Source organism: Streptomyces sp. NBC_01460 (genome assembly GCF_036227405.1).
In the GTDB taxonomy this organism is placed as follows: domain Bacteria; phylum Actinomycetota; class Actinomycetes; order Streptomycetales; family Streptomycetaceae; genus Streptomyces.
Genome location: NZ_CP109473.1, coordinates 859,674 through 917,344, shown reverse-complemented (window position 1 = coordinate 917,344; position 57,671 = coordinate 859,674). Strand labels below are relative to the sequence as shown.

Annotated in this window: 41 protein-coding genes (2 of these 41 cut by a window edge); 17 read left to right on the top strand and 24 right to left on the bottom strand. The window is 72.4% G+C overall.

The window, feature by feature from the left end; genetic code table 11:
* The 3 genes from OG488_RS04165 to OG488_RS04155 all read right to left on the bottom strand — a co-directional run.
* Positions 1 to 200, bottom strand: the 5' end (the start) of a protein-coding gene (locus tag OG488_RS04165) for an MGH1-like glycoside hydrolase domain-containing protein (protein ID WP_329226017.1). Its footprint begins 1,192 nt before the window's first position; the window shows 200 of its 1,392 coding nt (coding positions 1–200); the start codon lies at positions 198 to 200; the stop codon falls past the left edge of the window.
* Positions 197 to 997 carry a sugar phosphate isomerase/epimerase family protein gene (locus OG488_RS04160; RefSeq protein ID WP_329226015.1) on the bottom strand — a complete coding sequence of 267 codons (801 nt, stop codon included), beginning with the start codon at positions 995 to 997 and terminating at the stop codon, positions 197 to 199. The genes OG488_RS04165 and OG488_RS04160 overlap by 4 nt, the downstream gene beginning before the upstream one ends.
* A gap of 106 nt (positions 998 to 1,103) precedes the next feature.
* Positions 1,104 to 2,150, bottom strand: a complete 1,047-nt coding sequence (locus OG488_RS04155; RefSeq protein ID WP_329226013.1) for a zinc-dependent alcohol dehydrogenase — start codon at positions 2,148 to 2,150, stop codon at positions 1,104 to 1,106.
* Between the two features lie 136 nt (positions 2,151 to 2,286).
* Between OG488_RS04155 and OG488_RS04150 the strand changes: the two genes are divergently transcribed.
* From OG488_RS04150 to OG488_RS04120, 7 genes are all read left to right on the top strand, one after another.
* Entirely contained in the window at positions 2,287 to 3,690 is a 1,404-nt protein-coding gene (locus tag OG488_RS04150; protein ID WP_329226011.1) for an ABC transporter substrate-binding protein, read from the top strand.
* Positions 3,691 to 3,723: 33 nt separating this feature from the next.
* Complete coding sequence (locus tag OG488_RS04145) at positions 3,724 to 4,704, top strand: carbohydrate ABC transporter permease (protein WP_329226009.1); 981 nt, start codon at positions 3,724 to 3,726, stop codon at positions 4,702 to 4,704.
* A complete protein-coding gene (locus OG488_RS04140) occupies positions 4,701 to 5,645 on the top strand; it encodes a carbohydrate ABC transporter permease (protein ID WP_329226007.1) in 945 nt (314 codons plus the stop codon). The genes OG488_RS04145 and OG488_RS04140 overlap by 4 nt, the downstream gene beginning before the upstream one ends.
* 88 nt (positions 5,646 to 5,733) lie before the next feature.
* Positions 5,734 to 6,942, top strand: coding sequence for an ROK family transcriptional regulator (locus tag OG488_RS04135; RefSeq protein WP_329226005.1), 1,209 nt, complete (start codon positions 5,734 to 5,736; stop codon positions 6,940 to 6,942).
* 124 nt (positions 6,943 to 7,066) lie between these two features.
* On the top strand, positions 7,067 to 7,972 hold the full coding sequence (locus tag OG488_RS04130) for a Gfo/Idh/MocA family protein (protein WP_329226003.1): 906 nt from the start codon (positions 7,067 to 7,069) through the stop codon (positions 7,970 to 7,972).
* A 126-nt stretch (positions 7,973 to 8,098) separates the two neighbouring features.
* Entirely contained in the window at positions 8,099 to 9,427 is a 1,329-nt protein-coding gene (locus OG488_RS04125) for a purine-cytosine permease family protein (RefSeq protein ID WP_329226001.1), read from the top strand.
* A 28-nt stretch (positions 9,428 to 9,455) separates the two neighbouring features.
* Positions 9,456 to 10,904, top strand: coding sequence for an amidase (locus OG488_RS04120; protein WP_329225999.1), 1,449 nt, complete (start codon positions 9,456 to 9,458; stop codon positions 10,902 to 10,904).
* 45 nt (positions 10,905 to 10,949) lie between these two features.
* Here the strand turns inward: OG488_RS04120 and OG488_RS04115 are convergent, their stop codons facing one another.
* From OG488_RS04115 to OG488_RS04100, 4 genes are all read right to left on the bottom strand, one after another.
* A complete protein-coding gene (locus OG488_RS04115; RefSeq protein WP_329225997.1) occupies positions 10,950 to 12,053 on the bottom strand; it encodes a serine hydrolase domain-containing protein in 1,104 nt (367 codons plus the stop codon).
* A gap of 152 nt (positions 12,054 to 12,205) precedes the next feature.
* Positions 12,206 to 14,029 carry a SpoIIE family protein phosphatase gene (locus OG488_RS04110; RefSeq protein ID WP_329225995.1) on the bottom strand — a complete coding sequence of 608 codons (1,824 nt, stop codon included), beginning with the start codon at positions 14,027 to 14,029 and terminating at the stop codon, positions 12,206 to 12,208.
* A gap of 300 nt (positions 14,030 to 14,329) precedes the next feature.
* A complete protein-coding gene (locus OG488_RS04105; RefSeq protein WP_329225994.1) occupies positions 14,330 to 14,962 on the bottom strand; it encodes a CoA transferase subunit B in 633 nt (210 codons plus the stop codon).
* A complete protein-coding gene (locus OG488_RS04100) occupies positions 14,962 to 15,732 on the bottom strand; it encodes a CoA transferase subunit A (protein ID WP_329225992.1) in 771 nt (256 codons plus the stop codon). The genes OG488_RS04105 and OG488_RS04100 overlap by 1 nt, the downstream gene beginning before the upstream one ends.
* 206 nt (positions 15,733 to 15,938) lie before the next feature.
* On the opposite strand from OG488_RS04100, the gene OG488_RS04095 reads away from it, so the two are divergent.
* Positions 15,939 to 17,603, top strand: coding sequence for an IclR family transcriptional regulator domain-containing protein (locus OG488_RS04095; protein ID WP_329225991.1), 1,665 nt, complete (start codon positions 15,939 to 15,941; stop codon positions 17,601 to 17,603).
* Between the two features lie 78 nt (positions 17,604 to 17,681).
* Here OG488_RS04095 and OG488_RS04090 read toward each other — a convergent pair whose 3' ends face one another.
* From OG488_RS04090 to OG488_RS04075, 4 genes are all read right to left on the bottom strand, one after another.
* Positions 17,682 to 19,043: a CoA transferase gene (locus OG488_RS04090; protein ID WP_443074207.1), complete on the bottom strand. Its 1,362-nt coding sequence runs from the start codon at positions 19,041 to 19,043 to the stop codon at positions 17,682 to 17,684.
* A gap of 50 nt (positions 19,044 to 19,093) precedes the next feature.
* Entirely contained in the window at positions 19,094 to 20,254 is a 1,161-nt protein-coding gene (locus tag OG488_RS04085; protein WP_329225989.1) for an FAD-dependent oxidoreductase, read from the bottom strand.
* A gap of 43 nt (positions 20,255 to 20,297) precedes the next feature.
* Positions 20,298 to 20,981, bottom strand: coding sequence for a TetR/AcrR family transcriptional regulator (locus tag OG488_RS04080; RefSeq protein ID WP_329225987.1), 684 nt, complete (start codon positions 20,979 to 20,981; stop codon positions 20,298 to 20,300).
* A gap of 85 nt (positions 20,982 to 21,066) precedes the next feature.
* Positions 21,067 to 22,719 (bottom strand): serine/threonine-protein kinase, encoded by a 1,653-nt coding sequence (locus OG488_RS04075; RefSeq protein ID WP_329225986.1) that lies wholly within the window; start codon positions 22,717 to 22,719, stop codon positions 21,067 to 21,069.
* Between the two features lie 307 nt (positions 22,720 to 23,026).
* Here OG488_RS04075 and tkt point away from each other — a divergent pair, with 307 nt between their 5' ends.
* Entirely contained in the window at positions 23,027 to 25,207 is a 2,181-nt protein-coding gene (tkt, locus tag OG488_RS04070; protein ID WP_329225984.1) for a transketolase, read from the top strand.
* A 61-nt stretch (positions 25,208 to 25,268) separates the two neighbouring features.
* Here tkt and OG488_RS04065 read toward each other — a convergent pair whose 3' ends face one another.
* Entirely contained in the window at positions 25,269 to 26,168 is a 900-nt protein-coding gene (locus OG488_RS04065; protein WP_406460924.1) for an MFS transporter, read from the bottom strand.
* Positions 26,169 to 26,301: 133 nt separating this feature from the next.
* Here OG488_RS04065 and OG488_RS04060 point away from each other — a divergent pair, with 133 nt between their 5' ends.
* Positions 26,302 to 28,680 carry a SpoIIE family protein phosphatase gene (locus OG488_RS04060; protein ID WP_329225982.1) on the top strand — a complete coding sequence of 793 codons (2,379 nt, stop codon included), beginning with the start codon at positions 26,302 to 26,304 and terminating at the stop codon, positions 28,678 to 28,680.
* A gap of 63 nt (positions 28,681 to 28,743) precedes the next feature.
* Here OG488_RS04060 and OG488_RS04055 read toward each other — a convergent pair whose 3' ends face one another.
* From OG488_RS04055 to OG488_RS04040, 4 genes are all read right to left on the bottom strand, one after another.
* On the bottom strand, positions 28,744 to 31,602 hold the full coding sequence (locus OG488_RS04055; RefSeq protein WP_329225981.1) for an NHLP bacteriocin export ABC transporter permease/ATPase subunit: 2,859 nt from the start codon (positions 31,600 to 31,602) through the stop codon (positions 28,744 to 28,746).
* A gap of 1 nt (position 31,603) precedes the next feature.
* The gene (locus OG488_RS04050; protein ID WP_329225979.1) at positions 31,604 to 33,877 is read right to left on the bottom strand and encodes an NHLP family bacteriocin export ABC transporter peptidase/permease/ATPase subunit; all 2,274 of its coding nucleotides are present in this window, start codon (positions 33,875 to 33,877) and stop codon (positions 31,604 to 31,606) included.
* Entirely contained in the window at positions 33,874 to 34,680 is an 807-nt protein-coding gene (locus OG488_RS04045; protein ID WP_329225977.1) for an HlyD family efflux transporter periplasmic adaptor subunit, read from the bottom strand. The genes OG488_RS04050 and OG488_RS04045 overlap by 4 nt, the downstream gene beginning before the upstream one ends.
* 83 nt (positions 34,681 to 34,763) lie before the next feature.
* The gene (locus OG488_RS04040; protein ID WP_329225975.1) at positions 34,764 to 34,991 is read right to left on the bottom strand and encodes a type A2 lantipeptide; all 228 of its coding nucleotides are present in this window, start codon (positions 34,989 to 34,991) and stop codon (positions 34,764 to 34,766) included.
* Positions 34,992 to 35,768: 777 nt separating this feature from the next.
* Between OG488_RS04040 and OG488_RS04035 the strand changes: the two genes are divergently transcribed.
* Positions 35,769 to 38,471, top strand: a complete 2,703-nt coding sequence (locus OG488_RS04035) for a cellulose binding domain-containing protein (protein ID WP_443074206.1) — start codon at positions 35,769 to 35,771, stop codon at positions 38,469 to 38,471.
* Positions 38,472 to 38,592: 121 nt separating this feature from the next.
* Positions 38,593 to 40,215, top strand: a complete 1,623-nt coding sequence (locus OG488_RS04030; RefSeq protein ID WP_329225973.1) for an FAD-dependent monooxygenase — start codon at positions 38,593 to 38,595, stop codon at positions 40,213 to 40,215.
* Positions 40,216 to 40,327: 112 nt separating this feature from the next.
* Here the strand turns inward: OG488_RS04030 and OG488_RS04025 are convergent, their stop codons facing one another.
* From OG488_RS04025 to OG488_RS03990, 8 genes are all read right to left on the bottom strand, one after another.
* Complete coding sequence (locus OG488_RS04025) at positions 40,328 to 42,508, bottom strand: discoidin domain-containing protein (RefSeq protein ID WP_329225971.1); 2,181 nt, start codon at positions 42,506 to 42,508, stop codon at positions 40,328 to 40,330.
* A 242-nt stretch (positions 42,509 to 42,750) separates the two neighbouring features.
* Positions 42,751 to 45,144, bottom strand: coding sequence for a family 43 glycosylhydrolase (locus OG488_RS04020; protein ID WP_329225969.1), 2,394 nt, complete (start codon positions 45,142 to 45,144; stop codon positions 42,751 to 42,753).
* Positions 45,141 to 46,652, bottom strand: coding sequence for a sulfatase-like hydrolase/transferase (locus tag OG488_RS04015; RefSeq protein ID WP_329225967.1), 1,512 nt, complete (start codon positions 46,650 to 46,652; stop codon positions 45,141 to 45,143). Before OG488_RS04015 ends, OG488_RS04020 begins: the two co-directional genes overlap by 4 nt.
* Positions 46,649 to 47,632, bottom strand: a complete 984-nt coding sequence (locus OG488_RS04010; RefSeq protein WP_329225965.1) for an aliphatic sulfonate ABC transporter substrate-binding protein — start codon at positions 47,630 to 47,632, stop codon at positions 46,649 to 46,651. Before OG488_RS04010 ends, OG488_RS04015 begins: the two co-directional genes overlap by 4 nt.
* A gap of 51 nt (positions 47,633 to 47,683) precedes the next feature.
* Positions 47,684 to 48,463 (bottom strand): ABC transporter ATP-binding protein, encoded by a 780-nt coding sequence (locus tag OG488_RS04005; RefSeq protein WP_329225963.1) that lies wholly within the window; start codon positions 48,461 to 48,463, stop codon positions 47,684 to 47,686.
* Entirely contained in the window at positions 48,460 to 49,290 is an 831-nt protein-coding gene (locus OG488_RS04000) for an ABC transporter permease (protein WP_329225962.1), read from the bottom strand. The genes OG488_RS04005 and OG488_RS04000 overlap by 4 nt, the downstream gene beginning before the upstream one ends.
* On the bottom strand, positions 49,287 to 50,501 hold the full coding sequence (locus tag OG488_RS03995) for an ROK family protein (RefSeq protein WP_329225960.1): 1,215 nt from the start codon (positions 50,499 to 50,501) through the stop codon (positions 49,287 to 49,289). The genes OG488_RS04000 and OG488_RS03995 overlap by 4 nt, the downstream gene beginning before the upstream one ends.
* 78 nt (positions 50,502 to 50,579) lie before the next feature.
* Complete coding sequence (locus OG488_RS03990) at positions 50,580 to 51,566, bottom strand: formylglycine-generating enzyme family protein (protein ID WP_329225956.1); 987 nt, start codon at positions 51,564 to 51,566, stop codon at positions 50,580 to 50,582.
* A gap of 259 nt (positions 51,567 to 51,825) precedes the next feature.
* Here OG488_RS03990 and OG488_RS03985 point away from each other — a divergent pair, with 259 nt between their 5' ends.
* From OG488_RS03985 to OG488_RS03965, 5 genes are all read left to right on the top strand, one after another.
* A complete protein-coding gene (locus tag OG488_RS03985; RefSeq protein ID WP_329225954.1) occupies positions 51,826 to 52,536 on the top strand; it encodes a hypothetical protein in 711 nt (236 codons plus the stop codon).
* Positions 52,537 to 52,657: 121 nt separating this feature from the next.
* The gene (locus tag OG488_RS03980; RefSeq protein ID WP_329225952.1) at positions 52,658 to 53,344 is read left to right on the top strand and encodes a class F sortase; all 687 of its coding nucleotides are present in this window, start codon (positions 52,658 to 52,660) and stop codon (positions 53,342 to 53,344) included.
* Positions 53,345 to 53,440: 96 nt separating this feature from the next.
* Positions 53,441 to 54,478, top strand: a complete 1,038-nt coding sequence (locus tag OG488_RS03975; RefSeq protein WP_329225950.1) for an MDR family NADP-dependent oxidoreductase — start codon at positions 53,441 to 53,443, stop codon at positions 54,476 to 54,478.
* 31 nt (positions 54,479 to 54,509) lie between these two features.
* On the top strand, positions 54,510 to 54,896 hold the full coding sequence (locus OG488_RS03970; protein ID WP_329225948.1) for a MerR family transcriptional regulator: 387 nt from the start codon (positions 54,510 to 54,512) through the stop codon (positions 54,894 to 54,896).
* A 54-nt stretch (positions 54,897 to 54,950) separates the two neighbouring features.
* A protein-coding gene (locus OG488_RS03965; RefSeq protein ID WP_329225946.1) for a HEAT repeat domain-containing protein crosses the window boundary here: on the top strand, positions 54,951 to 57,671 show its 5' portion. It continues 1,785 nt past the right edge of the window; 2,721 of the gene's 4,506 nt are visible here — the first part of the coding sequence; the start codon lies at positions 54,951 to 54,953; its stop codon lies beyond the right edge, outside the window.

Here is a 57,671-nt window from a genome sequence, read left to right as displayed (position 1 = left end):
CGCTGGGCCCTGCGCACCGACAGGTGGCGCAGGCCGATCGCGATGAAGGCCGAGTCCCAGCTCCACTGGTGCGGATACAGCCCGCGGGACGGGACGGTGGAGGAGCCCGTCCAGTTGGTGAGGAGTACCCGTGCCGCACCGCGCCGAAGGGTCAGGTGATCGGCGGCGGTGGGCACGGGGGTCTCGAGCAGCGACGTCACGCGCCGGACCTCCGCAGGAACGCGGGGACGGAGCGTACGGCCGCGACGGGGTCGCCGGTCAGCCGGCACTCGGCGGCGAGGTAGCCGTCGTAGCCGATGCTGTGCAGGGCGCCGATCCAGGCCGGCCAGTCGAGGTGGCCGGCTCCTGGCTGGAAGCGGTTGGAGTCGCTGACCTGGGCGTGGCCGATGTACGGGGCCGCCGCGAGGATCGAGGCCGAGGGGTCGGACTCCTCGATGTTCATGTGGTAGCTGTCGATGCCGATGCGGACGGAGTCCAGGCCGACCGTGCGGATGAGGTCGACGGCCTGCTCCAGCCGGTTGACCATGTGGTCCTCGTAGCGGTTGAGCGGCTCCAGATACAGGGTGACGCCCTCGGCGCGCGCGTGCTCGCCCAGCTCGGAGAGGCCGGACAGCAGCACCTCGCGGTCCTGCTCCTCGGTGCGCGGCGGCTCGAAGGGAGGGAGCCTGCGCGAGAACATCCCGTACGACGCGGGGGTCTGCACACCCAGCGCGCCGATCTCGGCCGCGACGGTCAGCTGCGACTTCATCTGCTCCAGCGCGTCACGGCGCAGCCCGTCGTCGAACGCGGCGAAGAAGTGCAGCATGTCGACGCAGACGGTCGGCATGACGACGCCGTCGGCGAGGGCCTGCTTCAGCTCGGGCAGACGGTCGCGGAAGTGGAAGTCGCCCTTGGACCGCAGCTCCACGGCGTCGTAGCCGGCCTCCTGGGCGAAGGTCCATTTCTCCTGGAGCGTGTCACCGGGGAGGAGCTGTTCCTGGCAGGCGGTTTTCAGCATGGGATGCCTTTCAGCGCCTTCGGAGGGCGCTCGGGTGTTCTGGCGGTACGGGTGGGGTGGAGGGGCTGCCCGGTCGCCCGGGCCGACGGGCTCAGGGCCGACGGACTCAGAACTCCAGGACGACCTGGAGGGCGTCGGCCGGCGTCTCGTCGAGCAGCACATACGCGTCGGCGGACTCCGCCACCGGCACGACATGGCTGACCAGCGACTTCACATCGACCTGGCCTTCGGCGACCAGTGAGAGGAAGGTCTGCTGGAGCCGCTCGACGGTCCAGCGTCCGGCCAGCTGCGGGGGCACCCCGCCGATCTGGGAGCAGATCAGCTGGATCCGGTTGTGGTGGAACTCGTCGCCGAGCCGCAGCCCGGCGCCGTCGCCCTGGTAGAAGCCGGACGCCACGACACGGCCGCCGACGGTGACGGATCGGACGGCCTCGTGCAGGGCGGGGTACACCCCACTGATCTCGATGGCGACGTCGGCACCCGCCCCGCCCGTGGCGGCGCGGATCCGTTCGGCGACGTCGTCGGTCCGCGCGTTGAGGGTGTGCCGCGCGCCGTACTCACGGGCGGTCGCGAGGCGGCCGTCGAGCGCGTCGACCGCGGTGACCCGCGCGCCGTTGAGCTGGGCGAGGCGGGTGGTGAGCAGCCCGATGACGCCCTGGCCGAAGACGGCCACGTCCTCGCCGAGGTGGATGTCGGCGGCGAGGATCGCGTTGTACGCGATGGCGCCGACGCGGGCGAAGGCTCCGGCGAGGGGTTCGAGACCGGCGGGCAGGGTGTGCCCGACCATGCGCTCGGCGGGGACGATGCCCTCGCTGCGGTGGCCCCAGATGCCCCAGACCAGATCGCCCGTGACGGGCATGCCGGGCGTGCCGACGAGCTCGGGCGAGACCTCGGTGACCTCGCCGACCTCGGAGTAGCCCCAGCCGGCCACCGGGTATTCGATCCCGGCCGCTCCGTCGCGGAAGATCCGGGCCTCGGCGTCCCAGGTGCGCGTCAGGTACGGGTTCGTACCCCGGTAGGCGGTGAGTTCGGTTCCTGCCGAAATGCCGGAGTAGCGGGTGCGGACCCGCAGGTGTCCCGCGGGGAGCGGAGCGCTCTCGTGCTCGGCGACTTCGACCTGACGGGGGCCGGTGAACTGGACGACGCGTTCCACGGGGAGCTCCGGTAGCGCTGGGAGGGGTGTTGCTCGCTGACTTCAGTCGAAGATATCTCAGAGTTATGTCTTGTCAACACGCAAAAGTAATGCTGTGATGCATCAGGAAAGTGCGTAAGTGGCGTGAGGACAGAGCATGGTGATGAAGACCCGACGGTCGAGGGCGACCCTGTTCGGGCTCGCCGCGACCCTGGCGGCCGGTCTGCTGGCCGGCTGCTCGGGCGGCTCCGGTGCGGAGCGGCCCGACAACAGGATCACGGTGTGGTCGCAGGAGAACCTGCCGCCGAGGATGGCGGCGACCAGGAAGGTCGTCAGCCGCTTCGAGAAGGAGACCGGCGTCCAGGTCGATCTCGTCGGCGTGGACGAGGCCCAGCTGCCGCAGCTGATCATGTCCGCGGCGGCGGCCGGCAAGCTCCCGGACGTGATCGGGGCGGTCCCGATGGGCCAGGTCTGGCAGATGTACGGCAACGGCCTCCTCAACACCGAGGTCGCGAACCGCATCGTCAAGGACCTCGACCCGGGCACGTTCAACAGCAACGCGCTCGCGCTCACGGCCGACGGGGGGACCCGGCTCGGCGTCCCCTCCGACGCCTGGCTCCAGATCCTCGTCTACCGCAAGGACCTCTTCGCCGAGGCGGGGCTCGACGCCCCCGACGACTACGCGAGCGCCCTGAAGGCAGCCGCCTCCCTCGACAAGGACGGCCGGGACGGCATCTCCCTGGCCACCGACCCCTCGGACGTCTTCACCCAGCAGAGCTTCGAGGACCTCGCCCTGGCCAACGGCTGCGAGCTGGTCGACGGCACGGGCGAGCCCGCCCTCGACTCCCCTGCCTGCCGCAACGCCTTCGCGGCGTACGACGATCTGGCCCGCAAGCACGGTGCGCCCGGCACCCAGAGCGTGGACACCACCCGCGCCACCTACTTCGCCGGACAGTCCTCGATGATGGTCTGGTCGTCCTTCCTGCTCGACGAGCTGGCGGGACTGCGGTCGGACGCGCTGCCCAGCTGCCCGCAGTGCAAGAAGGACCCGAAGTTCCTGGCCCGCAACACCGGCGTCGTCACCTCCCTGAAGGGCCCCGACGGCAAGGAACCCGCCCAGTTCGGCGAGATCACGTCATGGGCCGTCACCAGGACCGCCGAGACGGGCGCCTCCAGGAAGTTCATCGACTACATGATGGGCAAGGGGTACGCCGACTGGTTCGGCATGGCCCCCGAGGGCAAGATCCCCGTCCGTACCGGCACGGTGCAGAAGCCCGGCTCCTTCGAGCAGGCGTGGCGCGCCAGCGTCATGGGCGTCGACCGCCGCGAGTCCATGCAGAAGGCCTACCCCTCGGCCCTCCTCGACCGGCTCGTCACCGGTGTCGGCGACATGAAGCGCTGGGGACTCACCCAGGGGCAGGGCGCGCTCGTCGGCGCGACGAACGGCGAACTCCCCGTGGCCAAGGCCATCGGGGCGATGACCAGCGGCCAGCTCTCGCCGGACGAGGCCGCGAAGGAGGCCGACGACGAAGTGACCGCCCTCCAGAAGTCCCTCCAGTAGCCGCACGCCGCTCCCTCGCGAGGTAACCGACCCATGAGCACAACCCAGAGCGGCGCGAAGCAGCGCCGCGTCCCCGCGCAGAGTTCCAGCAGGCGGGAGAACCGCGCGGGCCTCGCCTTCGTGACCCCCACCTTCCTGGTGGTCCTGGTCGTGGTGATCCTGCCGATCCTGTGGACCGTCCTGCTCGCCTTCCAGAACGCCCGGCTCGTCGACATCCAGGAGAACGGCCTCTTCGGCCGGTGGACCCTGGACAACTTCTCGCAGGTCTTCGGCTCACCCGGCTTCTGGAGCAGCCTTGGCACCACGCTGCTCTACACCGTCGGCGCCACCGCGGGCTCCGTCGTCCTCGGGCTGATCGCCGCCCTCGCGCTGCGCCGGCCCTTCCGCGGCCGGGGTGTCCTGCGCGCGGCCATGCTCCTGCCGTACGTGGCCCCCGTGGTCGCGGTCTCCTTCGTCTGGGAGGTGGCGCTCAGCCCGCAGTACGGCATCGTGAACGAGTGGGGCCAGAAGCTCTTCGGGTGGGACGACCCCATCGCCTTCCTCTCCACCCGGTCCTACGAAGTCGGCCTGCTCGGTGTCCACTTCGACATCCCGCTCGCGCTGCTCACCGTCATCGCCTTCGAGACCTGGCGCTACTTCCCGTTCGCCTTCCTCTTCATGCTGGCCCGGCTCCAGGCCGTACCCGCCGGACTCGAGGAGGCGGCGGAGGTCGACGGCGCCACCCTGTCCCAGCGCTTCCGGCACATCCTGCTGCCGCAGCTGATGCCCGTGATCGCCCTGCTCTCCGTCCTGCGCTTCATCATGACGTTCAACAAGTTCGACGACATCTACCTGCTCACCGGCGGCGGATCGGGCACGGACGTCGTGGCCGTCCGCGTGTACGACTTCCTGACCTCGCGCTTCGACGTCGGTGCCGCCTCCGCGCAGGCGCTCGTCCTGGCCGTCGTGCTCATGGCCCTCCTGGGCGTCTACTTCAAGTTCTTCGGCAAGAAGATGCAGGAGGAATCGGCATGACCGCCACCGACACCCTGACCCGCGACGAGACCGGGCGGACCACGAGCCCGCCGCCCGCGGCCAGGCGCCCCCGGCTCACCCGCGCCCAGTTCGAGGAACGCTTCTTCGGCGTGCTGCGCTGGGTGGTGATCGCCTTCCTCGCGGCGATCACGATCGTGCCCTTCTACTACATGCTCATGCTGTCGGTGAAGCCCATCGACGCCCTGCTCCTGGACCCCGGCAACCTCTGGGTCTCGGCGAAGGACTTCACGCTCGACACCTACGAGAGCGTCCTCAAGTCCTCGTCCGACGGCGGCCAGGGATTCCTCGGCATGCTGGTCAACTCGGCGCTCGTTGCCGTCGCCACGGTCCTGCTCACGCTGGCCGCGGCGGTGCCGGGGGCCTACGCGGTGAGCCGGCTGAAGTTCTTCGGCAACCGGCAGGTCAGCGCGGTCTTCCTGGCCGTCTACCTCTTCCCGGCCACCCTGCTGGCCGTACCGCTCTTCGTCATGTTCGCGAAGATGGGACTCTCCGGCAGCCTGGTCGGACTCGCCATCGTCTACATCGCGCAGACCGTGCCCGTCTCGATCTACATGCTGAAGAACTACTTCGTCACCATCCCGTACAGCATCGAGGAGGCGGCGTCGATCGACGGCGCGTCACGCCTGCAGACCGTACGCAAGATCATCCTGCCGCTCGCCCTGCCGACCCTCATGGCGACCGGGCTGTACGTTTTCATGATCGCCTGGAACGAGTTCCTCTTCGCCCTCCTCTTCCTCGCGGCCGACCCCGAGAGGTGGACGGTCTCGCTGGGACTCCAGCAACTGGCCAACGGCATCGAGGTGTCGAAGACGGTGCTGATGGCCGGGTCGGTGGTCCTCACCATCCCTGTGGTACTCCTGTTCTTCTCCGCCGAACGGCTCCTCACCGAGGGTCTGACCAGCGGTGCGGACAAGGGCTGACCCCGGGTCAGGGGGGCAGGCAGGACTAACCGCCTGGCCCCCAGGGGCAGCGGGCACGGACGCGACAGACAGGGTGAGGACAGCAGGGATGGCAGGAAACCAGGCCAGCGCGGGGCACCTCCTGCAGCTCATCCGCAGCGGCGAGGCCACCACGCGCGGCGAGCTCCAGCAGGCGACCGGACTGTCCCGCTCGACGGTGGGACACCGGCTCGACCAGCTCTTCGGAGCGGGCTGGCTGCGTGGCGCCACCGGCACCTCCACCGGCGGACGCCCCTCCGCCCGGCTGGAGTTCGACGCGACCCACGCGGTCGTCCTCGTGGCGGACCTGGAGACCCGGCACGCACGCCTCGCCGTGCTCGACCTGTCCGGAGAGGTGCTGGCCGAGCACACCGGCGCACTCGTCATCGCCGACGGCCCCGACCGGGCCCTGGACCAACTGGCCCGCCGGTTCGGCCCGCTGCTCGCCGAGGCGGGCGTGGGACCCGAGCGGGTCTGCGGCATCGGACTCTCCGTGCCCGGCCCGGTCGACTGGGAGTCCGCCCGGATCGTCCAGCCCCCGATCATGCCCGGATGGGACCGCTTCCCTGTACGCGAGCGCATGCGTGAGGCCTGGACCGAGCACGTCGGCCCCATGCCCGCCGCGGGACCGCTGCCGGTCTTCGTCGACAACGACGCCAACCTGATGGCCCTGGCCGAACAGCAGGCCGGACACCCGGAGTGCAGCGCCTTCGTCCTGATCAAGGCCTCCACCGGGATCGGCGCCGGCGTCGTCGTCGGCGGCGAGATCTACCGGGGCATCGACGGCGGAGCGGGCGACATCGGACACATCCGGCTGCACGACCGCCCCGACGCACTGTGCATGTGCGGCTCCTACGGATGCCTCGCGGCGGTCGCCAGCGGCCGGTCGATCGCCGCGCAACTGACCGACGCCGGAGTGCCCACCGCCTCGGGATCCGATGTCCGCGAGCACCTCGCCGCGGGGCATCCGGACGCCGTACGGCTCGCCCGCGAGGCCGGGCAGCGCGTCGGCGAGGTCCTGGTCACCGTCGTCACCCTGCTCAACCCCGGTGTGCTGATGCTGAGCGGGGACCTGGCGGGCACCCCGTTCCTCACCGGGGTCCGCGAACTCCTCTACCAGCGCGCCATGCCACGCACCACGGCCCACCTCCAGGTCGTCACCTCCGAACTGGGCGACCGCGCGGCCCTGGCCGGAGCCGCCCACATGGTCATCGACCACCTCTACGCCCCCGACCGCGCCGACGCCCGCCTCGCGGCCCTGGCCCGCGTCGGCGCCTGAACGCCGGGCGCCGGGCCGGCCGGGGCCCGGCGCACCACAACCGACGCGCCGGGGCGCACCGCGCGGACGGCACCCCACGCCCGGCGCGCGCACCGTACCCACAGCTGAACGACGGAGAAGCACCATGTCCACCCCACCCCTCCCGGACGTCTGGCCCCACGAACCGGTCCGCGTCGGCCTCGTCGGCGCCGGCCCCTGGGCCCGCACCATGCACGCCCGCATGCTGGCGGCCGGGCCGGAGACCACACTCGCGGCGGTCTGGGCCCGCCGCCAGGAGGCCGCCGCCGAGGTCGCCGAACCCTACGGTGCGCCGGTCGCCGCGTCCTTCGAAGAACTCCTCGACCGGTGCGAGGCGGTCGCGTTCGCCGTGCCCCCCGCCGTCCAGGCCGTCCTCGCCCCACGCGCCGCTGCCGCAGGCCGCGCCCTCCTGCTGGAGAAGCCGCTCGGCGCCGACCTCGACTCGGCGCGCAAAGTGGCGGACGCCGTCAGCGACCACGGGGTGATCTCCCAGCTCGTCCTCACCAAGCGCTACCACCCGGCCACCCGCGCCTTCCTCGCCGAGGCGGCCAACCGCGAGGTGACGGGAGCACGCTCCTGCTATCTGCACGGGGCCTTCCTGGGCGGGGAGTTCGCCACGTCGTGGCGGCTGGAGCACGGGGCGCTGCTCGACCTCGGTCCGCACCTCCTGGACATCCTCGACAGTGCGGTCGGCCCCATCGTCTCCGTACGGGCCGCCGGTGATCCGCGCCGCTGGATCGAGCTCACCTGCGAGCACGAGAACGGCGCGGTCAGCCAGGCGTCCCTGTCGGGCAGCGTGCGGCTGGAGCGGGCCAGGACGCGGGTCGAACTCTTCGGCCCCGGCGAGGAGCTGGTCTACGACACGGCCGGCATCGACCACGAGGAGTGCTGGCCCGTCCTCCGGCGCGAGTTCGCCACCGCCGTACGGACCGGCCGGGGCACCGGCATCGACGCGGCCCACGGCCTGCACATCCAGAGGCTGCTCGACATGGCCGCGCGTACGGCCGGCTGACCTCCGAGGGCCGGATTGCCACGCGGTCCCGGCGTCCCCATCCCGTAACAAGCCGTGCCGTCGGCGGAAACACCCGGAACCTACCGTCCAAGCGTCAGAACGGTATACCGCAAACCGGGAGGGCCCGTGACCACGACCACGAGCGCAACACGACGTCAGGAGCCGCGCCTGCGTGAAGGCGGTCCGCTGGGCGAGGAGTACGAGCACGAGCCGGTGCCCCAGGGGGCGCGCCGCGGGCTGCTGTCCGTGTCGGCCGTGTGGTTCGGCTTCCCGATGAACCTCGGCAACGCCGTGTTCGGCGGCGTCATCGTCTACAACCTGGGCCTCGCGCAGGGGGCGGCGGCCATCCTCCTCGGCAACCTCGTGCTCTTCGCCTACGTCGGCGCACTCAGCTGGCTCGCGGGCCGTACCGGCGAGAACTTCTCCCACCAGGCCGCCCGGACGTTCGGCACGCTCGGGAGCCGCATACCCGCGGCCTTCCTCTCCACGGTCGTCATCGGCTGGTACTCCTTCCAGATCGGGCTGAGCGGCACCACGCTCCAGGAGGCCCTGGGGTGGGCGCCGTTGCTGGGCGCGCTCGCCGGGGGAGTCCTCTACACCGTGCTCACCGTCCTCGGCATCCGCGCCCTGTCGCTGATCGGGCTCGTCGCCACCCCGCTGTTCGTCGTCCTGGCGGGTGTCGCCCTCTGGTTCGGCCTGGCCGAGGGCGGCACATCCCTGGGCCACGCCCTGTCGTACGAGGGCGCCGGTCACGCCCTGTCCTTCGGCGCGGCCATGAGCATCGTGATCGCGGGGTTCTCCGACTCGGGCACCATGACCGCCGACTTCACCCGCTGGGCCAGGAGCGGACGGGCCGCCGTCGCCGCGGCGAGCTGCGCGTTCCCCTTCGCCAACAGCGTCTCGTACCTCGTGGGCGGGCTCGTCGTCGCGGTCGGCGGGGCCGTGGACCCCGCCGTCAACGGCGGCGGATTCCTCGGGCTGCTCACCGGCCACGGACCCCTGCTGACCTCGGTCGCCGTCCTGTTCGTCTTCGTCAACCTCGGCTCGGTCGCCTCGCACTGCCTCTACAACGGGGCCGTCGGCTGGTCCGCCATCACTCCGTTCCGCATGCGGCCCCTCGCGATCGCCCTGAGCGTCCTCGGTCTGGTCGCGGCGATGACCGGGGTGTGGAGCCTCTTCCTCGACTGGCTGAACCTCCTCGGCATCTTCGTGCCGCCCATCGGCGCCGTCCTGATCACGGACCAGCTGTTCCTGCGCCGCCGCACGGCGGGCCGGGAGGCCCGTGCCTACAGGCCGGGCGCCCTCGTCGCGTGGGGGGCCGGCGCCGGCGCCGCGACGGTGGCCCACTACCTCCTGCCCGGTTCCGTCGACGCGCTCATCGGCATGGCCGTCGCGTGCGGCGTCTTCCTGGCCGTCGAACGCACCGCGCCCGCGCCCGTCGCCCAGGTCGCCTGACCCGATCCGCCCACCGAGGAGAACACCTGTGGACCGCGCCGCACGCGACGAGATCTGCCGCCTTTCCGCCACTGAACTCGCCTCCCGCATAAGGAAGTCGGAGGTGTCGCCCCTCGAAGCCGTGGATGCGGTCCTCGACCGGACGGCGGAGCTGGATCCCGCTCTGCACGCCTACTGCACCCCCGTCCCCGACCAGGCGCGTGCCCGTGCCCGCCGGATCGGCGAGCGCCTCGCGCACGGCGAGGAGGTCGGCCCGCTGGCGGGCGTGCCGATCGGGGTGAAGGACCTGATCGCGACCCGTGGCATCCGTACCACGTCCGGCTCGCCCGCCTACGAGGACTTCGTGCCGGACGAGGACGACATCGTGGTGGAGCGCGTCCTCGGTGCCGGGGCAGTGGTGCTCGGCAAGACCAACGCCACCGAGTTCGGATACAGCGCCGTGGGCCACAACCCGGTCTTCCCCGCCACCCGCAACCCGTGGAACACGGCACTCACGCCCGGCGGTTCGAGCGCGGGATCGGCGGCGGCCGTCGCCGCGGGCCTCGGGCCCGTCTCGCTGGGATCCGACGGGGGCGGCTCGGTACGGGTGCCGGCCGCGCACTGCGGGCTGGTCGGCTTCAAGGCGGCGATGGGACGGGTCCCGGTGTGGCCCGGCTGCCGCGACGAACGCTATCCCGGGGTCTCGGGCTGGGAGTCGCTCGAACACATCGGCCCGCTGACCCGCACGGTCGCCGACGCGGCTCTGATGATGTCCGTGCTGGCCGGGCCCGACCCGCGCGACCGTCACTCGATCCCGTGCGGTGACGTCGACTGGAACGGGGCGCCCGACGGGGCGGGTGTTCAAGGGCTGCGCGTCGCCTACAGCGCCGACCTCGGCTACCTCGCCGTCGACCCCGAGGTGCGCCGAGTCGTCGACGCCGCGGTCGGCGTCCTGGAGAAGGACCTCGGCTGCCGGGTCGAGGCGGTGGACCCCGGGTGGGACGACCCCGCCGAGGCCTTCGCCGCCCTCATCGCCGCCGAGACGGACCTCACCGGCATGCGCGGCCTCGTCGATGTGCACGGCGAGCGGATGTCGCCCCATCTCGTGGCGATGATGCGACGCCGCTGGACGGCCGAGGAGTTCACCGACGCCAACATCGTCCGTAAGGCGGTCGTCAACCGGACGGCGCGGCTGATGTCCACGTACGACCTGCTGGTCACCCCGACCGCCGCCGTGCCGCCGTTCGCCGTCGGCATCCAGGGGCCCGGGCACATCGACGGCCGGGAGGTGGCGGACACCGCCTGGACCGGTTTCACCTTCCCGGCCAACCTCACCGGCCAGCCCGCCGTGAGCGTCCCCGCCGGCTGGACCCGGGACGGTCTGCCGGTGGGGCTGCACATCGTCGGCCGGCATCTCGCCGACGCGCAGGTCCTGCGTGCGGCAGCCGCGTTCGAGCGGGCGGCTCCGTGGGCCCACCGCTGGCCCGCCGGTTGCTGAGGCCCTGGCGTGCGGGGCCCGCCGGCGTGGCGGCGGGCCTTCGGTTCACCCGCGGCCGCCGGCGCACAACGCGGCGTCCACCGCGCCCTGGAGGTGGCCCAGGCTCTCGCCGCCGCCCGCCCACGTCGTGGTGTAGACGGTCACGGTGCCCCGGCCGCCCGTGGCCCGGCCGCCGCCCACCGAGCCGCCGGGCAGGTCGCCGCCGTGGCCCCAGTAGACCCCGCCGCAGCTGAGCGGGTGCGAGGCGATGCCGTAGCCGTAACGGCTGCCCGCGGGGTACACGTCCCGGCCGCCGACGTCGGTGGTGTCCCGCGTCATCAGACCCAGTGCCCAGCCCGGCAGGAGACGGCCGCCGAACAGACCGTTCCAGAAGGCGTCGAGGTCCCCGGGCGTGGAGACGAGCCCGCCGGACGCACCGAACTCGTACCCGGGAAGCTCCGTCACGTCGACGACCCCCGCCTCCGGGAACGCGGGGTGCACACCGTAGTTACGGGCGTGCGGTCCTCGCAGGGCCAGTTCGCCGGGGGCGGGCCAGTAGGTGTCGTCCAGGTGCAGCGGGCGCAGGATCGTACGCTCGACATAGGTGCGGAAACCGACGCCGGAGGCCCGGTCGATCACCATGCCGAGCACCAGGTAGTTCGTGTTGGAGTACCCCCAGTCGGTGCCGGGCTCGAAATCGGGCTCCGCGCCGAGCGCGAGAGCCAGATACTCCTGCGACGTGCCGCCCTTCGACCAGTCGACCAGCGCGGTGTACTCCGGGAGCCCGCTCGTCTGCTTCAGCAACTGCCGTACGGTGACGGCGTGCGTGGCGAGCTGGGGCACGTAGGTCCCGGCGCGGTCGTCGAGGCGTATCCGCCCGTCCGCCACCAGACGCATCACGGCGGTGGCGGTGAAGGCCTTGGTGTTGCTGGCGAGCCGGAACCGGCCCTGTGGTCCCACCATCTGACGGTTCGTCGTCATATCCGAGACTCCGGCCGTACGGGTCGTCCCGCCGCCGTACGCGAGGGCGCCCGGGACGCCGTCCCGCTCCACCAGCAGATCGAGCCGGCGCTGCACCGGATCCGACGGACGGGCGGCTGCCGCGGGGGAGAGTGCCCCGGTGAGGGTGGCGGCGAGCAGGACTGCGGCGGCGAGGCGTGTGCGACGCATGAGTGTGTTCCCCCTGGGTCGTGGCCCGCGCTTCGCGGGCCGGTCGGTCGTTCACCGATGACCCTGCCAGGACGCCGACGGAAGATCGGTACGCCCCGTACCCGGATCCAGGGTGTCCCCAACCCCCCTTGCGGAGGCGCGAGTTGTGTGTATCAGGCCGGCTCGGAGGTGTCCCTGACCGGGGTGCCCTCGATACGGGAGCCCGGGGCACCCCGGTCGGCGGCGGCCGGGCTGTGGGAGTGCTGAGGCGGTGCCTCGTCGTCGCCGGCACCGACACCCTCCGGCGGGATGCGCAGCACCAGCAGGGCGACGTCGTCGCCGCTGGGGTCGATGCGCGCCAGGAGTTCGTCGAGGAAGTCCTCGACGTCATGGTGGGCCAGGTCCGCGGCGTGCCGGCGCAGCAGGGCGAGACCGGCCTCGATGTCCCGGGCGCGGCTCTCGACCAGCCCGTCGGTGTAGAGCAGGAGGGTCGACCGGGGCGGGAGCTCGGCGCGGGCGTCGGGCCACCCAAGCCCCATGTGCAGGGCCGAGCTGAGTCCGAGCAGGGGGCCGTGACCCGCTTCGAGGAAGCGGGTGTCGCCGTCGGCGGTGACCAGCAGGGGCGGCGGGTGCCCGGCGTTGACCCAGTGGAGCTCCCACGGGCCGCCCTCCTCGCCTTCGACGCGTGCGAAGACGCAGGTGGCCATGGGGGCGTCGCTGGTGTGGGTCATGGCCTCGTCCAGACGGCGCATGATCAGGCTGGGCGGCTCCGTCCGGTCCCAGGCCAGGGCGCGCAGCATGTTGCGGACCTCGGCCATGTGGGCGGCGGCCTTGAGGTCGTGCCCGACGACGTCACCGATGACCATCGTCAGGACCCCGTCGCCGAGGAGGAAGGAGTCGTACCAGTCCCCGCCGATCTCGGCGGCGCTCTCCGCGGGCCGGTAGCGGGCCGCCAGCGTGAGGTGGTCGACCTGTGGCAGGGGGGTGAGGAGCTGGCGCTGCATGGTCTCCGCGACGTGGCGCTGCTGTTCGAACAGCTCGGCGGCCTCCATCACGATGCCGGCCCGGCGCGCGATGTCGGCGAGTACGAAGACCTCGGCGTCGCTGTAGGAGGAGTCCGGGGCCACGCGCGCCACGGTCAGCGCGCCGAGGACCTGCCGCCGCGTGTGCAGGGGGACCACGACGGCGCAGGTCCCTCCCAGCCGGTCGAACAGCACCCGGTGGGCGAGGGCGAGAGGACCGTCCGGCGGCTCGGCGAGGTCGGCCGCGTCCAGGACGACGGGCTCGCCTCCCCGCAGCGCTCGGACCACGGCCGAGCGGGTCGACTCGGACAGGGGCGGCAACGGCCCCGTGAGCGCCTCCGCCGGCCCTCGGTCGCCGGGGGTGCGGACGGCCACGCGCCGCATCTCGCCTACACGTCCCGGGGTACGCACGTCGATCGCGGCCCAGTCACCCATGTCCGGCACGAGCAGCCCGGCCAGCCTGTTCAGCATCTCCTCTGTCTCCAGGGTGGAGATGAGGACGGTCGAGACCTCCGCCACCATCGTCAGCCGGGCGGTGAGCCCCTCCAGGGCGGCGAGGTAGGCCGCGGTCTGCTCGGCGGCGTCGCGGTGCAGGCTGAAGTCGTGGAAGACGATCACCGCGCCCTCCGTGCGGCCCTCGACCCGCAGGGGAGTGGCGGCCCAGATGACGGGCACCAGGGTGCCGTCCCCGCGCAGGAGGAGTTCCTCGCTGCCCTCCGAGGGCCGGCCGCTGTCCAGGACGGCCAGCAGCCCGCACGCGTCGCGCGGGATCGTGCCGCCGTCCGGGCCGCGGTGCATCAGGTCGTGCATGTCGCGGCCGAGCATCTGCTCCAGCGTGCGGCCGAGCAGCTCCTGTGCCCGTGGATTGCACGCGGTGAGCAGGCCCGCGGTGTCGGTGACGAAGACCCCCGCTCCGAGGCTGTCGAACACCGTGCGCATGAAGCCGATCTCCAGTGCCCCGTCCGTGGACCTCATGGGGCGCCCTCCGTCGTCGCCGGGCGGGCCTCTCCGCCCGTGTCCGCCGTCCCCACGCGCGCAGGTCCTCCCGGCGGCGGCACGGGCGGCACCCGGTCCGACGCCGGAGACGCGCTCTGGGAGGTCATGCGCTCGTGCCTTCCGCTTCATGGCCGGAGCCGGCCCGGTCCGCCCGGTGAAGACGCCGGGCGGCACCCGCTCCACCGTGGCATCTGTTCATCATTCATCCGGTACGCCCGTTCCGCCGCTCGGGAGCGGCACGCCCGGGGCGGCGGAGGGAGCCCCGACCGCGCGAGAGGGTCACTCCGCACGGACCGGAGCGGCCGTCCTCTCCAGGACCTCGGCGATGCTCACCCCGGGGGCGGTCTCGATCAGGACCAGGCCGTCCTCGGTCACGTCGAGCACCGCGAGGTCCGTGATGACGCGGTGGACGCAGGCCTTGCCGGTCAGCGGCAGGGTGCACTCCTCGACGATCTTCGGGCTGCCGTCCTTCGCGGTGTGCGTCATGGTCACGATGACGCGGCGTGCCCCGTGCACGAGGTCCATCGCTCCGCCGATGCCCGTCACCATCCTGCCCGGCACCGCCCAGTTGGCGAGGTCGCCCCGGGCCGAGACCTCCATGGCCCCGAGCACGGCGGTGTCGATGTGGCCGCCGCGGATCATCCCGAAGGAGAGCGCCGAGTCGAAGAACGAGGCGCCCGGCCGGACCGTCACCGTCTCCTTGCCCGCGTTGATCAGGTCGGGGTCGACGTCCTCGTCGTACGGGAACGCGCCGGTGCCCAGGATGCCGTTCTCTGACTCCAGGACGACGTGCACGCCCCCCGGGAGGTGGTTCGGGATCAGCGTCGGCAGCCCGATCCCCAGGTTGACGTACTCGCCGTCGCGCAACTCCGCGGCCGCCCTGGCGGCCATCTCGTTCCGGTTCCAGGCCATCAGTCCCGCGCCTCCCTCTCCGTGACCGTCCGCTTCTCGACCTTCTTGTCCGCGGCCTGCCCGGGAGTGAGCGCGACGACCCGCTGCACGAAGATGCCGGGCAGATGCACATCGTCGGGGTCGATCCCGCCCGGCTCGACCAGCTCCTCGACCTCCGCGACGGTGACGCGTCCGGCCATGGCGGCGAGCGGGTTGAAGTTGCGTGCGGACTTGTTGAAGACGAGGTTGCCGTGCCGGTCGCCCTTCGCCGCCCTGACGAGCGCGAAGTCGGTACGGATGCTGTGCTCCAGGACGTACTCGGTGCCGTCGAAGTCGCGTACCTCCTTGGCCGGGGAGGCCACCGCCACCCCGCCCTCGCCGTCGTAGCGCCAGGGGAGACCGCCGTCGGCGACCTGGGTGCCCACCCCGGCCGGCGTGTAGAACGCGGGTATCCCCGCGCCGCCGGCCCGAAGCCGCTCGGCCAGGGTGCCCTGCGGGATCAGCTCCAGCTCCAGTTCGCCCCCGAGGTACTGCCGGGCGAACTCCTTGTTGCCGCCGATGTAGGAGCCGGTCACCCGGCTGATGCGGCCGGCGGAGAGCAGGACCGCGAGACCGGAGTCCAGCGCCCCGCAGTTGTTGGACACGACGGCGAGCCCGCTGACCCCGCTCGCGTGCAGGGCGTCGATCAGCACGTTCGGCACACCGCTGAGGCCGAAGCCTCCCACCGCCACCGACGCGCCCTCCGGCACGTCGGCGACGGCCAGCGCCGCCGACGCGACCACCTTGTCCATGGGACCGTCCCTCCACTAGTGTTCGCCCAGTGAAGTTTCCTTCACTCGAATGCCTGGAGTTTGCCGCCCGCACCGGAGCCGTGTCAACGGCCCCCACTCCCGCCGGGTGCGTCCGGACCACGCCCCCGGCGGGAGGGCGCGCGCCCGGGAGGCCGCGCGGCGCCGTACCGTGTCCTTCCGGCACGGACCCACCCGACGGAGAACAGATGCCCCCGACCAGCACCGCCCGGCCGGACACGGACGTCCCCGCGGAGGCCGTCGCCCCGCTCATGCGCGGCATCGCGGTCCTGCGCCGGCTGACCGACGCGGACGGCTCCCTCAGCCTCAGCGACCTGGAGCGTGCCAGCGGTCTGGCCCGCTCGACCGTCGACCGGGTCACGCTCACGCTCGCCCGCACGGGATACGTCCGCGTCGACGGCAGGACCGTCACCCTCGCGCCGCGCCTCATGGAGCTGGGCAACGCCTACCTGTCCTCGATCCGGCTCCCCGGCCTGCTCGGCGACGAGGTGGACGCACTCGCGGACGAACTCGACGAGTCCGTCTCCCTCGCGGTGCCCGACGGCGACGGCATCCGCTTCGTGCATCAGGCCACCCGGCGCCGGGCCATGTCCCTGCGCTTCCGCATCGGTGACCTGCTGCCCGCCGAGCGCACCGCCCCGGGCGCACTGTTCGCCACCCTCTGGGGTCCCGAGGCCTGGGGGGCCTGGCGGGAGCGGCGGGAGGCCGATCCCGACGGAGCCGGTTTCCCGTCCCTCCGGGGGCGCCCGGGCCCGGAGGACGACCTGTTCGAGGACCGCGTGGAAGCCGCACGGGCCGACGGCTGGGCGCTGGACGACCAGCTGATCGAGCCCGGCCTTCTCGCCCTCGCCACACCCGTACGGGACCCCGCCGGATCCATCGCGTGCGTCCTCAGCGTGGTCAGCCACACCAGCAGGCACACCGCGCGAGGACTCCGCGACAGCCTCCTGCCCCGGCTGCGCGCCGCCGCCGACGCGATGGAGGGGCGACTGCGTGACGCGCCCCCCGCGAGCCCACCGGCCGGCCCCGGGACGCTCGCCTCGTGGACCGCGGCCTCGAAGCAGGAGCTGGGCCGGGAGTTCGTGGAGTCCCTCGCCCGGGGCCTGACCGTCGTCACCGCCTTCGGTGACGACGGAGCGGCTCTCACGCTCAGCGACGTGGCCCGTGCGACCGGACTCTCGCGCGCCTCGGCGCGCAGGGCGCTGATCACCCTCGACCACCTCGGCTACGTCACGGCCGACGGCCGGGGCCACCGGCTGACACCGCGCGTCCTGGCCCTCGGGTACCCGGTGCTCTCCCGCACCACGCTCCCGCGGATCGCCGAGCCGCACCTCGCCGCGCTGGCGGGACGGATCCAGGACTCCACCTCCCTCGCGGTCCTCGTCGACGACTCCGTGCAGTACGTGGCGCGCGCCGCCACCCACCGCATCATGACCGTCGACATCACCGTCGGGACCCGCTTCCCCGCCTACGCCACCTCGCTCGGCCGGGTCCTGCTGGCCGACCTGTCCGGCGCGGCGCTCGAGCCGGTCCTCGCCCACTCCGAACTGCGCCCCCTGGCTCCCCACACCCTCACCCGCCGTGCCGCGCTGGAAGCGGTTCTGGAGCGTGTGCGGGCCGAGGGGTACGCCCTGGTCGACGAGGAACTGGAGGCCGGCCTGCGCTCGATCGCGGTACCCGTGCGCGACCGGGCAGGCACCGCCGTCGCCTCGATCAACGTCGCGATGCACAGCAGCAGCCGCACCATCGAGGAGTGCCTGGAGCAGGTGCTGCCCCTGCTGCGCCTCACCGCGGGGCGAATCGAGGCCGAACTGCACACCGCCGCCCGCTTCACCCGTGTGGCGGTTCTCTGAGCCGTGCGGTCGTGGTGCACCCCGCACACCGACGGCGTGTGCCGCAGGCCCTCGGTCCGGTCGTCCCGCGCCCCCGCGCTATGCCCAGGAGGGCGCATCGGTGCCCCACCGGGTCGGCGCACGGTCCCAGTTCGCGGGTGCGCCGGTGTAGTGCACCGGGGGCAGGGCATGTCGCAGCAGGCCGTAGGGCGATCCGGTCTCCGTGAGCCAGTGGCCGGGGTCGTAGGTGCCGGCCGTTTCCTGTGCGGGGCGGATGTCGTGCAGCAGCCATGAGGCCGTGCCTGCCAGGGAGAGACGGAGATGCCGCCCGCCGCCGGTGGTCAGGCGGTCGCTCAGTGCGCGGAGGACGGCGGCGGCGAGCAGGTATCCGGTTCCGTGATCCAGCGCCTGCGCGGGCAGTGCACCGGGGCGGCCGTCGGGCCCGGCTTCGATGGAGGCGATGCCGGTACCGGCCTGGACCAGGCTGTCGAAGCCGCGGCGGCCCGCCCAGGGGCCGGACCAGCCCCAGGCGCACAGCTGGGCGACGATCAGCCCGGGACGCTTGGCCAGGAGCACCTCGGGGCTCAGCCCGTGCCGGTCCAGAGCGCCGGGGCGGTAGCCCGTCACCACGACGTCCGCCCGGCCGAGAAGGTCCTCGAAGACGTGGCGGTCGCCGGTACTGGTGAGGTCCAGCAGCGTGGAGCGTTTGCCCGGGCCGGTGTCGGCGTGGGCATCCGGGTCCTCGGGGATACGGGGAGTGTCCACGCGCAGCACGTCGGCGCCCAGCAGCGCCAGTGAGCGGGTGGCGACCGGGCCGGCGATGACGCGGGTCAGGTCCAGGACCCGCACCCCCTGGGCGGGCAGGGACGCGGGTGCCGGAGACCGGTGGCCGCCTTCGGTCACCTGCGGCGTCTCCACCAGGGCGGGGCCGGCCGCAGCAGGGGCGGACGCCACGGCCACGGCCAGCCCGCCCGCCGCGTAAACGGTCTCCTGGACCTCGCGGGCCTGACGCGATGCCAGCTCCTTCGCGAGCACACCGACCGGCTCCCGGTCGCCTCCGGTGTCCGCGATGCCCAGTGCGCCGAGCAGCCGGGCGCGGTGGTGCGGGTAGTTGGCGTGCGTGCGCACCCACCCGTCGGTGGTCCTCCAGAACCCGGACAGCGGAGCGAAGGACGTCGGGGCCCGGCCGTCGATCCTCAGACGGCGCTCGCTGACGAACGCGGTGGCCACCGCCGCCTCGTCCACCCGCACCGCGGGCACCGGCACGCGGTTGCGCAGCGCCAGCAGTTCCGCGGCGGCCAGCGAGGACACTCCCACGCAGGCCCGCGCCAGTTCTCGCACAGGAAGCCGGGACGGCAGGACAGGGCCCGCCTCCTGGAAGGAGACACGCCGGACGAGTCGGGCGCGGCCCCCCAGAGCTGCCCAGGCGTGTGCGGTGGCTGCGTCCTCGGTGTCTGCCATCCGCCCAGTCTGCGGCACCGCCAGGACGAGGCCGCCGGGTCGGGTACCGCTCATCCCTCCGAGCGCGGCTCCACGGCGAAGGAGGTGAACATGTCGACCAGCGGCTGCGGTGCCCGGTCGTGGAAGATCATCTCCTGGCTCCGCGCGGAATCCTGGGCCGTCCGCTCGCTACGCGGGAACAGGGCGTCCTCGTACGCGGTCAGTGCGGCCTCGGTGTCACCCGGGTGTGCGGCGAGGGCGCGGCCCAGCTCCGCGCCGTCGAACATGGCGAGGTTGGCTCCCTCGCCGGCGAACGGGGACATCAGGTGGGCGGCGTCCCCGAGGAGGGTGACACCGGGGATCCGCTGCCACCGGTGCTCGACGGGCAGCGCGTGGATGTGGCGGGGGGTCAGTGCGCCGTCGGCCTCGGTGACCAGGGCGCGCAGGCCCGGTGCCCAGTCGGCGAAGTGCTCCAGCAGCGCGGCCTTCGCGGCCTCGGTGTCGGTGAAGTCGATGGTGGGCAGCCAGTCCTCGGCCGCGCGCAGCGCCGTGTAGACGTGCAGGCTGCCGTCCGTCTCGCGGTGGGCGAGGAACGCCTTGTGGTCGCCGAGGGCGAAGAACATGCCGCCCCCGATCAGTTCGGCGCACCCGGGGTGGCGGGTGTCGGCGTCGAGGAGGTCGAGCTCCACGAAGGAGATGCCGGTGTAGGCGGGCCGGGCGTCGGAGAGCAGTGGCCGGATCCGCGACCAGGCGCCGTCGGCGCCGACGAGCAGTCCGGTGGTGAACGTGGTGCCGTCGGCGAGCGTCACCGCGTGGCGTCCGTCGCCCAGCGGCTCGGCGCCCGCGACCTTGGCGCCCCAGCGGACGGTTCCCTCGGGGAGCTCGTCGAGCAGGAGGTCGCGCAGATCGCCCCGGTCGATCTCGGGGCGGCCTCCGTCGCCGTCGTCCTTCTCCTCCAGCGCGACGCGAGCCGCCTTGTCGAGGACGCGCATCGCCTCACCGCCGGGGTGGACCCGTGCGCGGAACTCCTCGTACAGGTCCGCGGCGTGCAGGGCCGCCTGCCCGGTCTCCTCGTGGATGTCGAGCATGCCGCCCTGGGTGCGCGCGTGCCGGTCGGCGTCCAGGTCGAACACGGCGGCCTCGATCCCGTGCACGTGGAGGACCCTGGCGAGGACCAGGCCGCCGAGGCCGGCGCCGACGACGGTGAGGGGGTGGTGCGGGGTGGTGTTCATGGCGATGCTCGCTTTCGCTGTGGGGGAGGGGCCCCCGGCCGCCTCAGCGGGGTGTGGTGGCCGTGCCGTTGACGACCGCCCGGAAGATCCAGGCCAGGCGTTCCTGCGGGGTGCCGGAGAACAGGTCGGTGCCGAGCGCGGCGATGCGTGGATGGGTCCGGGCGGATGCCTGCCCCAGCGCCTCGACGAGCGCGTCGTGGTCGTCCTCGGCGTCGGGGGCGCCCTCGCGTACGGACTGCTCGGTGGCGGTCGCGGTGGCCACCTGGAGGAGGACGTCCACCCCCCAGGCCGCCTGCCCGCCGGGCACGCCGCCCTCGTGCAGGAGGCCGAGGACGCTCTCGACGAGGGCGAGGTAGTGCGGCCCGGAAGGGCGGGTGACCAGGGCGGACCGGGCGAGGCCGGGGTGGTCGAACAGGACACGGGTGTACGACAGGAGCACCTGGGCCAGCCGGTCGCGCCAGTCGCCCTCCCCGGTCGTGGGGGAGAGGTCGACCGCGCCGAGCAGTTCCTCGAGGATCGCGGCGTGCAGCTCGGCGGTGCCGGCGACGTACACGTACAGCGAGGCGGGACCGGTGTCGAGCTCCTGGGCCAGCCGGCGCATGGTGACGCGCTCCAGCCCTTCGGCCGCCATGAGCCGGACGGCGGCGGTGACGATGGCCTCGTGGGTGAGGGCGGGCTTGGCCGGCCGTTCGCGGCGGCTGCGGGGGGCTGGGGTTCGCGGAGTCACCCCTCGACAGTAACGAACATGTTCGTCACGAACAAGTTCGTCGGTCGGGTTCCGAGGGCTCGGACCCCTGCCCGGAGCCTCTGTCTCAGGCGTGGAAGCCGTTGCAGACGACGGAGGTGAACTGACGGGGGCCGCCTTCGACGTGGTACAGCACCACGGTCCGGTCGTCGAAGTGGGCCCGGAAGTCCTCCGGATACCGGAAGGTGAGGGAGCCGCCGGAGGACCACGTCGAGAAGAGGTCGACGGGCTTGCTGGTGAAGCCGACGCCCTCGCCCACGGACCGGGTGGGACGGCCCGTGGCGGGGTCGGTCCCGTGCGGAGGGCGGACACCCACGGCCACGTAGTAGGGCGCCGGCCGCATCCCCTCGCCGGCGTCCTTCGGGCGCATCGTCACCGAGGCCGTGTCCGAGCCCGTCGTGTGCGACACGGACGACTGGAGGTCCACCGGCAGCGAGGCCGTCGCCGGGGCGGACAGGTCGCAGGAGCCGATGCCCTGGGCCGCCTGTGCGGGGTCCTCGGACAAGGCCCAGCGATCCTGTGACGTGCGGTCGTCCACGATGTGGTCCGGCGGCCCCGCGGCCGGTTCCGGTGACGTCGTCGCAGGCCGCCGGGGTGCCTCCGCGCTGTCCGTGGGCCCCGCCCCGGTGTCCCGGTCCTGCGGCGGGCCCGAGAGCAGCCAGGCCGTCGCCGATGCCGCCAGCACGGCCGCGACCGCCGCGAGGCCCAGGGCCCCGCGGCGACCCGTGCGGGAGGGGCGTGCCCCGCGGTCCGGTCCGTCGAGCGGGGTGGGGCCGGGCGGCCCCGCGGAGACGACCGCCCCGTCCTCGCCCCGCGTCGTCGCTCCGGCCGGCAGGACGGCGGTCTTCGCGCCGTCCGCCACTGCGGCAGCGGCCTCCGCACCGGTCAGGGCCCGGTAGTGGGCGTCCCCCGCCAGGGCCGAGTCCACCGCGCACCGTGCGATCAGGGCCGCCGGATCCGGCCGCTCCGCGGGATCCTTGGCGACGCACTCCTCGATCAGCGCGGCGAGCGCGGGGTGCACGCCCTCCAGGTCGATGTCCTCGTGCACGGCCCGGTAACTCACCGTGGCCGGGTCCCCGTAGCCGAACGGAGGCCTGCCGGTCACGGTGTACGCGAGGGTCGCCCCCAGCGCGAACACGTCCGCGGCCGGGCCGGTCTCGTTGCGCAGGACGACCTCGGGCGCCGCGAACCCCGGGGTTCCCGGGGCCGTCCCGTCCCGGGTGAGCACCGTCTGCCCGAGCCCCCGCGCGATGCCGAAGTCGATCAGCTGCGGTCCCTGCGGCGAGAGGATCACGTTCTGCGGCTTCAGGTCCCGGTGCGTGACTCCGTGGGCGTGGACCGCCGCCAGCCCCTCGGCGAGGGCGGCGCACAGCTTCCGCGCGCTGTCGGGCGGGAACGCGCCGCCGTCCCGCACCGCCCCGTACAGCGTGGGTCCCGGCACGTACTCGGTGGCCAGCCAGTAGGGCGAGGTGTCGAGGGACGCCTCGATCAACCGGGCGGTCCACGCGCTGCGCACCGTCTCCACGGTGGCGGCCTCGCGCCGGAAGCGGGCCAGCGACTCCGGGTGCTCGCTGATCTCGTCGCGGATCACCTTCACCGCGACGAGCCGTCCTCCGGGGGAGCGGCCGAGATACACCTGCCCCATTCCGCCGGCACCGAGACGGGCCATCAGCTGGTAGGCGCCTATGCGCGAGGGATCCTGGGGCCGCAGACCGTCCACCGCACGACTGTGCCACACCCTCCGCCCGCTGTACCGGCCCTCCGGGAATCCGGGGGCCCGTCCTGGTCGACGCGGGGTGGCACACGCCTGTGGGGGGCCGCCGGGGGTAGGCGACCGGTCGGCGGGGCGTGCGTCCCCGCCACCCGCGCCGGGCGCGTCCGCGCCCGGCGGGCATCGGGCGCTCCACCGCACCGCCGGGCCCGCTCCGGGTGCGGAGGGCGTCGAGTGAACCGAGGATGCGAAGGGGTGGCGAGCCGCACCGACCGGCCCCGTCGTACGAGAAGCGACATCCGAGGGAGACAACACCATGGCGCCCGAGCGATCCTCTTCCGGCAGCACGGCATCGCGAGACGCCGGGCTCGCCCTTCCCGTGGCCGAACGGGCGGGCTGGAGCGACGTGGACGTGCGCGCGGTGGACACCGTCAGGGTGCTGGCCGCCGACGCCGTCCAGAAGACCGGCAACGGCCACCCCGGTACGGCGATGAGCCTGGCACCGCTCGCCTACCTGCTGTTCCAGCAGGTCATGCGCCACGACCCAGCCGACGACCAGTGGCTGGGCAGGGACCGTTTCGTCCTCTCCTGCGGCCACACCAGCCTCACCCTCTACATCCAGCTCTACCTGTCCGGCTACGGCCTGGAGATGGACGACCTGAAGGCGCTCCGGACCTGGGACTCGGCGACCCCCGGCCATCCGGAGTACCGGCACACCCGGGGCGTCGAGATCACCACCGGCCCGCTGGGCCAGGGCATGGGCGCCTCCGTGGGGATGGCGATGGCGGCCCGCCGGGAGAGGGGTCTGCTCGATCCCGACGCCGCCCCCGGGGCCAGCCCGTTCGACCATCACGTCTACGTGCTGGCGTCCGACGGCGACATGATGGAGGGCGTCGCGTCCGAGGCCGCGTCCCTGGCCGGCCACCAGCAGCTCGGCAACCTCATCACGTTCTACGACTCCAACCACATCTCCATCGAGGACGACACCGACATCTCGTTCAGCGAGGACGTCCCGGCGCGCTTCGCGGCGTACGGATGGCACGTGCAGACGGTGGACTGGACCCGGACGGGTGACTACGTCGAGGACGTCGACGCGCTGCTCGCCGCGATCGAGACGGCCAAGCAGGAGCGGTCCCGGCCCTCGTTGATCATGCTGCGCACGATCATCGGATGGCCCGCCCCGACGAAGCGCAACACCGGCAAGGCGCACGGAGCGGCGCTGGGTGACGACGAGGTCGCCGGAACCAAGCGGCTCCTCGGCTTCGACCCCGAGGCGTTCTTCCCCGTCGAGGACGACGTCCTGGCCCACACCCGGGCGGTGGGGGAGCGGGGCCGGGCGGCCCGGGAGAGCTGGCAGCGGGCCTACGACACGTGGCGGACCGCGGCCCCGGAGCGGGCGGCCCTGCTGGACCGGCTGCGCGAACAGAAGCTGCCCGCGGGCTGGACCGACGCCCTGCCGGTGTTCCCGGCCGACGCCAAGGGCATGGCCACCCGCAAGGCCTCCGGGAACGTCCTCACCGCCCTCGCGCCCGTGCTGCCCGAGCTGTGGGGCGGCTCGGCCGACCTCGCGGGCAGCAACAACACCACCATGGACGGCGAGCCCTCGTTCGTCCCCGCCGACCGGCAGACCGAGGAGTTCGCCGGAGGCCCCTACGGCCGGACGCTGCACTTCGGCATCCGTGAGCACGCGATGGGCGCCGTACTCAACGGCATCGCCCTGCAGAGCCTGACCCGCCCCTACGGCGGCACCTTCCTCACGTTCAGCGACTACATGCGGCCCGCGGTCCGCCTCGGCGCCCTGATGAAGCTGCCCGCCACCTACGTGTGGACCCACGACTCCATCGGCCTGGGGGAGGACGGCCCCACCCACCAGCCCGTGGAACACCTGGCCGCGCTGCGCGCCATCCCGGGGCTCGACGTCGTACGCCCCGGCGACGCCAACGAGACCACGGTCTGCTGGCGGACGATCCTGGAGCACACCGACCGCCCCGCCGGCCTCGTCCTCACCCGGCAGAACCTGCCGGTGCTCGACCGCGCCGACGGTGTCCACGCCGCCGCCGAGGGAGCGGCGCGCGGCGCCTACATCCTCGTCGAGGCGGCCGGGAGCGCCCCCGACGTCATCCTGGTGGCGACGGGGTCCGAGGTCCAGATCGCGCTCGACGCCCGCAAGCTGCTGGTCGACGAGGGGCTGGCCGTACGCGTCGTCTCGATGCCCTGCCGCGAATGGTTCGCCGCGCAGCCGCTGCCCTACCAGGACGACGTGCTCCCGCCCGACGTGCGCGCCCGCGTCAGCGTCGAGGCCGCCGTGGGCCAGGGCTGGCGCGAGGTGGTCGGTGACGCGGGGCGGATCGTCAGCCTGGAGCACTACGGCGCGTCCGCCGACTACCAGCGGCTGTACGAGGAGTTCGGCATCACGGCGGAAGCGGTCGCCTCGGCCGCGCGCGCCAGCATCCGGGACGCGGTGGAGCCCCCGAGGCCCGGCGGACAGCGGTCCTGACCCCCTGGGGAGGCCGTGCCCCGGGGCACGGCCTCCCCGAGGATCGACCGGCACCGGCCGGTCACCCGCTTCGCTCCGGCCGGCCGACGGGAAGGACGCCGGAATCCGCCACTGCCGGCGCGTCAGGTGCCGCGCGGACCGGCCGCGTGGGCAGCAGCCATGCCGGGAGCAGGGCGAGGGCCGCGAGTCCGGCGAGGACCAGCAGGGTGGGGCCTGTTGCCGAGGCGGACATGACCCGGTGCCCGGCGTCGGACGGTCCGGGCAGCATCAGGCCGGCGGCCACAGCGATCCCGAGGGTCGGGCCGACGTTCATGGCGGTCTGCTTGAGTCCGCCGATGACCCCTGCGTATCCGGACGGCGCCTCGCCGACGACGGTCGCGGTGGCCGTGACCATGACGACGGCGAATCCCGCACCGAGGACGGCGAAGGCCACACCGGTGACCGCCCACGAGCCGGCCGTGCCCAGCCGGGACAGACCGGCCGTGCCGAGGACGACGAGGACCGTACCGAGGACCGCGGTGCGGCGTGGGCCGTACCGGCGCAGCGCCACGGCGGCGGCAGGCGCACCGAGGACCATGAGCACGGTCAGCGGGAGCCCCCTCAGGCCACTGGCGAGAGGACCGAGCCCGAGAACGTCCTGGAAGAAGAACGTGGACACGAACAGCGCACCGAACATGCCGCCGGTGGTGAGGATCAGGAGCGCCACCGATGCCGTCACCGGTACGGACCGCGCCACCGGCGACGGCACGATCGGGTGCCCGGTGCGGCGTTCGTGCAGGACGAGCGAAGCCGCGAGGCCCGCGACGGCGGCGAGGCCGAGCCAGGTCGGCTCGGTCGTCCACCCGTGCGCCGGTATGCCGGACAGGGCGTGGACCAGGACCGCGAGCGCGGTGGCGAGCAGTGCCGCGCCGGTGAGGTCCAGCCGCTGGGCCCCGGCACGGGAGTGCGTCGGTGTCCGCATGGCGAGGGTGAGGACGGCGACGTCTACCAGGGTCCGTAGACACTGTCTACGCTGTCGGAGCGGTGTGCCGCGGTTGTGGTGTCCCCGGGTGCGGCGGATTCTGTAGGGGACGAAGGGCGGTCGGTGTGGCGCCATGACTGCATGGAACACGGAGCAGACTGCCGACTTCCGTGGTCCCCTCGACGTCAGCCGGGCGGCCACGGCGGTCCTCGACGCCCAGGGCACGGTCATCGGATGGAGCCCCGCGGCGGAGCGGCTGTTCGGTTACCGCCCGCACGAGGTGGTCGGGCGGCCCCTGGCCACGTTCCTGTCCTCCGGCCCGGCGCCCCACGCCCGTCCGTTCCCCGCTCCGCACCGGGGGAACGAGATCCGGGCCGCCCGGCACCGGGACGGGCGTGAGCTGACCGTCGCCACCGCGGTGTGTCCTCTCCCGGGCGCCGGCGCGGCGGAACGCGTCCTCCTCGCGACGGAGCTGACGGATCTCCGGCTGTGGGAGTCCCGGCTGGCCCTGTTGAACGGACTGGCCACCCAGTCACCTCTCGGGCTGGCCATCTACGACACCGACCTGCGCCTGACCTGGTGCAACGCGGCGTACGAGCAGGAGATCGGGCAGCCGTTCGCCGAGTTCCGCGGCCGCCGGGCCGACGAGCTGTACTCCGAGGGACGCTTCGTGACGCAGGGGCATCCGCCCACGCTCGACGCGGTCATGCAGCACGTACTGGACACCGGCGACCCGATCCTGGACCTGCACTTCCGCGGCCGGCCGCCCAGCGACCCGGGGACGGACCACGTCTGGTCCTGCGCCTACTACCGGCTCCAGGACGCCGACGGCCATGTGTTCGGGGTGTGCGAGGACGCCTTCGACATCTCCGACCGCTACAAGGCCCAGCAGCGTCTGGCCCTGCTCGTCGAGGCGGGCCGCAGCATCGGCACCGCCCTCGATGTGAGGGCCACCGCCGAGAAGATCACCGAGGTGGCGGTCCCCGACTTCGCCGCCACGGTCACGGTCGACCTCTCGAGGGCGGTCCTGGAGGGAGAGGTGCCGGCCACCGGCGACCCGGCGGCGATGTCCCTGGTCCGGGTCGCCCGCTGCTCGGCGGAGGCCTCCCCGGGGGAGAAGGCGGATGCGCACCCCTCACCCGTGGAGTACCCGCCCGGTTCGCCGCAGCACCGCAGCCTCTCCTCCGGCGGTCTCGTACTCGACGACGCGGCGCTGGTGGTACCGCTGCGGGCCGGGGACAGCACGCTGGGGCTCGTCACCTTCCTGCGCGGTACCCCCTCGGCCACGTTCGACAGCGGCGAAGTGGCACTGGCCGACGAACTGGCCGCCCGGACAGCGGTGTCCATCGACAACGCCCGTCGGTTCACCCGGGAACGCTCCGCGTCCCTGGCCCTCCAGCGCCAGCTGCTGCCGCACCACGTGCCGGAGCAGTCGGCGGTCGAATTCGCCTACCGCTACCTGCCCGCCGACGGCGTGACCGGGGTCGGCGGTGACTGGTTCGACGTCATCCCGCTGTCCGGGACCCGGGTCGGGCTCGTCGTCGGGGACGTGGTGGGCCACGGCCTCCAGGCAGCCGCCACCATGGGCCGGCTCCGCACGACCGTACGGGCCTTCGCCCAGCTGGACCTGGACCCCGTCGAACTGCTGTCGAGGCTCGACGATCTGGTCGGCCAGTCCGCGGAGGAGCGCTGGGGCGAGCTGGGCACACCCGTCGGCACGGACGCCGATGTGACCACCGGGGCGACCTGTCTCTACGCCGTCTACGACCCGGTCTCGCGGCGCTGCGTCATGGCCAGGGCCGGGCACCTGCCGCCGGCGGTCGTCGCCCCGGACGGAGGGCCGTCCTTCCCCGACCTGCCGGCCGGCCCGCCCCTGGGCCTGGGAGGCCTGCCGTTCGAGTCCATGGAGGTCGAGCTGCCGGTCGGCAGCCTGCTGGCCCTCTTCACCGACGGCCTGGTCGAGGCCCGCGACCGCGACATCGATCACGGACTCGACACCCTGGGGCGGGTACTCGGCGACCGGCACGCGTCGCTCGAAGAACTCTGCGACCGCGCCGTGGCGGAACTCCTGCCGGACGGCGCGACACCCGACGACACCGCCCTGCTGCTCGTCCGCACCCGTGAGCTCGACAGCTCGCAGGTCGTCGAATGGGAGCTGCCCTCTGAACCGGTCGCCGTCGGCCGGGCGAGGGAGCTGGCCACCGCACAACTGCGCCGCTGGGGCCTGGAGGAGCTGTCGTTCGCGACCGAGCTCGTCGTCAGCGAGCTGGTGACCAACGCCGTCAGGTACGCCGAAGGGCCGCTGCACGTACGTCTCATCCGCGACCGCACCGTCCTGTGCGAGGTCGCGGACACGGGCCACACCTCACCGCACCTGCGCCACAGCGGCGACGAGGACGAAGGCGGGCGCGGCCTGTTCATCGTCGCGCAGCTCGTCCAGAGGTGGGGAACGCGCTACACCCGCTCCGGGAAGACCATCTGGACCGAGCAGCCCCTGCCCGCGGCCGGCTGAGGCCGGCTGGCAGGTCCGGTGATACCCCGCCGATCGAGGAGGACCTTCGCCCGGCGCGCACCCTCAGCTCATCTGGCGCCGGACCAGCTCGTGGAGCTGCCCGCCCGTGTCCGCGAGGAGCACGGCCGGCGGCCCTTCCTGCACGACACGGCCGTCGGCCATGACGACGACCCGGTCGGCGTCCATGACCGTGGACAGCCGGTGCGCGATCACGACCCGGGTGGCCCGCAGGGACTTGGTGCTCTCGATCACGGTGCGCTGGGTCTCGTTGTCCAGTGCGCTGGTCGCCTCGTCGAAGAAGAGCACACGGGGACGCCGGACGAGAGCCTGGGCGATCATCAGCCGCTGGCGCTGCCCGCCGGAGATCGAGCCGCCCCCGGAGATCATCGTGTGCAGCCCCATCGGCATGCGCTTGATGTCCTCGGCCAGCCCCGCCATGGCGGCGGCCTCCCACGCCTCCTCCTGGGTGAAGACCTCGGCGCCGCAGATGCAGTCCAGGATCGACCCGGACAGCGGCTGGGCGTTCTGCAGGACGACCCCGCACTGACGGCGCACGGCCGCCTGGTCGAGTGACGTCAGATCCTGCCCGTCGTACAGGACACTGCCCGAGACCGGCCTGTCGAAGCCGATGAGCATCCTCAGCAGCGTCGACTTGCCGCACCCGCTGGGGCCCACGATCGCCACGAACTCGCCCGGCCGCACGGTCAGCGAGACCTCGTCGAGGACGACGGGACCGTCGTCGGAGTAGCGGAAGGTCACGCCTCTCGCCTCGATCTCCCCGGTCAGCTCGCCCGGCTGGGTGCTGGCACCGCGCACCTCGGGTGCCTCGTCGAGCACCGGCTTGATCTGCTCGAACATCGGCAGCACCGCAGCGGCGGACACGAAGGCACCCGTCAGCTGGGTGACGGCCGTGAGCAGCATCGTCACGGACGTGTTGAAGGTCAGGAACTCACCGGCCGTCAGGGACCCGCGCGCGGGGCCGGCCAGCAGGACGAAGATGACCAGCGAACACAGCGGAAGGTAGACCGCGTTGAGGACCGTTGTGAGGTTCTTGATCCGGCCCGCCCGCTTCTGCAGCTCACGGCTGCGTGCGAACTCCGACGCCCACGCCCCGTAGGCGAAACTCTCCGCCGCCGCGACCCGCAGCTTGGGCAGTCCCCGAAGCGTCTGGAACGCCTGGTTGTTGAGCTTGTTCCCCAGCTCGACCAGCCGGCGCTGCCACCGGAGCTCCCACATGCCCATGGTGAGGAACACCCCGGCGATGACCATCAGCATCGCGACGGCGGTGAGAGCCAGCGGGACGCTGAACCAGAGCAGCAGGCCCAGGTTCACCGCCCCGAGAGTGCCCGCCTGCACCACGACCGGCCCGGTGCCGGAGAGCACCCGGCGGATGGCACTCACCCCCATCGCCGCGCTCGCCAGCTCTCCCGTGGACCGCTCGGTGAAGAACTTCGTCGGCAGCCTCAGCAGACGGTCCCAGACCGCGGGCTGGAGCGTGCTCTCGATACGCCCCTCCATCCGCAGGATCGTGAGGTTCTGGAGCAGCATGAAGGCGGCCGAGACGACACCGGCGATGATCACGGCCAGCGACACCTGCACGATGAGGGAGGTCTGGGCGGTGGGCACGTACACGCCGAGCACCCTGCCGGTCGCGAGGGGCACCAGGGAACCCAGCCCGACCGTCACCAGACCGGCGAGCACCAGCTTCCGCAGGTCGCCACGGGTCCCGAACAGACCGAAGCGCAGCAACTGCCTCCTGGACAGCGGCTGCTCCGGCAGCGGCCTGTAGAACATCACGGCGCGCTCCTCGAACTCCTCGGCCGAGGCGCGGTCGATCCGGCTGCGCCGTCCCGTCAGAGGGTTGACCGCCTCGTAGCGTCCGCGGCGCCAGAGAAGGGCGACCGGCGCCCCGGACGCGGCGCGGTGACCCACCAGCGGACCGGAGTCCTCCCGCCACCAGCGCCCGGCCAGCCGGACCGCGCGGGTACGGACGCGCGAGGCGACCGCGACCCGCTCGACCGGGTCGATCCGGTCGCTCACCGCCCCGCCCGACGAGGGCTCCGCCAGGACGATCCCGGAGTCCCGGGCCACCAGACGGCACGCCGCGTACACCGCGTCGTCCGAGGCGCCCGTCGCACGCGAGGCACCCCTGCCGGACCGGCCGATCGAGGTCAGCAGCGCCTGGTCGGCCTCCTTGCGGACGGCCTCGCCCGCCTTCATGCCGGCCGCGGTCCGGTCCTCGTGCGCACGCTCCAGCTGTTCGATCCAGCGGTCCAGCGCCGACAGCAGGCGGTACTGCTGGTTGACCATCCCCTGCCACATCGACGGGTCGACCAGCAGGTCCCCCGCCGCCTCGGCGCTGAACGCGGCGCCGTACTGCACACTGCCCGGCGACACCGGAAGCCACAGGACGTCGTCGTCGCCCACCGCCCCGTCGAAGGTGGTCCGCCCGTCCAGCGGGGCCTCGAACAGCACCCGCCGGCTCCGGCCCACGCCGAGCGAGAAGGCGTGCTCCAGCAGGCTGAGCGTCGCGTCCCCGGTGTCGTAACGGCTGCGGTACTGCGCCTCGTACGCCCCCTGGTCGGCGTAGTCCGGCCGGTACAGCTCACGCAGCGGGATCCGCCGCAGCACGCACTCCTGGAGCGGCCGGCCGACCAGGGTGTGCTGCGGGCCCTCGACCGGACCCAGGACGAGCGTCCCCGGTTCGAGCCTGCCCAGGAAGTGCCAGTGCCCCTGCTCCAGCGCGTCCACCGCGAACAGGTCGAGGGCGCCGCCCACGACCAGCCACAGGACCTGGGGCCCTTCCAGGGACAGGCTCCGCAGCCCGGTGCAGTCGACCGGTCCGCCGAGGGTTCCCAGAGCGCCGATGACCGGGTCCTGGCCAGGAGCCTCCGGGCCCGCGACGGGATGTGCGGATGTCACGTCAGTGCTCCCTGACCAGGTCGGCGTAGGGGCCTCCGGCGGCCACCAGATTCTCGTGACGGCCGCGCTCCACGACCGTCCCGTGGTCCAGGACCACGATCTCGTCGCTGTCGCGGACGGTGCTCAGCCGGTGCGCGATCACGACACAGGCGCAGCCGCGCCGCCGCAGGTTGTCGATGATGATCCGCTCCGTCTCGGCGTCCAGCGCGCTGGTGACCTCGTCCAGGACCAGGATGCTGGGGCGGCGCACGAGGGCCCGGGCGATCTCCAGGCGCTGGCGCTGCCCGCCGGAGAAGTTCCTGCCGTCCTGCTCCACCCGGCTGTGGATGCCGCGGGGCCGCCGGGCGACGACGTCGTACAGCGCGGCGTCCCGCAGGGCCTCGGCCACGGCCTCGTCGGGGACCGAGGGGTCCCACAGCGCCACGTTGTCCCTGACCGTCCCCTCGAAGAGGAAGACCTCCTGGTCGACGAAGGACACCGACGCGGCCAGGGCGCCCCTGGGGATGTCCTCCAGACGCTGCCCGTCGATGCGGATCGTGCCCTCCCACGGGCTGTAGAGCCCCGAGATGAGCCGCGAGACCGTCGACTTGCCGCTGCCGGAACCGCCCACGAGCGCCACCTGCTGCCCCGGCCCCACCGAGAGGGAGAAGCCGGTGAGCAGCGGCTTGTCGAGAGGGCTGTAGCCGAAGGTGATGTCCTCCAGCGTCACATGGCCCTTGAGACGGCGGGTGCTCGCTGCCGGTTCGGGACGGGAGTACAGCGCGTCGACGGGGAAGTTCTCGACGTCCTTGAGGCGTGCCACGTCGGCGGCGAAGTCCTGGACCCGGCCGGCCACCCCGTTGAGCCGGGTGACCGGTGCGGTGAAGCGGGTGACCAGCGCCTGGAAGGCGACCAGCAGACCGATCGAGAGGTGGCCCTCGACGGCCCGCAGCCCGCCGATCCACAGGATCACCGCGCTGTTGAACGTGGCGAGGGCGGGAGCGACGACGCCCAGCCAGGCGCTCGGCACCCCGAGACGCTGCTGCTGCTCCAGCGTCGTCGCGTGCTGTCCCGCCCAGCGGCGGAAGTACCCGTCCTCGCCGCCGGTGGCCTTCATCGTCTCGATCAGCTGGAGACCGGTGTACGAGGTGTTCGTCAGCCGTGCGCTGTCGGCCCGCAGCTTCTGGGTCCCGGTGGCCCGCATCCGCACGACGATGCGCATGGCGACGACGTTGAGCAGCGCGATCCCCACGCCGATGACGGTCAGCTGCGGATCGTACGTCCACAGCAGGAACGCGTAGAGGAGGACGACGATGCCGTCCACGCCCGCCGCGGTGAGATCCCTGGCGAGCGTCTCGGCCACCGCGTCGTTCGACTGCAGGCGCTGGACGAGATCGGCGGGACTGCGCTGTGAGAAGAAGGTGACCGGCAGCCGGAGCAGATGGCGGAAGAAGCGCGCGCTTCCGAGCGTGGACGAGATGATGCGCCCGCGCAGCAGATTGGCCTGCTGGAGCCAGGTCAGGACAACGGTGAGGGCGACAGTCGTGCCCATGGCGGCGAACAGCACGCCCAGCAGCGAGGTCTGTTCACCAATCATGAACATGTCGATATAGGTGCGGCTCAGGGCCGGGAGCGTCGCCCCGACGGCCACCAGCAGCAGGCTGGCGAGCAGGGCCACGAGCATCGTGCCCGTGGTGCCGCGCAGCCGGGCCGGCAGTGCGGACATGACGCCGGGCCCACGGCCGCCACGCCGGAAGTCCTCGCCGGGTTCGAGGACGAGGACGACCCCCGTGAAACTGGTGTCGAAGTCCTCGGCGGGCACGAACCGGCGCCCCTTGTCGGGGTCGTTGATGTACACCCCGCTCCGGCCGAGGCGGCGTCCCGTTCCGTCGTACACGACGTAGTGGTTGAACTCCCAGAACAGGATCGCGGGTGCCTGGACCTCCGCGAGGGCGGCGGGTTCCATCTGCATGCCCTTGGCCTGGAGGCCGTAACCACGGGCTGCCTTCAGCACGTTGCTCGCGCGCGAGCCGTCACGCGAGACGCCGCAGGCGATCCGGAGCTCCTCCAGCGGCACATGGCGTCCGTGGTGGCCGAGCACCATCGCCAGCGACGCGGCACCGCACTCCAGGGCCTCCATCTGGAGCACGGTGGGGGTGCGTACGGTCTTCGTCCGCCCGGGCTTCGGAGCGGGACGCGAACGCCGCCTGGTGCCCGGAGCGCCTTCCGGGCGGTGCCTGCCGCGGCCGGGCGGGGGAAGCTGCTGGGCGGCGGGGGACGGGTGGGGTGCGGTCACGGGAGCAGCCAATCGACGGGGCGCTGGTCGGCGAGACGGACGGAGCCGGAGGCCAGGGTCATGGAGCCGATCGCGTACGGCGGACCCTCGGCCGAGGACCACCGGTAGCCGGACTCGGTGGAGCCGGAACGCTCGATCCTCACCAGGACCGCCAGCGGACGCCCGTGCGCGGAGAACTGCTCGCCGAGCTGGGCGTCGCCGAGGAAGCGGGTGATCTGCTGCTGCGTCTGCGCCGCCCTGCCGACCGCCGCCACCTTGCCGCGGAGCACCCCGTACTGCTGGGCCGGGACGGACTGGACGGTGAGGTCGACGGAGGCTCCCACCGGGACCGAGGCCGCACCGCTGCCCGAGACGTACAGCAGGGCGACCAGCGGGTCGTCGGCACCGTCGATCCGTTCGACACTCGCCACGTCCGCGCCGGTGGTGACCACCGCGCCGATGGTGGCCGTCACGGAGGTGAGCCGGCCCGCGTCGATCGTACGGACGACGCGTTCGCCGGTGTCCGTACGGACCTTGAGCAGGGGGGAGTTCCGGGGCAGTGTCTCGCCCTCGTCGGCGAGCACCTCGGTGATCTGCCCGGCGACCGGGCTCTGCAGGAGGTAACTGCCGCGGGAGTGCGTGAGGATGCCCGGCGCGTCGAGGGTGCTGGCGACCGAACCGGTCACGGCCCAGAAGCACGCCGCCGCCATCACGGCGACGGTGACGCAGAGGACGAGCAGGCCCTGCGGGCGGGCGAAGCGCACCGGCAGGTCGAGCTGTTCGGGCGACTGCAGCTTGGAAAGGGCCTGTTGGCGGAACTGCACGGAACTCTTCCCTCACCTGTCAGCGGTCGGCACCGAGCCCCGGAACCGACGGGTTCCGGGGCTCGGCGGGGTGCTGCCGTGTCTCAGAGACCGGCGGTGAGGCCGGTGGCCAGGCCGGTGACCGCGCCGGTGTTCACGCCGGTGGCACCCTCGACGAGACCGGTGACCGAGCCGACGACGCCGGCGACCGGGACGATGCCCTCGACGGTGCCCGTGACGTTGCCGAGCACGTTGCCGACGAGGCCGCCCGCGACGTTGTCGAGGTCGCTGTCGGAGATCTCGGCGGTCTCGACCTGGGGGGTGTAGTTCATGATGAGCGCTGCCCTTCGTATGGAAATTGCCTATATACGGAAACCTGTGCTGCGGCCTCCGTATGGGCCAGGATCAAAGCACGCCTGTGCCTCGTACAGCCAATCGAACTGCGGCGGATCTGTGGTTGTCGGCCCGCTGGAATCGGATTGCGTGCAGAAGTGTTCATTCCGCGGCAGCAGGTTCTTCACGAGCTTCACCGGATGAATTCCGCGCCGTCGCACCTCCACACCCCCCAAGTGGGGCAGTCCCGCCCCAATCACCCCTCGGACCCCCTCGGAACTGGCATTTCGCACCGAGGTGCGTGATCGGTGTGCGCACGCCGTGTGCAGGTTTCCCCGAGCGGGCCATCGCAATTCCAGGGGCGGGTGCTGCGGGCCGACACGGAAAGCTCGGAAGGTATCGATATTCACGCCATTGTAAAAGATGAACACGGCTCTATTTCCCTGTGCGGGTCGCCCGTGAATGGGCGGCGTATTTATGAAGCGCTTTCCTGGATGGCGTGCCCTTTGCATCACACCGTCTCCGGTTGTGTGGAGAGGGTGTGGCGTCGCCGCCCCCAGGGTGCCCTTGTCCGGTGCGGCCGGGGCGGGGTCGAGCGGGGGCCGTCGACCGGGCCCTCACGGCGTGGCCCCGTATTCATCCGATGAAACGACTGCACCACCCTTCTCTCGGGCGACACGCGGCGCTACCATCGTGATGCCTTATGGGAGCGCTCCCATCTCTGTGTCAGTCCCGTACCGCCACTGTCGGCGGTCCAGCTCGGAGAGGACGTTTCCGTGCGCTTGAGCGCCAGACCCATCGCCGCCCTACTGGCGGCACTTGCCCTCACCGTCGGGTTGTCGGTCACCGCGAACCCGGCCGCCGCCCGCCCGGACGACCGGCCCGCCGCTGCCGAAGCATCGGATGTGTCCATCGCGGCGGACACGTACACGTGGAAGAACGCCCGGATCGACGGCGGTGGCTTCGTGCCGGGCATCGTCTTCAACCGGTCCGAGAAGAACCTCGCGTACGCGCGCACCGACATCGGTGGCGCCTACCGCTGGGACCAGGCGGGCAAGCGGTGGACCCCGCTGTTGGACTGGGTGGACTGGGACCGGTGGGGCTGGTCCGGGGTGGTGGGCCTCGCCTCGGACACGGTCGACCCGGACAACGTGTACGCCGCCGTCGGCACGTACACGAACAGCTGGGACCCGACCAACGGCGCCGTCCTGCGCTCCTCGGACCGGGGCGCCTCCTGGAAGGCCGCCACCCTGCCCTTCAAGCTCGGCGGCAACATGCCGGGCCGGGGGATGGGGGAGCGGCTCGCGGTCGACCCCAACAAGAACTCCGTGCTGTACCTCGGCGCCCCCAGCGGCAAGGGCCTGTGGCGGTCCACCGACTCGGGCGTCACCTGGTCCCAGGTGACCGCCTTCCCGAACCCGGGCAACTACGCCTCCGACCCCTCCGACACCAGCGGATACGGCAACGACAACCAGGGCATCGTGTGGGTGACCTTCGACGAGCGCTCCGGGACCGCGGGCAGCGCCACCAAGGACATCTACGTCGGGGTCGCCGACAAGGAGAACACCGTCTACCGCTCCACGGACGGCGGCGTCACCTGGTCCCGGATCGCCGGCCAGCCGACCGGATACCTCGCGCACAAGGGCGTGCTCGACTCCTCGACGGGCCACCTCTATCTGACGCTGAGCGACACGGGCGGCCCGTACGACGGTGCCAAGGGGCGGATCTGGCGGTACGACACGAAGTCCGGTGCGTGGGCGGACGTCAGCCCCGTCGCCGAGGCCGACACCTACTACGGCTTCAGCGGCCTCTCCGTCGACCGGCAGAAGCCGGGGACGCTGATGGCCACCGCCTACAGTTCCTGGTGGCCCGACACCCAGATCTTCCGCTCCACGGACAGCGGCGCCACCTGGACCAAGGCCTGGGACTACACCAGTTATCCGAACCGCTCCAACCGGTACACCCTGGACGTCTCCTCCGTGCCGTGGCTCAGCTGGGGCGCCAACCCCTCACCGCCCGAGACCTCCCCCAAGCTGGGGTGGATGACGGAGGCCCTGGAGATCGACCCGTTCGACTCGAACCGCATGATGTACGGCACCGGCGCGACGGTCTACGGCACCGAGAACCTCACGTCCTGGGACTCCGGCGGCCAGTTCAAGATCACCCCCATGGTCAAGGGGCTGGAGGAGACGGCCGTCAACGACCTGGCCAGCCCGCCCTCCGGCGCGCCGCTGCTCAGCGCGCTCGGTGACATCGGCGGTTTCCGGCACACGGACCTCGACGCCGTGCCCGCGATGATGTTCACCTCGCCGAACCTCGACTCCACCACCAGCCTGGACTTCGCGGAAGCGTCTCCCGGCACGGTCGTACGGGTGGGCAACGCCGACGCCGCTCCCCACATCGGCTTCTCCACCGACAACGGCGCCAACTGGTTCCAGGCTTCCGAGCCCTCCGGAGTCACCGCCGGCGGCACGGTCGCGGCGGCGGCCGACGGCAGCGGGTTCGTGTGGAGCCCGGAGGGCGCGGGTGTCCACCGCACCACCGGCTACGGGAACACGTGGACCGCGTCCACCGGGATCCCGGCCGGGGCGACGGTCGAGTCCGACCGGGTGAACCCGAAGAAGTTCTACGGGTTCAAGGCCGGCACCTTCTACGTGTCGACCGACGGCGGCGCCAGCTTCACCGCCAGGGCGACCGGCCTGCCCGCCGAAGGGAACGTGCGCTTCAAGGCGTTGGCCGGTACGGAGGGCGACATCTGGTTCGCGGGCGGCGCGGCCACGGGCTCCTACGGTCTGTGGCGTTCCACCGACTCGGGCGCGACCTTCAGCAAGTTCACCGGCGTCGAGCAGGCCGACAGCGTGGGCTTCGGCAAGGCGGCCCCGGGTGCTTCCTACCAGACGGTCTACGTCAGCGCGAAGATCGGCGGGGTACGCGGCATCTTCCGCTCCACCGACAAGGGTGCGACCTGGACGCGGATCAACGACGACGCGCACCAGTGGGCCTGGACCGGGGCGGCCATCACCGGCGACCCGAGGGTGTACGGGCGCGTCTACGTCTCCACCAACGGACGCGGGATCCAGGTGGGCGAGACCTCGGACACCGGCGGAGGGGGGACGGATCCCGACCCGGATCCCGACCCCGACCCGGAGCCGGGTGACTCCGCCTGCTCCGTGACGTACAAGGTCACCAACCAGTGGTCGGGCGGATTCCAGGCCGATGTCACGGTCACCAACACCGGCACCACGGCCTACGACGGCTGGCAGTTGGGCTGGTCGTTCCCCGGGGACCAGAAGGTCACCCAGATGTGGAACGCCTCCCACCAGCAGTCCGGGGCAAAGGTGACCGCGACGAACGTCGGCTGGAACGGCAAGGTGGCCCCCGGATCCTCGGCGGGCTTCGGCTTCACCGGCACCTGGACGGGCGCCAACGCGAAGCCGGCCGCCTTCACGCTGGGCGGTGAGGCCTGCACCGTCGGCTGACGCCTGCGGCCGGTGCGGGGAGGAGCCCCTCTTCCCCCGCATCGGCCCGCACGGCATCGAAATGGACATATCGCCCCCGGTGTGATGCATTGAAGTGAATGCACCTCGCCTGGAGGCACCCATGGTCGATGTCGATGTGCTCATCGCGGGGGCGGGTCCCGTGGGCCTGACAGCCGGGGCGGAGCTGGGCAGGCGAGGCGTGTCGTGCAGGATCGTCGACCGGCTCCCGGCCCGCCTCCCCTACGCGCGGGCCGTGGGCGTCCAACCGAGGACGCTGGAGATCTGGGACCGGATGGGGATGGTCCGCGAGGCACTGGAGACGGCCGTCCCCCTCAGGGGCCAGCTGCTCTACGTCAACGGCGAGGAAGGGCCCCGGACCGACCTCCGACTGCCCCCCGAGGTGCCCTACGGCTTCGCCGCCCTCCCGCAGTACGAGACCGAGCGGCTCCTCGAGGACCTCCTGCTCCGGCGGGGAGGCCGGGTCGAACGCGGTACGGAACTCCTCTCCTTCGAGCAGGACTCCGACGAGGTGCGAGCGATCCTTTCCCTGCCCTCGGGCGGCACCGAGGAACTGACGGCCCGCTACCTCGTGGGCTGCGACGGCGCCCACAGCGTCGTACGCAAGGGGCTCGGACTGTCCTTCGAGGGCGCGGCCCTGCCCGAGGAGTACATGCTGGGAGACGTGGAGGTCGACTGGGACCTGCCGGACGGGTACGCGATCCGGGCCTCGCACGTCGTCGACGGGCACACGGACGACATCCTTGTCTGCATCCCGCTGCCCGGCGAGAAGCGCTATCGGATGTCCATGGCGACACCGCCCGAACTGTCCCGGACCGCGCCGGGAGACGCGGACGGGGTGACGCACGGGCTGAGCGGTGACCAGGGGCCGGTACCGGGCGTCCAGCACATCCAGGCGGTGCTCGACCGGCTCGCCCCCCGCCCCACGACCGCCTCCATGCTGCGCTGGTCCTCGGTCTTCCGCATCAGCCACCGCATCGTCGGCCGGTACGGCCGGGGGCGGGTCCTGGTGGCCGGCGACGCCGCGCACATCCATCCGCCGACAGGTGCGCAGGGGATGAACACCGGGGTCCAGGACGCGTTCAACCTGGCATGGAAGCTCGCCGCCGCCGTACGGGGCCACGCGGGCGCGGGACTCCTGGAGAGCTACGACGCCGAACGCCGCCCGATCGGCGAGGAAGTGGTGGCACGGACCCTGCGTCATGTGCGGGGCGGCGTCCAGGCCGACCCGGAGGACCCGGGGACGACGATGCTCCGGGAGGCCCAGCTCCTGCTCGGTTACCGGGGCAGCCCGGTCGTGGGGCCCGAAGGGTCCCGGCGCGAGGGCCCCGCCCCCGGTGACCGGGCACCGGACTGCGGAGGTCTCCTGTACGCCCTCGGGGCCTTTCCCGTGAGGCTGTTCAGCCTGCTGAGGGAGCGGGAGCACACGCTGCTGCTCTACGCCGGTCAGGAGGAGCAGGCGGCGCCCTTCGACGCGGTGGCGACGGCCGCGGCCCGGACCGCGCACGGCCTGCTGAACACCTGTGTGGTCCTCGCGCCGGAACTGCGCGCCCCCACGCCTCACCTGCCCGCCGTGCACGACGGGCAGGGCGAGTTCCGCCGTACGTACGGTGTGCTGGGCGGCGAGGCGGTCCTCGTGCGGCCCGACGGGTACGTCGGCGTGCGCGCGGCCCCGGCGGACGGCCCGGAACTGCGCGCCTACCTGGAGACGCTCTTCGGTGCCTGACGGCGCGGCGGGAGTGCCGGAGGGCGGGGGAGAGGGACATGACGCGGGGCCCGGCAGTGACTGCCGGGCCCCGCGCCGTCCGATGAGCCGACTCCGCTCATCTCACCCCGGCTCAGGGAAAGGACACCACCTGGGACGGGATGGTCGACGTACCGGATGTGGGGGACCCGGTGTTGTTGATGACGTGCTCGTACTGTCCCTGACCGCCGAGCGAGACGACGAGCAGGTCGTGGAACTTCACACCGGGCTTCACCGGCGCCTGGAAGCCGTGCTGCTGGCGGATGGTCGGGTCGACGTTGAAGTAGCAGTAGCTGCCCATGCCCCAGCCCTCGTGGGTGGTGACGGAGTCGCCGACCTTGTAGGCGGCGTACCCCTTGATGTCACCGTTCTGGATGGCCGCCTGGTTGGGGGCGTCGTACGCCTTCTCGTTCTGGAAGAAGATCGTCTTCCCGTTCTCGCCGTACCACTGGACGTCGTACTTGTTGAAGTGCTCGACGAACAGGCCGGTGGCCAGCACGTCGTCACCGTTCACCCGGAGTCCGTAGTCGGAGCGGTTGGTCTCCCACCCGACCCCGTCACCGTGGTCGGCCCGCCACAGCCAGGTGTGGTCGATGATCGTGTCGTCGCTGTTCACCACCATGCCGGTGGTCGCCTTGCCGGCGCCCGCGCCGCCGACCCGGACGAAGACGTCCTGGAGGCTGGTCGGGTTCGCCGAGTGGTCGGCGGCCGCGCCCTCCGGCCCGACCTGGACGAGGACCGAGGAGTTCTGCGTACCGGCGTCGACCAGGAGTCCGGCGAGCTTGACGCCGTCGACGTCGCCGACCTTGATCGCGGTCACCCCGTTGTCCGGGATGATCGTGGCGAGGCCGAGCCCGAGGGCGACGGTGTTCGCGCGGTTGATCTCGATGGGCTCGTTGACGTGGTAGATGCCCGGGGTGAACAGCAGGTGCAGGCCCTGGCGGACGGCCGCGTTGATCGTCTGCGCGGTCGCGCCCGGCTTGACCACGTAGAACTGGCTCAGCGGGATGGACTCACCTTGCGGGGTGCCGTTCCACGAGACGCCACGCGCGTTGGTGCGCTTGGCGGGGACGAACACCTTGTAGGCGCTGCCGTCGAGGTAGAGGAAGGGCTTCTCGCGGGAGACCGGGGTGTTGTTCAGGGTGGTGTACGGGGGCTCGGGGAAGCTCTGGGCGGGGGCGCCCTCGACGCCGGAGAACGTCATGTTCCAGACGCCGTTGCCCCAGCTGCCGATCGAGCTGTCGCGGGTGTACCACTGCTGCTGGGAGTAGGGGCCGACCTGGCCGTCGATCTTGCTGTCCGCGATGTAACCGCCGCTGGCCCAGCCGTAGCCGTTGGGCGCGAGGTTGAGGCCGCCCTTGACGTGCATGCGGCGGAAGGGGGCGGCCTGGGAGACGGCCCAGCGGTTGGTGCCGCTGACGGGGTTGAGGGCGAGGTTCTCGGCCGAGCGCCAGAAGTTCTGGGTGGCGTTGCCGTTGAACCAGCCCGCGTCGACGGTGACGTCACCGTTGAACGTGGTGTCGTCGGGCTTGAGGCCGAGGCCGGCGATCTGGGTGTAGAAGCCGATCTGCGCGTTGATGTTGTTGTACGTGCCCGGCTTGAACATCAGGGCGTAGCGGCCCGTGCCGAACTGCGCGGACTCCTGCTGCTTGAAGATCGTGTCGACCTTGGCCTGGATGTTCGGGGTCGAGGGGTCGAAGACCAGGACGTTGGGGCCGAGGTCACCGCCGCCGGGGATCTGCGGGTCGCCCCCGCCGGTGGTGCCGAACACCTGGAACTCCCAGAGGGAGTGGCCGTATCCGGTGGCGCGGGCGGTGCCGGTCAGCCGGACGTAGCGCGCGGTGCCGGAGACGTTGAGGGTCTCCGTACCGCCGGGGCCGGTGGTGGTGGAGTAGGCGGTGCTCCAGCTGCTGTTGTCGGAGGAGAACTCGATCCGGTAGCCGGTGGAGTAGGCCGCCTCCCAGCGCAGCACGATCTGGCTCACCGAGGCGGCCGCACCCAGGTCGACCTTGATCCACTGAGGGTCGGAGAAGGCGCTGGCCCAGCGGGTGCCGGTGTTGCCGTCCACCGCGGCGGTGGCGGGGGTGCCGCCGTTCTCCTGGCTGGAGGCCGTGACCGTCTTCCCCTGGGAGAGCAGGGTGGGCGCGGCGCTCGCGGAGGTCTGGGGGACGAACGCGAGGAGCGACAGGACCAGTCCGGCGATGACGGCCAGCACGCCGCTGCGTCTTCCCGTCAGGGCGAGGAGGGGTCTGTGGAGGTTCGGGGGTGCGTACATCGGGGATTCTCCTGAGTCGTGGGGCGGGTACACGACGCGCACAGCCAGAGAGCGCTCTCTGGCTGTGCGTGATACTCCACCCTTGTTACGAACACGTCAAGAGATGTGCAACAACAGATGTACCAGCGCCTGTTGGTGACAAGAACTGATGACTGCGTCCTCTTGATCACCCCCTCTGCGCCCTCCCAAGGGTGACGCAGTGTGAGATGTGACGGTTCGTGGATTCAGGAAATGGCGGCGGTTCACGGTGCCGCGTACGTCCGTACGTAGTCGAACTCCGCCGTGGTGCCCGAGCGGTTGTGGGAGACGAGGCCGATCCTCAGCTCGCCCCGGACCGGGAGCGTCCAGACACCGCCGGCCGACCAGTGGACACCGTCACGGCTGGTGGACGCGCGTACCTCGTGCTCCCCGTGCGCGGTGTCGCGGTGGTAGGCCATCCGCAGCCACATCGTGTCGGCCGTGGGGCCCCCGAACATCGGTGCGTTGGCCACGGCGGTCGGCGGGGTGGTCGTGGGGCGCTCGCCCTCCTTGCCGAACTCGCTGACATCGAGCACCGCACCGTTGCCGTTGGTGAGCGGAAGGACGGAATGGACGAGCTTGAACCAGCGGTCGTCGTTCTCGAACAGCACCAGACCGGCCTGCTGGGCGGCCCGGTCGGGAGCGAAACGGAGCTTCGTCTCGACCGTGTAATCACCCTTCGGCGCGTCCCGGAGCAGCACGGAGGCCGTGTTGTCGCCGAGATACAGCTCGGCGTCCTGGGTCGGCCAGGAGAGCGCCCCACCGGAGACCTCGACGCCCGCCGCCGGTCCGCGCACCCACTGCCAGGGGGAGCCGGCGTCCGTGCCCGGGACCGAGGCACCGTCGAACTCGTCGCTGTGACCGGGCAGGAGAGGCCCCGGCCCGGCGGTGGCGACCCGCTCGGTCACCGGCCGGTACAGGGCGGCGGCACCCACGTTGTCCGCCGCGGCGCCCGCACCCCGCGCTACGGCCCCCACCGCGCCCTCGCGCACGGCTGCGGCCGGCAGATCACGGGACTGCACGGCCACCGGGTCCCGCAGCCGGTCGCCGGACACCTCGGCCGTCAGCCGGGTGCCGCGCAGCTCGACGGACACGTTGTTCCAGGTGTCCCAGGAGAATCCGGACGGCAGCGCCGTGACCTGCTCCCCTCGGCTCCTGCCGCCCACCCGTACGTCGGTGACGAGGGCGCCGCGCGTGCGGTCGAGCCAGGCAACGATCCGGTTGCCGGGGTCCCGGTGGGCGACGGTGAGCCCCGCCGCGCCGTCGGCCGACGTCACCCTCAGGTCGGCCTCCGCACGCAGGGCCGCGGGCGCGCGTCCCCCGGCCAGGAGGTACGAGGTGCTCGTGCCGGAACCGGAGCCGGCCGGGGTGTGCGTCGCGTAGCCGCGGGCGTCGGGGTCGGTCGCGGCGGACCAGCCGGAGGCGCCCTCGGTCCGCCAGCCCTTCAGCCCGGTGTCGTTGAACGTCCCTCCGGCGACGGGCGAGGTCACCGGTGCGGCCGTCGGCCCGTCCGAGGGGCCCGCGCCCGCCCGTACGACGGGCCAGCCGTCGATCCAGTCGAGCCGGTCGACGAGCATCGGGCGCCGGGTCAGCTTCAGGGTGCCGTTCGAGGCCGGGGCGAGGTCCGGGGACTCGGTGGGGATGCCGTGGTAGACCAGCCAGTCCTGGCCCGCCAGGTCGGTCTGCAGGGAGTTGTGGCCTGGGCCGATCCACCGGTTGCCGTTGGCCCCGGCGACCACACCCGCCTTGCTGGTGAGGGCCATGAGATCGGTGCCCTCGTCGTCGGTGAACGGACCGGTCGGGCTGGTGGAACGGCCCACCTTCACCTGGTAACCGCTGTACGCGCCGTCGCAGCAGCCCGCGTCGGAGTAGAACAGGTAGTAGAAGTCGTCACGCCGCACGACGAAGCCGCCCTCGACCCGGCGGCCCCGGGCCACCTGCGTGACCTCTCCCTCGGTCCGCGTCAGGTCGGCGTTCATCCTCGCCACGCAGATCGTGTCGTAGCTGCCCCAGTACAGGTAGGGCGTGCCGTCCGTGTCCGTGAACTGCGCCTGGTCGATGTTGCCCGCAGGGCAGCCGCTCGGCGAGGGCAGCACGGCGCCCCGGTCGGTCCACGGCCCCGTGGGGGTGGCGGACGTGACCAGGCCGACCGTGTTGCGCCCCGGCACGGAGTAGTAGAGGTGGTACAGGCCGGCCGCGTACCGCACATCGGGTGCCCACAGGCGCGAACCCTGGTGCCAGGCGGGCTTGTTCGCCGGGGTGAAGACCTCGCCCGCGTACTCCCAGGTCACCATGTCCGCCGAGCGCAGGATCGGCAGCATGCGCTCGCCGTCCTCGCCCTTGCTCTGCATGACCGGGTTCTGGGTGCCGTAGGCGTACCAGAGGCCGTCCTTGCCGCGGATCACCGCGGGGTCGGGGAACGTGTCCACGGCACCCTTGGACACCGGGTTGGTGTACGTCGTCGCGGCGGCCGGACGGCTCCGCGTGCTCCCGGCGGCCGGGCCGCTCGGGGCCCCGTGCGAGGGGGCGGAGGCGAGGGTGAGGATCCAGACCAGGGCAGCCGCCCCGGCCGCCCACCGCGGCAGGAAGCGGGAGTGGGTCCTTCGCGTGCGTCTCATGGGGTCTCCGTGAGGGTCCCGCCCGGATCCGCTGCCGCGGTCCAGGTCGTGTCATCGGTCTCGAAGGCGCTGAGGCTCGGGTCGTAATCGGAGGTGCCGATGTCGTACATCGACGTCATCCAGTGGTAGAAGTTGTCGCCCCGGTCCCGCAGCAGCTCGTAGAGCCGCCGCATCAGCCGGGCCCGCACCTCCCCGAACTCGGGGTGCGTGTACCGGTTGCTGAGCTCGTGCGGGTCCGCCACCAGGTCGTACAGCTCGTTGACCGACTCCGGGTTGACGACGAGCTTGTAGCGGTCGTCGCGGATCATCCGCTGCGGGTAGGGGAAGTGGTGGCCGTGGAACTCCGCCACCAGATCGCCCGGCCACTCCGGCCGCTCGCCCCTCACCAGCGGGACCAGGCTGCGGCTGTCGACCGCCGGGGACGGGTCGCAGCCCGCCAGTTCGAGCAGGGTGGCGGTGCAGTCGGTGAGGCTGACCAGCTCGTCCCTGACCTGCGGGGCGGCCCCGGGGATCCGGATGATCCCGGGGATGCGGTAGATGTCCTCGTACATCGCCGGGCCCTTGTCGTGGAGCCGGTGGGCACCGGTGAACTCCCCGTGGTCCGCGGTGAAGAAGACCGACGTGTCCTCGCCGAGCCCCAGTTCGTCGAGGCGTGTGAGGATGCGTCCGATCTGCTCGTCGATCAGGGTGACGTACCCCCAGTAGACGGCGATCAGCTTGCGGGTCGTCTCGATCGGGATGGTGTCGAAGGCCCAGTGCGCGCTGTAGTTGCGCTGCACGGGCGGTTTGCCCTCGAAGGTCTCGGCGACGGACGGGGGCAGCTCGACGAGGTCCGGGTCGTAGAGGTCGAAGTAGGCGTCCGGCAGCAGATAGGGCAGATGCGGGCCGAAGAAGTGCGTGGCCAGGAAGAACGGCTCGTCGCCGGCGGCGTACCGCTCTAGGTGCTCGATGGCGCGGGTGGCGAGGTAGTGCTCGAACGTCGCCTCCACCGGCTGGTGCAGCCGGGCGGCCAGCAGGTTCCCCGGGTTCCCGCCGGGTGCCGTCCCCCGGATCGGCTCCGAGATGCGGTACGGCGGGTGCCCGTTCTCCTTCAGGTACGCCAGGTAGTCCGGGTGGTCGACCGGGTTGTGCCAGCCGGGCAGATCGGGGCCCTCGAAGCCGTACGAGGCCGCGTTGCGGTGGGTGCCGCCGTGCCACTTGCCGATCAGGCCGAGCCGGTAGTCGCGTTCGGCCAGCGACGCCGGGAAGGTGAACGCGTCCTCGCGCAGGTCCTCCAGATAGCCCACGTTGCGCTCGTAGTTGGCGAGCAGCCGGTGCCGGAACGGCGCCTGTCCCGTCAGCAGGCTCGCCCGCGCGGGCGTGCAGATCGCCGTGGGTGTGTAGAAGCGGTCGAAGCGCGTGCCGGTGGCCGCCAGCCGGTCCAGGTGGGGTGTGGCGACGTGCGGGTTGCCGTAACAGCCGAGGGTGTCCACCCGGTGCTGATCGGTCATCAGGAACAACAGGTTCACTTCTTGTACGCCTTCGCGTAGAGGTCGCCCTCGTAGTACGTGTCCGCCGCGGGGGCCTTCTTGAGCTGACCCGTGTCCACGAAGAACTTTCCGAGGCCGTCCAGCCAGCCGTCCACGGTGCCGTCCTCGGTCCTGGCGACCAGGTCGGCCGTCGACAGCGTCTCCACGTTGGCCGCGTCGGCCGCCACCTTGGCGCGGTCGACCTTGAGCAGCGAGGCGGCCGCGTCGATGGACTCGTCGGGATGGGCGGCCCGCCAGTCGTTGGCCTTCTGGAGGACCTTGACGACCTTGGCGTTCAGCGCGGCGTCGCTCCCGGCGGGCGCGACGAAGGCGGTGGGGAACGCGCGGTCCGTGAAGTCCGCCGTGCTGGCCACCTCGTTGAGGCCGGGCCTCTTCGCCTTGATGGTGTCGATCAGCGGGTACCAGAGGCCCGCTCCGTCGATCTGCCCGGAGACGAACGCCGAGACGACGGTGGAGGGATCCATCGGCACCTTCTCGATGTCCTTCTCCGTCATCCCGGCCTTCTGCAGCGCGAGGTTGAGCGCCATCGCACCGGAGGTGCCCTCGGGCACGCCGACCTTCTTGCCCTTGAGTCCCTCGATGGAGGTGATCCCGGGCTGGGCTATGACGCGGTCGGCCCGTGCGAGCGTGTTGATGGCGACGACCTTCGCCTTGCCGGAGGCGGGCAGCCACATGGCTCCGGGACCGATGTAGCCGAAGTCGAGGTTGCCCGAGCCGAGCGCCTGGATCTGCAGGGGGCCGTTGGTGAACGTCTTGTACTCGGGGCTCAGCCCCTGTTCCTTCCACAGCCCCTGCTTGTCCGCGATGGCCAGGAGACTGGCTCCGTTGTAGTCGCTGATGTAGCCGAAACGGACGGTGGAGCCGCCGTCCGCCGACGAGTCGCCCGAGCAGCCGGTGACGGAGAGTGCCAGGGCGGACACGGCGACGACCGCCGTCAGGGCACGCTGAGGTAGACGCATGACGCAGGTTCCTTAGGGGAGTTCGGGGGAGCGGGTGATCGGGTGGGGGCTTCAGGCGGCCGGAGCGGCCGGGGTCTGGTGGTAGACGGCGGTCCACACGGCATTGCGGATCCGGGCGAACGCGGGGGAGAGGCGCATGGCCTCGGTACGCGGGTAGGGCAGGTCCACGGGGACGACCGAGTGGATCCGGCCCGGCTTGGCGGCCATGACCACGACACGCCGGGCGAGGTACACGGCCTCGTCCACGTCGTGCGTGATGAACATGACCGTGCGCCGGTCCCGGCTCCACGTCTCCAGGAGCTGGTCCTGCATCTGGACCCGGGTCAGCGCGTCCAGAGCGCCGAAGGGCTCGTCCATCAGCAGTACCTGCGGATCGACGGCGTAGGCCCGGGCGATGGCGCAGCGCTGCTTCATCCCGCCGGACAGCGTCCTCGGCAGCGCGTCGGCGAAGTCGCCGAGGCCGACCAGCTCGATGGCGCGCTCCGCCCGCAGCCTCCGCTCGGCGGCCGCCACGGAGGCCAGCTTCAGTCCGAACTCGACGTTTCCGCGCACGGTCAGCCAGGGGAACAGCGCGTACTGCTGGAAGATCACCCCCCGGTCGGGCCCCGGGCCCGTGACCGGCCGGCCGTCGACGAGGACCTCGCCCGAGGTCGGCAGGGTGAGCCCCGCCGCCAGATTGAGCAGGGTGCTCTTCCCGCAGCCGGACGGGCCGACGACGGTGACGAACTCCTCGTCACCGATGTCGAGCGACACCTCGTCCAGGGCGGTGAAGGTGGTCTTCTTCAGGGGAAAGGTCCGTGAGACCTTCCGGAAGGAGATCTTGGCGTTCATCGGGTCTCCTGCCAGCGGGTGAGGCGTCGTTCGGCGAGCAGCAGCAGCCGGTCCATCAGGAGACCGAGCAGGCCGATGGTGATCAGGCCGACGAAGATGGTGGGGAGGTCGTAGTAGAGCTGGGCGTTCTGCATCCGGAAGCCGAGCCCTTCCTGCGCCGCGATCAGCTCCGCCGCGACGAGGGTTCCCCAGGCGGAGCCCAGCCCGATCCGCATCCCGACGAGGATGAACGGCGCGGAAGCGGGGACGACCACCTTCAGGAAGATCGTCCCGTCGCGGGCGCCCAGCACCCGGGCCGCGTCGATGAGTGTCCGGTCGACCCCGACGACGCCCTGGAAGGCGGCCACGACGCTCGACAGGAACGCGGCCAGGAAGATCACGAAGATCTTGGGGAGCTCTCCGATGCCCAGCAGCACGATGGCCAGCGGAATCATCGCCAGGGGCGGCACCGTGCGGAAGAACTGGACGTACGGCTCCAGCAGTCCGCGCGCCACCGGGTACCAGCCCATCAGGAAGCCCACGGGCACCGCCAGCAGGGTGCCCAGCGCGAAGCCGGTCAGGACACGCCGCAGGCTGGCCAGGGAGTCCTCGGCCAGCGTGCCGTCCGCGATCAGCTCGCCCGCCCTGCCCGCCACGGCGGCCGGGCCGGGAAGCGCCTGGACCCCGAGCGAGGCAAGCCAGGCCCACAGGCCGACACCTGCCACCAGGGCGATCAGATTCAGGGCGAACGCGGGGACGCGGACGCCCTTGCGGCGAGGCTCACGGGTGCGTTCCGCCGCCTCCGGCGCGGGTGCGGCCCGCTTCAAGGGTGTCTCCGTGGAACTCATGTGGCGTCCTCGGGAAGGTCGTCGCCGCCCGCATCCGGATAGCGGGCGAGCAGAGGGGATTCATGGAGGGCGAGGGCGACGCCGCCGAGCGCGCCACCGGCCTCACCGAGCCCGGAGGGCAGCAGCGTCACGCGCCCGCGGGCCAGCGGCATGACATGCGCGTCGAGCGCCTCCTGCACCGGTGCGAGCAGTGCCTCCCCGGCCCGGGCGAGCTCACCGCCCAGCACGATCACCCCCGGACCGACCGCGTTGACGACCCCGGCGAGGACCGTGCCGGTCCGGATCCCTGCCGTCCGCAGCACCTCGTGCGCCGCCCGGTCGCCGTTGCCGAGGGCGCGCAGCAGGGTCGGGACGTCGTCCGCACGGCCGCCGAGCGCGCGGTAGGAGGCGAGGACGGGCCCGATCGACGCGATCGTCTCCAGGCACCCCCGGCCCCCGCACTCGCACGGTCCGCCCGCCGGATCGGCGGTGATGTGCCCGAGCTCGCCCGCCAGGCCGTCCACGCCCCGGTGGAGCGAACCGTTCACGACCAGCCCGCCGCCCACGCCGTGCGAGAGCCGCAGGTACAGCACGTCCTGGCTCGACGCGGCCGCCCCCCAGGTGGACTCCGCGAGGGCGGCGAGCCGGGTGTTGTTGTCCAGCAGGACAGGGGCCCCGAACCGTTTGCCCAGCAGCTCGGCCAGGGTCGCCAGCGGCTCCTCCGGCGCGCCTCCGGCCGTACGCACCGGCCCCACGACCCCGACCCCGACCGCGCCGGTCGTCCCGAGCGAGGAGAGGCGCAGGGTGCCGCCGACCAGCGACGCCACCAGCCGCTCGGCCAGCTCGACCCGCCGCTCCCAGGAGAGCCCGGGCGGGTGGGCCCGGCTCGCCGAACCGATCACCTCGTGCGCCACGTTGGCCGCGGCCACATGCACGGCGCGCCGGGCGAAGTCGATGCCGACGGCCTGGCCGGCCGCCGGATTGAGCGTGAGGTGCTCCACCGGCCGGCCGCGCCGGCGCGGACCCGGGTCGGCGGCGGCCGCCACGACGGCACCGCTCGCGACCAGGGTCCCGACTATGTCGTACAGCGTGGTGCGCGACAGCCCGGCCTGGCGTCCGAGCTCGGCCCGGCTCTGTGGTCCGTGACGGCGCAGCAGACCGAGTACGCGTTCCTCGTGCCCGCGCCTCAGCCGCGAGAGAGGTCCACCGTGTGAGTGCATGGCGCCCAGCATGATGACCGCGCGATTTTTTCGTCAATGACCCGGAAAAATATTCATGTTGCCGCAATGACGGCGGCAATGACGGCGGGCTCAGGCCGTGCGCACGGTGCGGAAGCCGAGATTCCCGGTGGTGCTGTCCGGTGTGTTGCCCGTGCGGGCGGCCACCCGGTAGCGGTTGCAGTACGAGCGGTGGCACAGGTAGGAGCCGCCCCGCATCACCTTGGTGTCACCCCCGCGGGGCCCGCGCGGGTCGCTGCGGCGTCCTGAGGGGTGGGTGGTGCCCCACCAGTCCTGGCACCACTCCCAGACGTTTCCGGCCATGTTGTACAGGCCGTATCCGTTCGGCCGGTAGGTGTGGACGGGCGCGGTGCCCGCATGGCCGTCCTCGGCGGTGTTCTTCGTGGGGAAGTGCCCCTGCCAGATGTTGCAGCGGTGTTCCCCGCCCGGGGTCAGCTCGTCGCCCCACGGGTAGCGTGCCTGCTCCAGGCCGCCCCTGGCCGCGTACTCCCACTCGGCCTCCGTCGGCAGCCGGGCGCCCGCCCAACGGCAGTACGCGCGCGCGTCGTTCCACGAGGCATGGACCACCGGATGGTCCTCGCGTCCTTCGATCCCGCTGCCGGGCCCTTCGGGGGCGTCCCACCGGGCGCCCTCCACGCCGCACCACCACGGGGTGCCGTCCGGGCGGCCGGCGCCGCGCCGGAGCGCGGCCGGGAGGAACCCGGCGAAGACGTACGACCAGCCGAACCGCTCGGCCTCCGTGACATGACCGGTGGCCGACACGAACTCCGCGAAGCGCCGGTTGCTCACGGCGTGCGCGTCGATGCGGAAGGCGGAGACCCGCACCTCGCGGACAGGCCCCTCGCCGTCGGCCCGGAACCCCTCCGGATCCTCGGTCCCCATGAGGAACGTCCCGCCGGGGAGCAGCACCGTCCCGTCGACGGCTCCTGGGCCCCCTGCGTGCTGGGCGACCCTCTCCGTCGCCTCTCGCACGGAGCGGAGGGAAGGAGCGGTCCCGGACAGGCCGTCAGGCCTCCCGCGACCGGGGGAGCAGCAGCCGGCCGGTGCCATGTCGTTCATGGCGCCGATCCTACGAGCACCCCGCGGGCCCTTTACACCGGTGATCGTTTCCGCCCAAACCTCCGCCCGGCGTGGCGTGCCCTCCAACGGGTGACATCTGGCTCCCTGTCACACGATGGGCCCACGGAGTCCCTCGAATGCGGCCTTCCCGAGTGGTGGGCCGCCGGATTTCAGCTGACGGTGGATCACGTCGCACCCGTGATCCGATGAGCCGACAACCAGCCGGTCAGCGCGGGGGTGGCGAAAGGACTGTGTATCCATGCGCTCTGCCCGCACCCTGTTCGCATCGGCCGCCGTCACGGCGGTCCTCGCGGTCTCCGTCCCCGCCGCATACGCCGTGACCTCGGCGGACGACTGGGACAAGGACAGCGGTTCCTCCGCCAGCAGCAACGACGACCGTGAGAAGCCGGACTCGTGGAAGCACGACAAGCCCGAGGGCGGTGTGCACGCCGGTGGCGGTGCGCTGGCCGGCGTGTCGGCGGACGACTGGGAGAAGGACGAGGAGTCCGGTTCCGGCAGCAAGGACGACCGTGAGAAGCCGGACTCGTGGAAGCACGACAAGCCCGAGGGCGGTGTGCACGCCGGTGGCGGTGCGCTGGCCGGCGTGTCGGCGGACGACTGGGAGAAGGACGAGGAGTCCGGTTCCGGCAGCAAGGACGACCGTGAGAAGCCGGACTCGTGGAAGCACGAGAAGCCGGAAGGCGGTGTGCACGCCGGTGGCGGTGCGCTGGCCGGCGTGTCGGCCGACGACTGGGAGAAGGACAAGGAGTCCGGCTCCGAAAGCGGCAGCTCGGACGGCGAGAAGACCTGGAAGCACGAGAAGCCCGAGGGCGGCGTCCACACCGGTGGCGGCGCCATGGCGCTGTCCGGCAGCGGCCTGGCCGCCGGTTCGGTGCTGATGCTCGGCGGCCTGGGTGCCGTCGCGTACAAGCTGCGCCGCCGCAACGCCTCGGGTGCCGCGGCCGCCTGACGGGCACCCCGCACCACCGCATGAATCCTGTCGTGGCCGCCGCCCCTTCCCCGGGCGGTGGCCGCGCCGATTTTCCCCGTACATCCGCCCGTCCCTCTCGTACGCGAAAGGCAGCATGCGCATGGCCGCCCCGCAGCCGTCCGAAACAGATCCCGCCTCCCCTGCCCTCGGCCGTTCCCTGCTGTGGCCCGTCGCGGCGGTGGGGCTGGGCTTCCTCCTCGTCTACAACTCCTTCGACGCGTCGGCGGGAGTCCCGCCGGCTCCCGCCGTGGTCTCGCTCCCCGCGGCACCGGCCGCCTCGCCGGCCCCGTCCGCCTCCGATTCCACCGGCCCGCTCGAACTGCCCCCGTCCTACCCCAAGCGGATCTCCATCGACGCCATCGCGGTCGACGCCCCCTTCACCGCGCTCGCGGTCGGGTCCTCCGGGCAGCTCGAGGCCCCGCCCGCGAACGACCCGAATCTGGCGGGCTGGTTCAAGGACGGCGCCACCCCGGGGGAGCGTGGCACCTCGGTCGTGGCGGGGCACGTCGACACGAAGACGGGCCCCGCCGTCTTCCTGCTGCTCAGCACGCTCAAGGCCGGCAACACGGTGGACATCACCCGTGAGGACGGCTCCGTCGCCACCTTCAAGGTCGACTCGGTCGAGACGTTCAGCAAGGCGGACTTCCCGGACGAGCGGGTGTACGCGGACAAGGGCACGGCTCAGCTGCGGCTCATCACCTGCGGCGGTGTCTACGACAAGAAGAAGAAGGACTACGAGGACAACGTGGTGGTCTTCGCCCACCTGGCCTCCGTCAAGAAGTCCTGAGGCGCTCCGGCCCTTGCCCCTGACGCACGGGTGAGGGTTTAGCGTCTGCGTGCTCCGGGCCGGCCGGCCCGGAGCACGCAGACGAGGAGCCCGCCCATGACCGCACGCCCGGCCCTGCCCCGCACCTCCCGCGAGGTGCGGCTCGCCGCCCTCCCCGAAAGCCTGCCGCGTCCCGAGCACTTCGATGTCGTGGAGACACCGCTGCCGCGGCCCGGTGCGGGGGAGGTGCTGGTGCGCAACGCGTACTTCCAGGTCTTCCCCGCCCTGCGCACCCTCGTGAGCGGCGGGGTGGAGGGCGCGCCCTTCCCCGGGATCGTCCCCGGAGAACCCCTGTTCGGGCCTGCCGTCGGCGAGGTCGTGGCCCGGCCGGGGCCCGCCGGCCCGCCCGTCGGGGCGTGGGTCTCGCACTTCCTCGGCTGGCGGGAGTACGCGGTGGTGCCGGCCGAGGGGTGCACCACTCTCGACGACGGCGCACTCCCCGACCCGGCGGCACATCTCTCCCTGGGCTCCCTGGCGTACACGGCGCTCACCCGGATCGCGGGACTCCGTCCGGGAGAGACCGTGTTCGTGTCGGGCGGAGCAGGGGCGACCGGCTCCATGGCGGGGCAGATCGCGCGGCTGCTCGGAGCGGGACGGGTGATCGGCTCCACGGGCTCACCGGCCAAGGCCGAACGGATGACGGACGGCCTCGGATACGACGCCGTCGTGGCGAGGGGGCCGGAGGGTTCCTTCTCCGCCCGGCTGGCCGAGGCGGCGCCCGAGGGTATTGATGTCTTTGTCGACATGGTCGGGGGAGAGCAGCTGCAGGCGGCCGTCCGGGCCGCCCGGCCCGGCGCACGGTTCGTCCTGGTCGGCACGCTGGCGGGCCAGCTGTCCGGCCCGGGAGGCGGCGCGACCGCACCGGTCGAGATCGACACGTTCCAGCTGGTCGTCAAGCGGATCACGATGCGGGGGATCAGCGGGCTGGACCATCCTGAGACCCATGCCGAATGGACCCGGAGGTTCGGCGGGTGGCTGCGTTCCGGCGAGATCACCTTTCCGCACGTGCGGATCGCGGGCATGGACAACGCCCCGCGTGCGTTGCACGAGTTGATGGCCGGCCGGCATCTCGGCACGGTCGTGGTCGAGACGTGACCGCACGGCCCTGTGGCGATGGAGGTGGGAGATGCGGATCGGTGATGCGGCGGCGGCTGCCGGTACGACGCCGAGAGCGCTCCGGTTCTACGAGGAGCGAGGGCTGCTGCCCCCGCCGGCGCGCAGCGCCACGGGCCAGCGGCAGTACGGCGCACACGATGTGGCCCGGATCGGGTTCATCCGCGAGCTGCTCTCCCTGGGGCTCACCGTGGACGACCTGGCGCGGTGCGCGGACCGGCTCGACCTGCTGAGGGACGACCCGCCGCAGCGCTGCGGGGTCTCCGGCGACGGAGCCACCGGGAGCCCGGGGGTCGCCGCGCGGAGGCTGGCGTTGCTCGACGCGGAGATCGCCCGCCTGACCCGGCTCCGCGCTCAACTGGCCTCACGGGTAGGGGTCGTGGTCCGGCCGAACCCCTGACGGCACGGGTATATGCGGCGGCTGAGCCGTCCCGGACGCACCTACCATCCGACGGTGACCACGCTGCCCGCCGACGCCCGGCCTCAACACTCCTCTGCCGGCCGTCCCGAGCGCGGTCCGGAGGCCGACATCTGCACGGTCCCGGAGCTTGCCGCGCTCGTCGGACACGCGGACCGCCGTACGAGGTACCGGGGGCTCACCCTGCTCGCGGAGTGGGCCGGCGCGCCCCTGCTGGGGGTCGGTGAGGCGGCCGAGCTGGCCGGGCTGCTGCCGTCCGGTGTGCCGGAGTCACCGGACGAGTCGCTCCTGCTGGCCGGGCTCCACCAGCGGCTGGGAATCCATCTCCCACGCCGGCGGCTGTCCGCCTGGCGTGCGGCCCGGCTGCCGCAGCGGGTGCGGATCGCCTGGCTCGGCGCCGAACTCCTCACGGACCCCTCGGTGCTGCGGGACGAGGAGCCCGGCGAGTTGCTCCACCAGGCCGTGCGGAGCATCGACGCGGGGAACGCCCATCGCCCCGACCGGCTCGTCGCCGAGCTGCTGGAAACCCGTGACCCCGTCCTCCGGGCCGAGGCCGTCCGATGGATCCGGGAGGGCCTGCACGCCGGCCTGCTGGCTCCCGGCCTCGCCCGGACCCACATCGCCGGACTGCTCGACGAGGACCCGGACGGGCCGGCGGCGGCCGCCGCCCTGGCGGAGCTGGCCGAGCCCTGGGCGGCGTCGGACCCTCTGCCCGCAGCCCGCTTCGCCCCGTACCTGGCCCCCTCCCGAGCGGTTCCGGTCGCGGTCCTCGCGCTCACCGCCGCGGCCCGCCACGGGCACGGCGCACTCCTGCCCCGGACGGCCGCCGACCCCGCCGTTCCCCCGGCCGTACGACGTCTGGCCCTGGAGCTCCTCGGTGACCTGGCGGAACGCGGCGACATCGGCGGGCTCCTGGACATCGCCGCCCGGGACCCGCTGCTGCTCGCCGGGCCTCTGCTGACCTGTCTGCAAGGGCTCCACCGGCGTGGGCACTTCCCCGACGCGTCCCACGCGCCTGCCCTCATCGGCCTGGCGCTGGCCGATCACTCGGTCGACGCCCGGACGGTCGCGACGATCCTCTACACCTCCCGGGGGACAGCACTCGACCTGCTCGTCGACGCCCCGGCCGACGATCCGGGCATGCCCCGGAGGCTCGACCTCCTGGTCGCCCTCGCCGGGCAGGGCACGGGGGACCTGCCGATCGGGGCCGCCGTCACCCGCCTGCTCCCCGCCGCGCGCCGCCCCGGACCGTTCCTCGACGCCATCCGCCGGCTCCGGTCCGAAGGCGCCGAGGAGGCCGTCCTCGCCGTGCTGCCCGAAGCCCCGGCTGCGGCCCTCGACACTCTCGAAGCCATCGGCGGCGACCGCACGGTCGCCGCCCTGACCGACGCGCTCGGCCCGGAGACCGGCGGCCGCGGGATCGCGCCCTTCCTCCGCCCGGTACGCCATCGGGCGCTGGAGCTCCTGTGGCAGCTCAACACCGACCCCGGGCTCCGGCGCCGCCTCCTGGCCCGTGTCGATCCCGCCGCGCCGCCCCCGGCCGTCGCGGCCGACCTCGGCGCCCCGGACGAGCGGGAACTGGCCCTGCTGGCGGCCGGTCCCGCGCCCGCCGACCCGGTCGCGGCGCTGTGCGCGCTCGCGTCCCACGGCAGCGCGGCCGTCCTGCCCGCCGTCACCGCCCTGCTGGCGCGGGTCGTGAGCGAACAGGCGACGGAGTGGGAGACCGTGGAGACGGGCCCGCGCCCGGAACCGGACCGGGCCGAGGAACCCGTCGTACCCGAGACGATCGTGGACGCCGTACGTGCCCTGGGCGGACGGCTGTACGAGCGGCGCAGGATCAGGCCGTCCTGCCTGCTCGGCGCCCGGAACGCCGGGGAGGCGGGTGACGCGCTGCTGGCCGGGCTCGTCCTGGATCTGCTGGACCGGCCGGAGCTGCCGCCCCGTCAGCAGGCCGTCCTGATCGAAGTCCTGCGGCGCGCGCCGTCCGCGCGGACGCGTCCCCGGGTGCACCGCCTGCTGCACCACCGTGATCCGCATGTGCGCAAGCACGTGATCGCGCTCCTGGCCGCGGGCGGTTCGGGCGAGGACGCCCAGGCGGTCTCGGCCACGTTGATCGCCCTGACCCGGTCCGGGGACATCCGGACCGTACGCCAGGCGCTGCTCGCCCTCGGCCGTGCGGAGGCGCACTGGGCCTGCCCGGCGATCACCGCCCTCCTCGAGCACCCCACCATGAACATCAGGAAGACCGCCGCGTCGGCCCTGCTGCGCACCGGTACCCCCGCCGCCGTGCCCGGCCTCCTCGACGCCCTCGCACGCCACGACAATCCGGGGCTGCACGCCGGGCTCGTCGACGCGCTGCGGGCGGTACTGGGCCCGGCCTGCACCGCCACGGTCCTTGCCGCAGCCGCGCACCGCCAGGATCCCCGGGAACGGGCGCTGCTGCTGCGCGGCCTCGGCGGCGCCCTCTCGGTCCGCACGGTCCTCGCCCTGGCCGAACAGGGTTCGCCGGTCGTGCCGGAGCTGCTCGCCCTGGTGGCGGACGGCCGGATCCCCCTCGGCGCGGGCAGTTCCGCCGATCTCGCCGAGCTGTGGGCGGCCCACGGCATCACCGCGACCGCTCACCACGGACCCACGGACGACGCGGACTCCGTGGCCGCCGCGCTCGTCGGCCACGGCTGGAGCGCCCCGCTCGCCCTGCGACTCGTGAACAGCCCCGGCGGGCGGCGGGCAGCGCACCTGGTGGACCTCCGGACGATG

Bases quoted from the DNA above. Each gene is read 5' to 3' on its own strand.
- OG488_RS04160 (WP_329226015.1), bottom strand. From the start codon at position 997: ATGCTGAAAACCGCCTGCCAGGAACAGCTCCTCCCCGGTGACACGCTC.
- OG488_RS04150 (WP_329226011.1), top strand. From the start codon at position 2,287: ATGGTGATGAAGACCCGACGGTCGAGGGCGACCCTGTTCGGGCTCGCC.
- OG488_RS04145 (WP_329226009.1), top strand. From the start codon at position 3,724: ATGAGCACAACCCAGAGCGGCGCGAAGCAGCGCCGCGTCCCCGCGCAG.
- OG488_RS04140 (WP_329226007.1), top strand. From the start codon at position 4,701: ATGACCGCCACCGACACCCTGACCCGCGACGAGACCGGGCGGACCACG.
- OG488_RS04135 (WP_329226005.1), top strand. From the start codon at position 5,734: ATGGCAGGAAACCAGGCCAGCGCGGGGCACCTCCTGCAGCTCATCCGC.
- OG488_RS04130 (WP_329226003.1), top strand. From the start codon at position 7,067: ATGTCCACCCCACCCCTCCCGGACGTCTGGCCCCACGAACCGGTCCGC.
- OG488_RS04115 (WP_329225997.1), bottom strand. From the start codon at position 12,053: ATGCGTCGCACACGCCTCGCCGCCGCAGTCCTGCTCGCCGCCACCCTC.
- OG488_RS04110 (WP_329225995.1), bottom strand. From the start codon at position 14,029: ATGAGGTCCACGGACGGGGCACTGGAGATCGGCTTCATGCGCACGGTG.
- OG488_RS04105 (WP_329225994.1), bottom strand. From the start codon at position 14,962: ATGGCCTGGAACCGGAACGAGATGGCCGCCAGGGCGGCCGCGGAGTTG.
- OG488_RS04100 (WP_329225992.1), bottom strand. From the start codon at position 15,732: ATGGACAAGGTGGTCGCGTCGGCGGCGCTGGCCGTCGCCGACGTGCCG.
- OG488_RS04095 (WP_329225991.1), top strand. From the start codon at position 15,939: ATGCCCCCGACCAGCACCGCCCGGCCGGACACGGACGTCCCCGCGGAG.
- OG488_RS04090 (WP_443074207.1), bottom strand. From the start codon at position 19,043: ATGGCAGACACCGAGGACGCAGCCACCGCACACGCCTGGGCAGCTCTG.
- OG488_RS04085 (WP_329225989.1), bottom strand. From the start codon at position 20,254: ATGAACACCACCCCGCACCACCCCCTCACCGTCGTCGGCGCCGGCCTC.
- tkt (WP_329225984.1), top strand. From the start codon at position 23,027: ATGGCGCCCGAGCGATCCTCTTCCGGCAGCACGGCATCGCGAGACGCC.
- OG488_RS04065 (WP_406460924.1), bottom strand. From the start codon at position 26,168: ATGCGGACACCGACGCACTCCCGTGCCGGGGCCCAGCGGCTGGACCTC.
- OG488_RS04060 (WP_329225982.1), top strand. From the start codon at position 26,302: ATGACTGCATGGAACACGGAGCAGACTGCCGACTTCCGTGGTCCCCTC.
- OG488_RS04040 (WP_329225975.1), bottom strand. From the start codon at position 34,991: ATGAACTACACCCCCCAGGTCGAGACCGCCGAGATCTCCGACAGCGAC.
- OG488_RS04030 (WP_329225973.1), top strand. From the start codon at position 38,593: ATGGTCGATGTCGATGTGCTCATCGCGGGGGCGGGTCCCGTGGGCCTG.
- OG488_RS04025 (WP_329225971.1), bottom strand. From the start codon at position 42,508: ATGTACGCACCCCCGAACCTCCACAGACCCCTCCTCGCCCTGACGGGA.
- OG488_RS04020 (WP_329225969.1), bottom strand. From the start codon at position 45,144: ATGAGACGCACGCGAAGGACCCACTCCCGCTTCCTGCCGCGGTGGGCG.
- OG488_RS04010 (WP_329225965.1), bottom strand. From the start codon at position 47,632: ATGCGTCTACCTCAGCGTGCCCTGACGGCGGTCGTCGCCGTGTCCGCC.
- OG488_RS04005 (WP_329225963.1), bottom strand. From the start codon at position 48,463: ATGAACGCCAAGATCTCCTTCCGGAAGGTCTCACGGACCTTTCCCCTG.
- OG488_RS04000 (WP_329225962.1), bottom strand. From the start codon at position 49,290: ATGAGTTCCACGGAGACACCCTTGAAGCGGGCCGCACCCGCGCCGGAG.
- OG488_RS03995 (WP_329225960.1), bottom strand. From the start codon at position 50,501: ATGCTGGGCGCCATGCACTCACACGGTGGACCTCTCTCGCGGCTGAGG.
- OG488_RS03990 (WP_329225956.1), bottom strand. From the start codon at position 51,566: ATGAACGACATGGCACCGGCCGGCTGCTGCTCCCCCGGTCGCGGGAGG.
- OG488_RS03985 (WP_329225954.1), top strand. From the start codon at position 51,826: ATGCGCTCTGCCCGCACCCTGTTCGCATCGGCCGCCGTCACGGCGGTC.
- OG488_RS03980 (WP_329225952.1), top strand. From the start codon at position 52,658: ATGGCCGCCCCGCAGCCGTCCGAAACAGATCCCGCCTCCCCTGCCCTC.
- OG488_RS03975 (WP_329225950.1), top strand. From the start codon at position 53,441: ATGACCGCACGCCCGGCCCTGCCCCGCACCTCCCGCGAGGTGCGGCTC.
- OG488_RS03970 (WP_329225948.1), top strand. From the start codon at position 54,510: ATGCGGATCGGTGATGCGGCGGCGGCTGCCGGTACGACGCCGAGAGCG.